We start from the raw sequence: 57,671 nt of genomic DNA on the forward strand, positions 1-57,671 counted from the left end.
AACAAAAAAAATTAATTTTGAAACATATAGAGAAAATTTTTCACAGTGAAAATGGGAAAATGGGATATAGAATGGTAAAACGCTCATTAGAAAAACAAGGAACTAATTTGAGCTTGTTAACTGTGCATAAATATATGAAAGAATTAAATATTAAGTCCGTTTCATTTAGAAAAAGACCTAATTATGTAAAAGGAACTTCACATAAAGTATTTTCTAATATTCTAAATAGAGATTTTACAGCTGTAGCTAAAAATTTAAAATGGTGTACAGATTTCACCTATATACATCTTTCCAGCGGTAAGATAATGTACAATTGTTCTATTTTAGATCTATATGATAGAAGTATTGTAGCAACTAAGACATCTAGTAATATAACGGCGGAGCTAGCTATTGATACACTCAGTGAAGCCATATCTAATCATAAGCCCCCTACGGGATTAATAATTCATAGTGATCAAGGCTCACAATATACCTCAAAGGCATTCACTTCTTTTTGTGAGAATAAAAAAATGCAACAATCTATGAGTAAAGCAGGTTGTCCATATGATAACGCTCCTATGGAGTCTTTCTTTGGAAAACTTAAGAATGAACATATTAAGCATTACAGTATTAAAGATGCTCTGCATTTAGAAGAGCTAATAAATGACTATATTTTTAGATATTATCATCATAAAAGGCCTCATAGTTCTCTGGGAGGGTTAACTCCTTTTGAGAAAAGATATTCTAAATAATTAATTACACACAAGTGTTACAATTTTGCTTGACCAGGTCAAACATTATCACAAGTAAAGTTAATTATTTTATTATTCTTCAACTACCCATTATTCTTAAACTGTACAGAGTTTGTCTATAATGCGAATCTAGATAATCGTTACTGTCCAGTGATTTTGTAAAATATCATAAACTTGTAATCTGTCACTTGATTGGATGAATAAGAACTTCAAATATGAGCAAGACCATCTGCATCTGTATGAAAGATTTGACGGTAGTAAGCCGGTGGCTGTTTTTATGAATGATTGGAGAAAATGGCGAAGTAAACGTAATAGGCTGTCGAACCTTCATCTGCTTGAAGGTAGAAGTTACGGTAGTAAAAATGATATGCGTCTGGTAGATTATTATAATGATATGAATGATGAACAAAAGGCAAAATTCTGCAAGGAGGCAATAATTCCAGACGGAGTTTCTCTTGAATTAGAGAATTTTGAAGAGTTCTATGAAAAGAGAAAAGTATTATTGACCGCAAGAATACGTCAGTTGCTTGGATAAGGAGGTACCTATGACAGTAGAACTAGATAATGTTGCGGAAAACCACGAGGCAGAAATATTGGATAACGGAGCAAGAAAATCTCTTGTGATATTTAAAACTGATATAGATAGATACGGTCGAGATATTACGGCTATGAGTGATTTCTTCGATGGGTACGTTCAACAGATGTCCTTGGCATTAAGAGAACAATCAAGTTTGGAAATTGTTTCAGACTTACCTGTTGCCAATTTAGGAATAATAAATGATATTATACATCAAGCTGATGTTATTATGCGAGGAAACATTACTTTACTTCCTGATTTTGATAATTTGCCTACTGATATTAAATCCAAGCTAAAAAAAGGAATATACAAAGTGGGAGATTCAAAACAGGTAGACGGGAATCTAAGAGCCGTAATATTGGATGAAAATGATGTAAGGGTTAAAGATATTACATTAAAGAAGGTTATTAATTACCCAGGAAACATTGAAACAGCAAGAAGTATTGGAAATCAACTTCAAATGCGTCAGATATATGCAAAATTAGCTGATATTCAAGAATTTCAAGCGTATCAGCTTGAAAAGGACAGAGATAGGGATATTATTGTTCCATTTTTTGATGCGAGGTCATTGGTATTAGAAGCAGAAAATAAAGAGTCGGAAGAAGAACGTGTTTTATTGTTAAAAGAGGCTGATGGAAAAATCAGAACTGCTCTTAATGCGATTTATGCTGATGTAGAAACAACATCAAAGAGTTTTGCAAGACGTACAAGTATTCCGTTTTTGCAATTTGGTAATCAATTGAATTGTTACATGGGATACTTAACAAGTGATTTCCAAATTGCAACTAAATATGTTGGAGTGCGTATGCAACTTCTGGAATATATGGGAGATGTAAAAACTGCAAAGTTGGTACTACAACAGTATCAGCACGTTATGTATGATTTTTTGACAAAGCCAGTAACAAGGAAAAGACTATCTATTGTAACACTGATGCATGATTATTTCCCTTATGATAAAACCAATATGAACTGTTGGCATACCTTTTCGAAGGAAATGCAGCCTGCATTAGAGTCAGGTATTAAGGCTTTAGAATTAAGTATGAATGGCACATATAACAACGATGTTTATATCGTTTCGGTGGAGGATATTAACGATGAAAAAAAAGAATGAATCTGAAAAAGTATGCCCGTGTGGAAGAATAATAACGGATCCAAATAATAAAACCGGACTTTGCCCTAAATGTCAAAAGCATGGGAATAGTATAGGCGCTGCGTTAGGTATAGCAGGAGTTGCTTTTGTTGCAAAGAAGTACGGAGGAAAATTTCTCAAAGGTGCAGTGAATGTAATAAAAGTCATCAAGAAATAATGACCAAATAATAATTTATAAAAATTTGCAATTCATTATTTGGAGTGCGTGTGATAACAACGGACTGTTGAAAAAGTCCAGAAGGGGGATAATTGTGGACAATAAAGAAATTATTTTATCCAAAATAGCAGAGATTTTAAGTAGAAAAGGATTCTTTTCAAAGAGCAATTCAGAGTTCAAGTCAAGATTAAAATGTGTTGGCTTAGGTGAGTATTTTGAAAAGTACGCTGATTATTTGATTCCATATTATTACAATAATGGATATGCACATAAATTTGAAAATCCTAATGAAGAATATGATGTGTTTCTCGGTTTGGATAACATATTTACAGACTTATATCGTGAAGGAAAGAATGGAGAGATCATTTCTCTATTAAAAGAATTGACCAAATCATTTAACATCGGTTACATCACAGAATCGTTGGCCGATAATTTTGAGGAATTAGCAAATCTGTATGAATTACTTGGTTTGACCATCAGTATTGAATTTGATAAGGTTAGCGTAACAAGTTGTATGGAAAGTAATACTAAAAGAATTGACGAATTATTTTCTGTTGAAGATTGGTTAAAGAATACCCACAGAGAAGTTTATGATTCATATGAATCTGCAATTGATGCGTATACACAAGGACACGCAGGGACTTGTATTGAGGCATGCAGAACGTGTTTGGTAAGCATTTTTTCAAAATATAAAGGTACAGAGGACTTTGCCAAATGGATGCGAGGAATTTATAATACCAGTGGAGAAAATACAGTTTCTTCCGCACAAGATTTATCTCAGGCATTAAACACAGACCTACGCAAGGATGATTTGGCGGATTTCTTTTATGAGAATCGTGCTGGTAAACTGACAAAGACTAAAGCAATTTACATGATTTATTCAATGATGTCTGACTACGGCACACATAGAAATGAAGCAGCTCAAGAGAAACCTACACTGGAAGATGCATTATTTTCGTTGCGTTTAATGGACAGCATTCTTTTCTGGGTATATTCCAAGAAAAAGTGAGACGAAAAATTTGATAGAGTTTTTTTATCGAAAGTAGGTGTTGAAATGTGTATTTACTTAGGTCAAAATAGTAATCTAACATATATTACCCAAGAACACGTGATTCCTGCGGCATTAGGATGTTGTACAAAATTGGGTAAATGCATAGTATCTGATGAGGCAAATAAATACTTTTCTACTATAGAACGAGATGTCATTGAACACTCGCTTATTCAAGTACCGCGGATAATAAATGGACCCGGAAAGCGTGGCAAATTATCAGCAAAATATGCTGCAACTTCAGAAGTGTCTCCGATAGAGCAGAATGGTAGAAATGTCCTGGGGTATATGAAAGGTACAGAGGGGTATAGTTTAAGTCAGTTTATTATTGATGAGAAAAATAATATACAATTCCATTGGCAGCCAGATGATAGTCACGATGCTCAAAATGAAATTGAGAAATTAAAAGAGCGTATTGTTTCAATGGGAGAAAAATATGTGCCTGTTGAAATGCTACAAGATGATGCGTGTATATATATCGCTTATTTTAAGGATAAAATGCATATTGGATTTCATGGCATATTATCAGATGAGAAAATTAAAGAAATCAAGAATTTGTTTGCTGGAAATATTACTAAAGGTGAACAAAATACTTTCTGTGGTCAAATTTCAGCCACTATAAACATTAGGCATAACTTTAAAAATTTATGTATAGTAGCTGCCAAATCAGCCATTAATACACTTTCCTATCTTAAAGGAGCAGAATATATTACACAAACAACTGAGCTTGATGATATCATCAAGCAAGTTATGTCAGGCAGTAATGAGATTTTTAATAGTGTCAAGGGGATTGAATTTGACGGAGTAAAAAAAATGCGTCAATCGTTAAATCTTAATAATGAACAGCAGGCTTGTATAATAATAGGAGAAATGAAGCAATTAAAGGCATGGGTTTTCTTTTATGACCATGGTTTTGAAGTGCTGCTTTGTGATAGTTTAAAATCACCATCTCATGTGCTTATGGATGGAATCGTATGTGACTGGAAAAAGCGTAAAGATCATAGATACTTAGATTATTTAACTGAAATTGGAATATTAAGTAAAAGTTGATATATTCCCATAAACGTAAAGAAATTAGTTGATATGTTCCCAAGAACAGCAAAGACAATTAAAATCCATAAAAGTAGCGTTTGACGTACTTTCTATCATCTCGAGCCATCCTGTATGTGGAAACATAACAATGTTTAAACTGCATGAAATGAGCAGTGGGTAAGATAATATCTATAGTTACAGACTATCAATTATCCATATACCGATTAGGCTAATTATGAGGAGTTCAGAAGTAACTAAATATGTTTGGGGGCTAATAGATGGAACAACAATGGGGGAATTTATCTTCTTTAGAAATTAGGGGATTACTTATGGATACACTTGCATATGAAGAGTGTGATATTGATTCTGAAGGAAAAACATTTAAAAGGTATGGGTATCAAGGGACACAATCTGATTTGTATCGTTTGGCAGAAAATTTGGCTATAAAGCGAGGAATGATACCACATGAAATTAAAGTTTCTAGAGAAGCATGGGGTTGTTCAGGAAATATGTTGCATGCAAGAAGTACCACTAATTTTAGTCGAGACGATATTAAAAATATATACGAGCAATTCCATTTGGTATTAAATCAGGGTATTATTGCTCCAGGAGCAATTGGGAATTATGGTCCTAATCTGCCAAGTTTTCACGTTACAGACTACGGACTCAAATGTATAGAGGCAAAGGAAGTTTTACCATATGATGTAGATGGATATTTTCAACGAATTAAGAATATTCCTTGTGTAACAGAATGGGTAGAATTCTATATCAGAGAGGCCCTTCAATGTTATAATGCAAATTGTTTAGAAGCTGCAATAATCATGCTTGGTTTATCAAGCGAAAAGATTATAGATGAACAAATAGATTCCTTATCAGGATTTTTTTGTAGAAATTATACTGTGGAATATGGTCAAATGGTTACGGAACTAGCGGCTGCAAGAACTGCATCATCTAAATATCTTCTTTTTGTGAAATATTTAGATATCATAAAAAAAAGAATTACGAATCAAAATTTTAAAAAGTTGTTACCTGAAATGGATAGTGTTGCAAAGCAGGTTTATACGAATTTTACTAGGATTACAAGAAATAGTTTAGCACATCCTTCAGACACTAAAATGGAAAGAATTGAAGTGCTTATGATATTTATTTCTTTCATAAAGTATTGTGAAACACAGTATGGATTTATAAATTACTTTGTTAATCACTAAAATAAAAAAGTTAGTGGGGCAGGCTTTTTATTGACTTTCTCCAACTGCCCATTATTGTTATAATGAGAAGCTGGAATATAGGAAATAAAAATAGTGAAGGCTATGAAATGGCAATGTAAAATGAAATAAATATGTAGGTATAATAAATGGCACCCAACCGTATGGTTGGGTGCCATTTGTTATGGTTAAAAATGCTCATATATAAAATGGCAGGAAATTGAACAGTTTTTTTAAAAATTAGAAAAAGGTCCTAAACAACTACTTTAGATATATATTATTTATCTGAATTGCCAGCATAAAACACTATAAGCAAAAAATATATATTGTAAATAAAGGTAAAAAAATGAAATAATCAAAGATATTAGACAATAAGAGAGTTGGAAAAATTGGAGATGAGATTAAGGAACATGTAAAAACAGGTTCTAAGGTATCGGTTGTTTCTGCATATTTCACTATATATGCATATAAAGAATTAGTTAAGGATGTAGCGGACGAAATTGAGAAATTGGATGTTGAAATGCTAAAACTTAGGAGCAATATCAAATATGAAGTTCATTTTAATAAGGAAATTGAGAAAAATATAGAAATAAAGAAGAGTGAAATCAGGAAGAAAAATTTAATTCAAAACCTTAACAATTAATATGGGGGTAAAATCATGGAGAAGTTAGGCGACAAAAGTATGAACATTGTTGCTGAAAATATTATTAAAATGAAAGGATTGTTTCCAGAAGTATTTTGCGAGGATAAAATAGATTTTGAAAAATTAAAGGAAGTATTAGGTGAATACACAGAGGATAAAGAAGAACGATATAGTTTTAATTGGAAGGGTAAGTCTAAATCAATAAGACTTGCACAGACATCTTCAACAGGTACATTACGACCATGCAAAGAAGAAAGTAAGAATTGGGATGCCACAGAGAATCTTTATATTGAAGGAGATAACCTAGAAGTATTGAAGTTACTTCAAAAAACTTATCATAGTAAGGTGAAAATGATTTATATAGATCCGCCTTACAATACTGGAAATGATTTTGTATATCCTGATGATTATAGAGATAGTATTAAAAATTATTTAGAAATTACTGGACAAGTTGATGCAGAAGGAAGAAAATTAGGAACTAATTCTGAAGCTAGTGGAAGATATCATACGGATTGGTTGAATATGATGTATCCAAGGCTTAAGTTGGCTAGAAATTTGTTGAGTGATGATGGAGTAATATTTATTTCAATTAATGATATCGAATTTGGAAATTTGAAAAAATTGTGTGATGAACTATTTGGAGAGAATAATTTTGTTGATATATTTCTTTGGACAAAAACTTCCACACCGCCCTCTTTATCCAATAAAAGCAGAAAAACTGTTGAGTTTATCTTGTGTTATGAAAAAGCTAAAAATAATTACAAATATTACGGTAGCGATCTTGACAATGGAGATGCGCCATTATTAAACACTGGAAATCCACAGAAGACCCTTATTTCCCCTCCTAAAACCATTAACTTCACCTGTTTGAGCGATGGAAGTTATGGATCTGGTCAGTACGAAAAAGTAGAAATTTTAAATGATATAGTAATTGAAAATGGACAAAACCTTAATGAAGTTATTTTAACAGGTGAATTCAAATGGAGTAGCGATACCCTTAAAAGAGAGATTAATGATGGAACTAATTTTATTATTAAGTCTGAAAAATTTTCTATTAGATTTCAAAGAAAGGATAATGACGATAAATTCAAAACTCCAAATAACTTCTTTGCTGATATAGAATTGAATAAGAGCAATGGAGTTGGAACAAATGAAAGCGCCGTTAAAGAGTTGAATTGTTTGGGGTTAAAAGGATGTTTCGACTACCCAAAACCAACTTCATTATTAAAAAAGTTAATTAAAATGATTACATATGATGATAAAAGTTGTATTATTCTTGATTTTTTTTCTGCTTCTGCAACAACAGCTAATGCAGTTATTCAACTTAATGCAGAAGATGGTGGCAAGTGTAAATATATAATGGCTCAACTTCCTGAATCAACTGATAAAAAAGATGTAGCAAACATGCCCGGGTATAAAAACATCTGCGAAATAGGCAAAGAACGTATCCGTAGAGTAGGAGAAAAAATTCTTAAAGAAAACAAAGATAAGGAAGGAATCGAAAATCTAGATATAGGTTTTAAAGTATTCAAACTTGATTCATCTAACATTAAGAAATGGAATGTTGATGGTGAAAATATTGAAATATCTATTGATGATATGATAGATAATTTTGTTCCTAATAGAACAGAAGAAGATATAGTATATGAAATCATGCTTAAGTATGGAATTGATTTAACTTATCCGGTGGAAATGAGGAACATTGCGGATAAAAAAGTATTTAGTATTGGAGTTGGTGCTTTGTTTATCTGTATCGACGATGAAATTACTCTTGAGGTGGTTGAAGGAATTGTTAAATTTAAAGAAGAGTTAAACCCAGAGATTACAAGAGTAGTATTTAAGGATAACGGATTCAAAAATGATTCAGTTAAAACAAATGCTATTCATATTCTTAGAAGAAATAATATACAAGAAATAATGAGTATATAGGGGGTGGCTTCATGAAACTTAAATTTGATTCAGAATTGGATTACCAAAAAGAAGCCATGTCATCTATTGTAGATATATTTGAAGGTCAAAGTGTTTGTAATTCTAATTTTACAGTAGCCAATTCAATATATGAAGCTGGTACAGTCGGACTTTTTTCAACTAACTTGGGTGTGGGAAATAAGCTAGAAATTGATGAAGAAGATATTCTGAAGAATGTAAAAAAAATACAACTAAGAAATGGGTTAGCTCAGTCGAATAAAATAAAAAAAGGTGACTATCATTTTACTATCGAAATGGAAACGGGTACGGGTAAAACCTATGTGTATTTAAGGACTATATTAGAGCTTAATAAAAAATATGGTTTTACAAAATTTATAATCGTTGTGCCTACCGTTGCAGTTAAGGAAGGTGTTGTTAAATCAATAGATATAATGACAGATCATTTTAAACTTAAATATGATAATGTTATATTTAAGTCATATGAATATAAATCTAAAAACCTAGATATATTAAGGGATTTTGCAACCAGTGATAATATTAGAATTATTGTTATGACAATACAATCATTTAACAAAGATACTAATGTAATCAATAAAGATCATGAAAAAACTAATGGGTTAAAGCCTTTAGAATTTATCCAGGAGACTCATCCTATTGTAATTATTGATGAACCACAAAGTGCAGCAAGCACAAAAAAGGCAAATGATGCAATTGATTCTTTAAATCCTTTATGCACCATAGGATACTCTGCTACTCATAAAGAAAAATACAATCTAATGTATCGATTGGATGCAGTTGATGCTTATGAGAGACAGTTAGTTAAACAAATTGAAGTAGCTAGCGTAATGACTAAGGATCATCATAATGATGCATATTTAAAGTTAGTAAGTGTTAGTAATAAAGGTTTACTATAATTGCAAAAATTGAAATAGATAAAAGAAAAAATGGAGCTATTAAGAGAGAAGCTGTAAATGTTAAAAATGGGCAGGACTTATTTGAAATTAGTGGTTGTAGAGAGCAATATAGTGGATATATAGTTAGTGAAATTCATACAGGAAAAAATTCTGAGTATGTAGATTTCACAAGTAAGGATTGTATTAGATTAGGTGAAGTACGTGGAGAATTAAGTGATGATATTATTAAACGTGCTCAAATTAAAAAGACCATCGAAGAACATTTAGAAAAAGAGATGAAGCTTAATCAGAAAGGAATTAAGGTTTTAAGCTTATTTTTCATAGATAGGGTTTCTAACTATAGATATTATGATGAAAAAGGTAATTCTCAAAAGGGTAAGTATGCACTATGGTTTGAGGAAGAATATAAAAAGAGTATTCAAAAACCTAAGTATAAAACTTTATTTGAGGATGTAGATACAGAAACTGAAGCAGAAATAGTTCATAATGGGTACTTTGCTCAAGATAAAAAAGGAGTCTTAAAGGATACTAATGGAGGTACTCTTGCAGATGAGGATGTATATGGTCTTATAATGAGAGATAAAGAAAGGCTCTTAAGCTTTGATTCAAAATTAAAGTTTATATTTTCTCATTCAGCACTTAAAGAAGGTTGGGATAATCCAAATGTATTTCAAATATGTACGCTAAATGAAACTAAATCGGAAATGAAAAAGAGACAAGAAATTGGTAGAGGTCTAAGACTTGCAGTAAATCAAGATGGTGAAAGAATTCATGGATTTAATGTAAATACACTTACCGTAATGGCAAATGAATCCTATGAAGAATTTGCTGAAAAACTTCAAGGAGAATTTGAAGAAGAAAACATTAAATTTGGGATAATTGAAAAACATACCTTTGCAAATATTGAAATTGAAAAACATGGTATTAATAAATACTTGGGGAAGGAACCCTCCGAATATATTTGGAATTATTTTAATGCAAAAGATTATATTGATGTAAAGGGTAAAGTAACAGATAATTTAAAACGAGCCCTTAAAGATAACAAGTTAGATTTTCCGGAGGAGTACATGGATATTAAAGCTCAAGCAGATGTAATCCTGAAAAAAATCTCAGGAAGTCTTAATATTAAAAATGCAAATGATAAAAAGAAAATTAGCATTAATAAAAGAAGATTTTTAAGCCCTGAGTTCAAAGAACTATGGGATAAAGTAAAATATAAAACTACCTATTCTGTAAAGTTTAATAGCTCGGAGCTTATAAAAACATGTTCAGAGGAAATTATGAAGAATTTGAAAGTAGATAAAGCTAAGCTAATATACACTAAGGCGGATATAGAAATTAATGCAGGGGGGAACTAAGACAGAAGAAAGAACTCGATATGCAATGGTTGTTGAGGATGCATGCTTTTATCTGCCAGATATTATAACTTATTTACAAAATGAAACTAACCTTACAAGGAGAACTATTGTGGATATACTTAAACAGTCAAAAAGGTTGGCGGATTTTAAAAATAATCCCCAAATGTTTATGGATGAGGTTAGCTCTATAATTCGAAGAAAGATGAAATATCTGCTTGTGGGTGGAGTTAAATATGAAAAGCTAGGGGAAGATGAGTTTTATGCACAAGAATTATTTCAAGATGAGGAGCTTTATGGATATCTGTCAAAAAACATGATAGAAAGTGAGAAATCTGTTTATGAATATGTAGTATATGATTCCGGTGTAGAGGAGGAATTTGCTAAGAAATTCGAAAAAAATAATAGCGTTAAAATTTATGCCAAATTACCAGATTGGTTCAAAATTGATACTCCGCTTGGAAGTTACAATCCTGATTGGGCAGTTTTGGTTGGAAACAATAATGAAGAAAAATTGTACTTTGTACTAGAAACAAAAGGCAATATTATAGCAGAAGAATTACGTCTACGCGAAGTAAGTAAAATTGCTTGCGGACATAAGCATTTTGAAGCTCTTGGAACTAAGGTTGAGTTTTTGGAAACTGATAATTTTAATAGTTTTATAGAAAATTTATAGATAGTAGCAAGATTAGTAATTTCATTCCACCGCGAGGTTGATTGCTATATAAAGGGAAAGGGCAAGTTTACGTCAGGTGGGACGTATTAAGTTATGAGCATAATGAGTTTATTGAAAGTGGAAAAATATTAGATGATCTTAGGAAACAACAATTTCCCAAAAATATGATATAGCAAATAACAACTTTTGTTTGCTATATATATAACAATATTTAGAAAAGCTAAACTCATACTTCCTCCTTTTATACTTTATGACGATATTCTATGATTATACAATAAATATACACTCTCAAAAATGGAATTTATTGTAATTTGACCATCAGATATATACTACCTGCATCTTGTATTTTATAGTCTCTATTCTACTTTTATATATTAACATTTACTATACATATATACAAATATTATGCCCTAACTCATAGCTAAACCGGTTGTAATTTCTAATGTAACAGCATTTATATCAAGTTCCCGTTCGATACCTAAAATCACTAATTGTGCTTGCTTCTAATAAATTCCTATGCTACTATAATTATGGTGCAATATTACTTATAGTTTGTTTTTAATATTGTATACTCAAACTTAAATGATTGGGAGGAAAATGAAATGTATAATAATGAAATAAATAATAAGAATATAAATACTAAAAAAAACTATTTAATTATTTCAATAATAATAATTATTATCATTGCATTTTTAGTCTATGATGAGCGAGGTAATTCTTTAGAAATTACTAAAACAGACGAAAAAACAATTTTACAATATCTCGATACAAAAACAAATGATATTAATGAAGCAAGGGAAGGAAAAATGTATAGTGCATTTACAATTTTAGGAACAGATAAAGATAAAGTATATGTTTACTTATCAAAAGAAGGTTGTTTTAAAGAGGAAGGTAAGCTAGGCATTGAAAGTGGAGTATCACTTCCCGTAGTTCTATATATACAAAATGGTAAGAATGGAATTGAAATTACCAATCATAAATATCCTGAGGATGGAATTGGATATGTAAAAAGCGAGAAAAAACTATTTCCTTATTATGTTAGATGCGCAATTAAGAATAATTATAATGAACGTGCAGATAAGCTTCAAAAAATTATAAAAAATAAAGCTGAAAAAGATTTTTAAAATTAAAATAGCAACAAGAAATTTTCATTACATTCCAATTTCTTCAAGCACCTCGTAGGCTCTGACATAGTTATTGTTACGTCCCCCGAGGTCGTTGCAAATGAAGTGAACAACTTTTGTTTGCTGTCTGCATAATTCAAATTATTTTCTACGATATAAAAAAGTCCACGTTCAAAAGCACCATTTTTCTTGAGTTTATCTGATTTTGGTATATTTAATTCCTTTCGGATTGACATTTTACAAATCTCTTTAAAATACTTCTTTTCATATTCTTTCAAAAATGCATTGAATTTTATGTTTAAATGTATTATGATGTTCATAGGTTTTTAGTGATAATTTAAGCCTAAACAAGAGGACCCTCCTTTTCCTTATTATTTTTAGGGTAAATATCAAAACAATCACCGTAATTACATTTAGTTTTACTTCTTCTTTATTTTTTTGCATTCTAAAAAGAAGATTCTTGAATCTCCTTATTTTCATTTGAAAAATCTAAAATGTTCTGAAGATAAATTACTTCAGCGTACGCCTCTGGAATTATGTATTTTGTCTTGAACTCAAAATTTATTTTTTCATTCTTTCTCTATGTTTCTACTTGAATAGATATCATTCATATAAGCATAAACTAATATTTTAAAAAGAATCTTCGGCTCAACTACTGGATTTCTTCCTTGAAAAGAGTACGCCTTATTTAGTTTTGCATAATTTAATTCCTCCATTATTTGGCTAAGTAGTCTTACTTAATCATCTTCCGGTACCAATATTCCTGTCTCCATAGGAAAAACTAATTGATAAATCTCGCAATTATTGGTATAATTCTTTTGTCTAATTTCTTTATTAATCATACTTAAATTATACACTAAAAGTGGATTCCTCGGGATCCACTTTTGTATTTATAAAATAAAAAAGAGCCATCTCGCATTAGAAATTATTTTTTATTTTGAGACAGCCTCTTAATTTAATTTGTACCCTATAATTACTGGTCCTGATTATTTTTCACTTAGAAATAGCAAACCCTAGGACTTCTTTGGTGTTTGTTTTTACATTATTCTACAAATGTAGAAGGATAATAAGGGGCTAATGTTGAATTATGTAAGTGAAATGTATTTATAGTTAATTAGGGATTTGAAGTGCAGGTAATGTCTAGAATGTGAAGCTAGAAAACGGGTTGAGTAGTTCATGTATGCAATTTTGATATATGCTCAAACCATTGAAATTATTTATGTTATTAATTAATGGATGTGAAAATGCTCATTTACAGGTAGGAGGATATCAATGGAATATATTTTGCAAGTCAAAAATTTATTAAAGATGTACGATAAAAAGGAAACAGTATTAAAAAATGTATCAGTTAATTTTGTAAGGGGAACGTTTACTACAATAGTAGGGCCAAGTGGATCTGGTAAATCAACATTATTAAATATCATATCAGGGTTGTTAACGCCTACAGATGGTGAGGTTATTTTTAAAGGGATAGATATTACAAAGTATAATAGTGCAAAACTGGCTTTTTATAGAAGACATAATGTAAGTCATATATTTCAGGAATATAATTTGCTTGATGATTTAACTGTAAAAGAAAATATATTATTAGGCATGGATGATAAATCACAAAGAAAGTATCTAGATGATCTTATGAAAGATTTAGGGATTATTGAATTTCAGGATAAGTTTCCTAATCAATTATCAGGAGGCGAGCAGCAGAGAGTATCCATTGCAAGAGCTATGATTAAGAAGCCAGAATTAATATTTTGTGATGAAGCAACAGGGGCACTTGATGAGAAAAACAGTAAAAAAGTAGTTTCTTTACTATGTGAAATACAGAAAAAATATAAAACTACAGTAATATTTATAACTCATAATCAAGAAATTGCAAAGACATCAGAAAGAATCATAACAATGAAGAATGGTACAATCAGTAGCGATTATTTTAACAATAATAGAATAGACGCGGAGGATATGAAATGGTAGAAACTAATATCGCATACGAGGTAAGTGTAGATGGAATATATTAGCAAACAGATTAAAAAAGATTTCATGAAAAATAAGAGTTATGTACTGGTGATAGTTTTAATGGCTCTGTTTACGACATCGATGTATTTATTTATTAGATATTCAGTCGATAAGAATGTAAAAAATGTAAATGAGTATATTCAAGAATATACTCAAGAAGATTTCCGGTTCAAAGTGGATGTATTTTATGATGGACAATTGCGGCAGGACATTATCCGGAAATATAATATATCAAAAGAAGACATAAATAAATATGGAATGGAAACCATTGTAAAAAATAAAAATATAGATGTTTCTGAATTCGAAACCCAGCTAGCCCAAAAGTTAGGAAGTAAATATAGTTTTATGTTTGCTAAAAGATCAATAAAAAAGACTGTTTCAGGTGATAAAACATATTATTTTATTAACAATCTAACAGATATTAATAAAACTAATCTCTTAGAAGGAAGACTTCCGAAAAAGGATGATGAAATAGCAGTTCTTCCTGGATATGCCAAAAAAAATGGATTGAATATTGGAGACACTATCAAAATAAATGACACTACATATATGATTACAGGTTATATTTATTTACCAGATTATATAGCATTTGTTCCATACGGTGAACTGGAACAAACATTTGATAATGCTTCCTTTGTAATTGCGGGTGGCAATACATTTAATCTGATATCTGGAAACTTAACGGAATATTTCTGTGGTAAGTATAATGGAAATGTGGATATTGAAGCTGTAAAAAGTAATATAAATAATAATAAGAGTTTTAAATACTTTGAAGAATCTTCCAAGATTGATGGAGATTCACTTCCAACTATGGGACTTAACTCAAATATAGCATTAGCATTTACATTTTTGCTATCATTTTTAGTTGTATCAGTATATGTATATTCTATGTTCTATAAAAAGTTTATCCAGTTATATAGAAAAAAATTTGGATTGTATAAAGCATTAGGATTTACTACCGATAAAGTTGTTAAAGTATTGCTTCGATGCACACTTCCATATATATTTATCGGAAGCATCGCAGGAACAGTTACCGGCTACTTTTTATCGTCGGTCTTAGTTAATCGATTTGTAGAAACTTATTGCTTTAGTGGATTTACAAAGGGATGTAATATAAGTACATATGCATTTGGTATATTTTTATTGCCGATAATCAATATCATTGTGATTTTAATATATGTATACCATTTTTATAAAGAAGATGCATCATTATTAATGAAAAGTGAAGTTATAAAAAACAAAAGGGGTTTATATATATCTTTCTGTAATGTATTATGCAGATTGGTTCCTGAAAAGAATAAAGTTTCTTATAGAATGCTATTTAGAAAAAAATCAAATATCATAATGAGCTTTGGAGCAGTAGCAATAGTAAGTACGTTATTTGTGACAAGTATATCACTCTACAGATCAAGTGGGTATGCAATGGATAATCAGTTTGAAGGTGTTAGCTATAAAGCAAAAGCGATTAGCGAGGCATACACGGATGACAGGGATGATTACGAAGACTTTATTCAAGTATCAGCAGAACTTTTAATGAAGGATGAGAAAAATAATTTTGATATTATTGGACTTCAAAGCAATAGTAAATATATGGAATTGCGTAATGAGAGCAAGGAGATAGCAATCGATAAAGATAGTTTTATTATATCAAAAGGCGTAAGTATTTTATACAATTTAAAAAAGGGAGATCAGGTTAATTTAAAGCTAAATGGATTATCAAATAATGAAACAATAACAGATGTATGTAGCAATGGTGGTAGTTTTATGGTATATACAAGCAAAGAAAAACTTGCAGGAATGTTGAGTGTGTCAGAAATGGTACATAATGGGGTTTTCTATTCTACAGATACAGTAAAAGTAAGTAATGATTATACTAAAATAATAACAATTAATGAAGAAAAAGCAGTTATAAAAGCAGGTTCTTCTTCAAATCAATCAAGTGCCATTATAAATCAGGTAATCGCAGTTATCTCAGGTCTTGTCTTGTTCTACCTTGCAGTACAAGCAAGTTTTCAGGATAGTGAAAAGGACATATTGATAATGCGTCAATTAGGTTATTCTGCGAAAGAAATCTTTAAGATGATTATAGATGTCTACAAAGGATTAATCATTATGTTTTATTTACTGACATATCCAGTAGCCATGTATATATCGAAATCTATACATGTAAGTATATCAAAACAAACGAATGATTATATACCGTTTTCCACCAATATATTTATCTTTGTTGCAGGATTTGTTTTAATACTTATCTGTTACGAGTTAATTGTAACTTGTTTTAAACTACAAATGAGCAAAAAATTAAAAACTTATAAATCTTTCAACATACAAATATGATATGGACAGGGTTCATTGTGATAGTTTAGAAATAACAAATTTATTAGAAAAACATAATATGCACGGAATTGAAATTTTAAACCCTATAATGTGGGATGAAAATATTATTCCTACAAAAACAATTAAAGGTGTACATCTAAAATATTATCCTGTATGGCTGGATTTTTGGAATAATAATATTAAAGAATTACTAAGACAATTTGGAAGCATGGATGAAGTGAAAAGCTACTATGGTGGAACTACTAGAGAATGTATAATAGAGGGTTACAGAAAAGAAATAAAAGTTGCAGATAAAATGGGTGCACAGTATGTAGTTTTTCATGTATCTCATGTGCAGTTAGAGCATGTTTATACATATGATTTTACATATTCGAATGCGGAAGTTATAGATGCAACAGCAGAGCTTGTAAATGAAGTTTTTAAAGGGTTAGATACTAATATAGAAATATTATTTGAAAATTTATGGTGGCCTGGTTTAACTATGATTCATAAAGATGCAGTGTATAGATTATTAGAAAAGGTTGATTATCATAATAAAGGGATTATGTTAAATACGGGACATTTAATGAATACAAATTTTAATCTTAAAGATGAAAAGCAAGGAATTCAATATATTTTAGATACAATCAATAACCTTGGAGAATTAAAGGATTTTATAAAGGGCATACACCTTAATTGTTCCTTATCAGGCGAATATGTTATGGAGGAAATAAAAAAAGTTAGTAAAGGTGAACTAATATATGATGAGATCAAAGAAAGTGTTCTCTTTCATGTAATGAAGCTGGATATGCACAAGCCTTTTACAGATGGAGATGTGAAAAAGATTATTGAACTTATTAAACCTGAATATGTTGTGTATGAATTTATAACTACATCGCTTGAGGAATTCGAAGAATATATTACAATTCAGAATAAGGCATTAAAAACTTTATAGTTACTAAAGTTGTGAACGTAGGTATATAAAACAAATAACAAGCCATATATAAGGTCTAAACTAACGATTATTTTATTCGTAATGGATTCATTTGTTTACAGAATATTTTATTCATATAGAAAGAAAAGGAGAAAAATTAAATGGAGTTAAGTACAGAGCGTTTAAAAATTATACCTTTGACACTTCAGCAGTTTAAATTATTGCTTGATGGAATTGATAAACTGGAGAAGGAGTTAAAGTTAAGTGCTTCAAATGAATGTTTAGATGGAGATACTCAAGAAGCAATGGAGGGATTATATCAAGAAGCTGTAAAAAATGAAGATAGATATTTTTGGTGCACAAATTGGCAGATTATTTTAAAATCAGAAAATAAGGCTATTGGTAGTGCTTGTTTTATGAAATGTCCAGATGGAAATGGTGAGGTTGAAATAGGATATGGTATCAATAGTACCTATCAAAAAAATGGGTATATGACCGAGGCAGCACAGGCTATTTGTGAGTGGGCTATTAGTCAACATGATGTTTCTATTATCAGTGCAGAAACAGAAAAAGACAATATTGCTTCACACAGAGTTTTGCAAAAATGTGGAATGGAAAAATATAAGGAAACAGATGAGGAAATTTGGTGGCGCATAAAAGTTGCTGAATAATATTTTTTTTAATAAGATGAAAATTGAAGTTACAGTTTAGCGAGGAGTGTTTATTATAAAAACCAAGGAATTAACTATAGCAGCCTTAGTCATGGCGATGTATATAGTAATAATGTATTTAACACAAGGTTTTTCATTCGGACCTTATCAAATAAGGATGGCAACAAGTTTATATGCTCTAGGGTATGTATATCCATTTTTAATAGTTCCTATGGGAGCTGCAAATTTATTAAGCAATACATTAATGGGTGGCTTAGGAGTATTCGATATGATAGGCGGAACGATGGTGGGGATCATAACAACAACATTAATATATCTTATCAAAAGATTTAATTTAAATAAGTGGCTGATTGTTATTCCAATAGTATTTATTCCAGGCTTATTAGTACCTATATGGCTTTCATATCTACTACATATACCATATTTCGCATTAGCCATTAGTCTTTGTATAGGTCAAATAATACCCGGTATAGTAGGTGTTTTTTTAATAAAAAGGTTAAAATATTAAGACTTAATACAATGATAGCTCGTCATAACCAAATGTAAGAATTATTAAAGAGATAGATTATTTGGGCAGGTTGTGGCTATAATGGCAAGATGAATACTTAGTTGATTAGTGTAGGGAATATAAGAAATATCTGAAAAGTCATGGTTATACAAAGATATCCTTCCGTTAAAGAATAGCGGGGGATATGTCTAACTTGTAGAATAAGACTAAGTTTAGTTTAGGAAAATTTTTAGGGGGAGTGGTATACAGGTGAAGTTTATAGATATGGAAAATTGGGAAAGAAAAAATCATTACAATTATTTTAAACAACTTGATTATCCTCATTTTAATATTTGTGGGAATGTTGATATTACTGAATTTTATAGATTTATTAAGGAAAAAGATAATCCGTTTTTTATATCAATGTTGTATGTTGTTACAAAAACAGCAAATAGCATAAAGGAATTTCGTTATAGGATAAGAGAAGATAAAATAATTGAACATGAAATGGTCAGTCCGTCTTTTACAGTAATGACTTCAAATGAAATATTTAGTTTTTGTACAGCTGAATTTATAGATGGATTTAAAGAATTTAAGATTAACACATCAAATGAAATAGAAAGAACAAAAAATAATGTAAGTATTGGAAATGAACCAGGTCGTGATGACCTTATATATACTACAAGTATTCCATGGGTTTCATTTACTAGTATAACTCACCCAATTCAAATGAACCCTGTTGCTAGTGTCCCAATGATAGCATGGGGTAAATACTTTGAGGAAAATGGAAAGATAAAGTTACCACTATCTGTTCAAGTACATCACTCACTGGTAGATGGCGTACATGTTGGACATTACTTTAATAAAATTCAAGAAATTTTAGATAATCCTGTAAAGTATTTATAATATTTGCATTTAGAAAAAATAATTTTACATTTATGCAGTTGGTTTTCAATGTTCTTAAAGTTCGTCTATAATGATACACTTATTTTGGTAAATTATCCCTTATATACTTAATGTTCATTACAATAGATATGATTATAGATGCAAAAACTACAACTACGACTAAAGGTTGTGCCGTACCATCTGAATTGGACATAGGTATATAAACATATTGAGATAGAACAACAAATATAAAAACGCTAAAGTTGTATAACATATGAAAAATAATACAGTTTACAATATTCTTGGTTTCTATATATAATAATGCACTTAACACACCCATAAAAAACCTACCTATAAAGTTTAAATCAAAGTGTACTATTGCAAATATTGTCGCAGATATTAAGATTGCAAGTCTGATACCCGTCTTAAACTTTAATTTATTTAACAATACCCCTCTAAAAAACAACTCCTCAATTATTGGCGCTGTTGTTACTCCAAATATTAAATAGCTTAAAGTTAGACCTGTAGCAGTTACATGTGTACCTACTAATAAAATAAGACCTACTCCAATGTAAAGACCTATATTCAATAGGTATAATCGAGCTATCTTTTTATAACTTATTTCTTTAATGCAACTAACTAAATCGTTTTTCATTGCATTGTTACCTCTAAATACCAGTAGGCTAACAAAAACTAACAATATAATATTTAACATAATTTCAGCTACGTACTTATCTTTCAGATATATATTGTAAATAATAGGTATCTCTAATAATAAAAAAGTTAGTATAATTGCAAGTATATAAAATAGTACGACTTTTTTTACCTTTATTTTCTCAAACATGTTATCCATATATTAATAACCCCACCCACATAAATTTTTATAAATTATATACTAAATAAGTATATATATAAAACTAATATCTGTAAATATTAGTTTATATTTTATAAACTATAACATGAAAATTAAGTATTCTTATTGGACGACTGATTTTTAATAAATTTAGTCGAACTCTATTAAATTTCTCTACTCTGTTTTGTGTTTAATTAATATCATCTAAAATAGATAATATCCTTATAATCAAATATCTTCTCAGTAAGCCCCAATCTTTGTGAATGGGTTTGGAGCTCGCCAGTTGCTTTTGTAGCCCAACATAAGTTGTAGTAAGTAAGGATGGCAAATTAATTCAAGTTTGCATTATATTTATTTAATAAATGTATCGCACATCCATTTATTAAATCTTTCTTTCTCTTCAAATTGCGGATAATGAGCTGATTGTTCAAAGACAATAAATTCTTTTTTATCCGTTTTAATCATATCAAAATATTTTTTTGCTGCACTAGCTGAAGTCATATAGTCATATTTACCCATGATAAAATAGCATGGTAATTTAAGTTTTGTTACTATAGTTGGTAAAGGATTTTTTAATAAATCCTTTACCAAAATCTTTTGAGATAAGGATATCCCATAGTCATAACGGATAACATCTAACAAGTTATACTCACTACTGAATAAAAAACCTATACTATTATTATCGGGGGCATCAATAAGTCTTGAAGCCCCACCATATTTAATAACATAAGATCGTGGGGTATACATATTGCCATTTTTGATTTCTTTAGTTAATCCTTGTAGATACAAAACATCATCTGTATTGGCAGCATTTTGAGCTTGATTAATACAGTAATTCAAACTGTCGATCTCACTTTCTGTTGTATCGCTCATCTGTCCAATGCCAATATATGCTTCATATTTTTCAGGAGCTTTATAGGCAGCTTGCATTGCAATATATGTACCACAAGAATGGCCACTCAGTATAATCTTTTTTTTGCCAAGACGTGCTGAGATATAATCCGTCATATCCAATAAGTCCTTAACCAATAAGTCTGTTGAAAGGTTCGAATAGTCCTCAAATAAATGATATGATTTTCCACTTGCTCTTTGGTCGTAATTAACAACTGTAAATTTGGTTTCCAATAAATTTTGGTATTTATCAGCATATGGTATTTCCGGACATCCAGGTCCTCCATGTACAAAAACAATAACTGGATTATCCCTATCATCACCACGTATCATAATTTCATGATTATTTCCATTTATCTTTACTTGTTCTAATACACTTATACTGTTTTCACCTTTTATATCCGGAGTCCATGTAGGAAAGAGAAGTGCCATTATTGGCAATGCTATAATAATTACTCCGATATGTATATATAATTTCATCAATTTTTTTTTATTTTTCATTCAAGATACCCCTTTTAAATTGCTAGAGTTATTAATCAGTGTTCAGATTTTGAGAATGTTTATTTACCGATTTCATAATTCCTGCTATTGCAAACGACGCAGTCATTCCAAATAACAAAATGAATATAATCATATGTATATTCCCATTCATATATTCGTCACTCCAATCATGAAAATTGTATTGAAATCCAAATACAGAAGGTTCAAGCCCCAATACCATATTTATCAGACCTTGTATAAAAAATTCAAATACAGAAATTACAGCGAAACATCCTGAAGTCTTCAGTAACCCATTGATTCTAGAATATCTAATAATAAGCATCATACTCCACAGAACAATCAGACATAATAACGTAATCGGAAGACCCTTCGTTAAGAACCATCCTCCGCCTGTATACATATCGCATACAAAAATCAGTAATAATAGTAACACGGTATCTACCATAAAACACAGCAATACTTTTTTATTTGCCAAGAACTCCGGAAGCCATATGCGATTTAGTATAATTGGTAAAAAAACAACCGTCATACCAAACAGCAACGGTATAAATGTCACAAAGAACCAGTCTCCATCCGTATAAATGCAGCAAGTCATCAAAAGAAGAACAAGCGAAGTAAATAAAGCTCCTATCGTGATCTCTCCACGATACTCAGTCACCAAAACAGGCAGCAGTGTTAACGTAAATGCAATCAATTCTGCAGTCAGCACAATAAAAAACCACGACAGCTTATGTTGAACAGCCAGATTACATATAAAACATACTAATAAAGATATTCCATACATAAAAAATAATGTATATTTATATCTGTTTACTATTTTTATATATTTTGTGGCTAATTTTTCAGTAGCTCTTGTTTGAAGGTCTTCACTGGCGGTCAACAGTTCATGTTCGTTAATCTTGAGCACCTCACAGATATCACTTATAAGGGTGATGTCAGGATAAGAGATTCCCCTTTCCCATTTTGAAATTGCAGATTCTGTTACAAATATTTTCTCTGAGAAACTCTTCTGAGTCAATCCTGCTTTTTTCCTTTTTTGCGTAATAAATTCACCAAATGACTTTTTATCTTCCATAGAAATTCCTCCTAGTATTTTTTCACTTCCAATACTATACTTACCATTTCTCTATGTCAACGAAACAGCCCGATTTAACAACTCGACTATCAAGCCAGTCGGCTAAAACACTGCATTTACAGGCATCTTTCCTATAAGAATACAATTGAAGATGTGTATTTATCTTCAACGTACAACACACTGTGTGTAAAAGGAGTATAAATAATAAAGTTAAAATATGTTCTTTTTAACGTATCAAGGCATGTGGAGTGCTGTTCGCTACCCGTAAGAAAATAGAGGTATGATAATTAGAAAAAGATAATAAAAACTTTGTTATAAGGTTTTGCTATCTTTTTTGTTAGGCTAGTAATTTAGATGGAGCGGTTTTAGTTTAAATCGTAGATAAAAGTAAAAGAAATATTAAAGGTAAAATAAAGAGATTATGATAAAATTTGTAGTATAATTAAGGTATATGAACTTAGAATGAGGATTACAATTATTATCTTTGAAAAGAAAATATGAAACTAATGTTTTATCTTGTTATGAGTGTGCTGATAATGTCTATAATGTGAAGCTGGAAAAATGAACACTTAATTGATGAGTGTGGGGAAAAAGAATAACGGCGATACGTCGAATTTGTAAAAAATAACGTACAAACCAACATATTCGAAAATAATATTAACTATAAGGGAGAAAACTGAAATGATAGAGCAAAGAAAAGAAGATTGTTCGGGTAACGTAGAATGTGAACAGATATATAAAGAGAAAGATTACAAACTAATTTTAAGAAAAGAAACTCAACATTTTATAATTTATTACACTGAAATAGATAAGACATGTATAGATAAAGTTTCAAATGTTCTCGAAAATAGTTACAATAGAATTACAATTATTTTTAATGAACAACTTAAAGAGAAACTGACTATTGAGATTCATTCAGACATTAATCAGCTTCATATTGCTTTAGGATTTCCCAATGCACCTGATTGGATAAGAGGAGGGATTGGGGTAGACAAAATTGTAATAGCATCTCCTTTAAATCCACCACCTGGTTCACAATTTGATAACGTAGTAAATACAGCTGTTCATGAGTTTGTGCATATAATAGTAAATAAAATAAATAATCATACGCCCAGATGGTTGAATGAAGGAATTGCATGTTACGAAGCAAAAGATAATAATGAAAACTGGATAAGGAAAACAATTAATGAAGGTTTAGTAAACAGTACGATTCCTACACTCAATGATTTAGATACTGGCGATGATTTTGAAACATTTTTCAAACGCAATGGGTATCAATATTCATACACAATAGTAGAGTCAATAGTTGAAGAGTTTGGTTATGGTAAGTTATATAATTTAATAAAATCACCGAATAACGTTATAGGCATTTTTGGCATAACAGAGGAGCAATTGCAAAATAAATGGATTGAGTATATTAAAAAGAATTATCTTCTGACCTAAATATGGAAGGTTTTCTATTTTTTATTATTTCATAATGTTAATAAAGTTGGTTATAAACAATTGTAAATATTGCCTAAGAAATCAGACGAATTAGACAGATTGTGTCTATAATGAGAAGCTAGAAAAATGAATACCTAATTGATGCGTGTAGGGAATATTGGAGTCAGCTGAGAAGCCATATTTTATAAGCATTTCTCTCCGTTAAAGAACGGCGATAACTTATTATTCTGCAAGTATAGCATTTGGCATAACCTATAATATATTGCATTTAGTATATATTGCACTTTTTTCAGCTAGCTTTTTTGGATTAATTATTGCAATTGTAAGTATAGATAAAAAGCAGGTAGTAGAGAACATGGGAGATGTATTACCATACAAAGGAATATATATATTCTTAGCTTTAACCGGAAGTGCACTAATTGTCGCTTGGCTTCCAGATATCATTAATTCACTAGTTCTAGGTCGTTCTTTAGGATTAATTGAAGTGTATACAACACAAATTACATATGTTTTAGATATGGGGGTAATTGCTCCAGCTGCTTGGATTTGTTTGTTTCAATTAAAGAAACGAAGTGGAATGGGATATATTTTATTAGGGATATTGTTGACAGTATGTAGCATTATTGGAATAATGATTCCAATCCAAACGGCATTTCAGTTAATAGCAGGAATTTCGCTTCCAATTGCAGTTATTGTAACAAAGGTAGGAATCTTTGTTCTTCTAGCATTCTTTGCATTATATTTTAATAGAAAATTTTTTAGGAACATTAAGTGATAAAGTTAAATATATTACAAGCTCGTATCTTTCGTAAAGTTCGTCATAAACAACTGTAAGAATTACTAAAGAAATCAGATAAACTGGACATGTTATGTCTATAATGGGAAGCTAGCAAAATGAATACTTAATTGATGCGTGTAGGGAATATCGTAGTCGGCTGAAAAGCCATGTTTTACAAACGTTTCTCTTCGTTAAAGACCGGCGATATGTCGAACTCGTAGTTTATTACGAAGTAAAGATTATTAATAAAATGTGAGTATGGAAGTGATAAAAATGATAAGGCAGATAGAAAGAGATGAGATTAAAGTATGTGTACAAGTAATCAGAAAAAGTTTTGGAACGGTAGCACAAGAATTTAGTCTTACAAAAGAGAATTGTCCAGGGAATGCAAGTTTTATGAAAGTTGAAAAATTATATAAGCAGTATGATGAAGGTCGACCAATGTTTGCTTACCTGGATAATGGTATCATTGTAGGTTATTTTTCGCTTAGCAAGAATAATAGTGGGAGTTTTGAACTGAATAATCTTGCTGTATTGGTAGAATATCGCCATAAAGGTTATGGCAGAGAAATGATTATTTTTGCAATGGATAAAGTCAGAGAAATGGGAAGTAATAAAATGACTATTGGAGTAATTGAGGAAAGTACGAAATTAAGGAATTGGTACAGTGGTTTAGGATTTATACATACAGGTACAAGAAAGTATAAACATTTACCTTTCACAGTGGGCTTTATGAAAATTGGACTTTAGGCTTCTATAGTAAGCAATACTACAAATATATATGATATTCAAGATTGATTCTAGTTACTTGTTTTGATGTTTTTCTAATAATATTTGATTAGTTCGGAATGTTCATAAAGTTCATCATAAACAATTGTAAAATTACTTGAGAAATCAGACGAATTAGACAGATTGTGTCTATAATGAGAAGCATTCAGAAACCAAAGAAAAGAAGATTTTGATAGATTACTTAGGTATATTTGAAATTGCTTTAAATAATACATAGGGGCTATCTGATCCAAATAAATTGAATAACTTGCAATATATAAATTGATACTATCTTAGGAGGGATATTATGACAAGGAAATATAAGTTATATCAAATTGACTCATTCACTAAGGAGAAGTTTGCTGGAAATCCAGCTGGAGTAATAACAAATGCTGATGGATTAACTGAAACTGAAATGCAGAAAATAGCTAGGGAACTTTAAAAAAAATGGAACCAAATTATGATGCCCTTTCTAAATTGAGCAACGATATTAAGTGTAATGGATATTACGTTTTTACAGTTAATTCTCAAGACGATGATATTTTAGTAAATGGCAGAATGTTTGCTCCTGCGATAGGCATTAATGAAGATCCTGTAACTGGTAATGCAAATGGTCCTTTGGGTGCATATCTGGTTCATCACAAATTGGTGAATCATAATAATTCTTTATTTAGATTCAAAGCTAAACAAGGTGAAGCTATAAAACGAACAGGTATTATCGACGTTGAGGTAAAGATAGAAAATAAAGAACCTGTAGAAATTAAAATTTCAGGAAATGCCATAATAGCATTTAAATCTGAATTATCATTAGAATGACTATCTTAAATAACAACCAATTTAGATAAGATAGAATAAAGCATTAGTTTTGATATGTACTAATCAATAATCAGTTTCCTATTATCCATATATCCATTAGGCTAATAATAGGAAGCGAAGATGACTGGAGAAAAGTAGCTAAGTGATTAATGAATTTAGAATGTGATATGCTGAACCGTCCCATAAGTAAATGTCGGTTTTACAAATTTAGGAAAGTTGATAGCTCGTGGATTTACATAGAAATTGAAGTGAAAGTACCATATAATATGACAGATAGAAAACTTTTATAGTCTCTTTGATGAGAGGTATTAAGGAATATTTATATTAAACGTATGTGCATATAATCCCCAATAGTCACAGTTATAAATAAAGAGACAGCGTATTGTAGGAAAACAGTACGCTGTCCTTTTTTCGTAATTCCTTAATTATTTTAACATGTAATTATCAACTTTATTACGATCTATCTTTACAGTGTTAAGATTGTGCATTATAATGTTAACAATGTTAAGTTATAGGAGGCCATATAAATGTCAAATAAACCATATCATCATGGAGATTTAAGAAATTCACTAATTGAGGCTGGTATTGAACTAATTAATCAAGATGGTGCAAAACAACTCTCATTACGGAAAGTATCTGCATTATGTGGAGTAAGTCAAGCAGCGCCTTACAGCCATTTTAAAAGCAAGGAAGACTTATTGGAAGCGATGCAGGATTTTGTAACAGAGCAGTTCATGGAAGTACTGGAGAATACGATTAAATCTTGCCCAAATCAAAAGGATCCAAGCGTGCTTATTCAAATGGGTAAGAGCTATGTTATGTTTTTTGTTTATAATCCTCAGTATTTTTCTTTTTTGTTTTCTCAGCCATGTATGGAGGTTAATCTTTCCTTGGAGGGTGATGGGACGAAGAACTTCCCGCCTTTTGAACTTTTAAAAACCACTGTTTTTCGTATTTATGGAGAGACCAAAATGCCGAAAGAAAAAATGGAAGACACAATAATATCATTGTGGGCAACTGTACATGGTCTTGCTTCTATTGCAACAATGAAAAATGTTCATTATGACAAGGAGTGGGAAACAAAGATTGAAGATATTATTTGGAACAAATAGAGGCATTAGCTGTTTGGTTATATATATGAGGAGTAAAAAATGACAAATAAAAAAATTAAGGGACTTTCAACTAAATCATTTGTGCGAAGGATGGTACGTGTTATGTTGAGTATACTTTCTGTTTTACTTGTTTGTGTATTTATTTCTGTAGGTGTGTTAATGGCATGGAGTCCTGGAAAACCTAAACATTTCTTAGATGAAAATGGAAGTCCGCTGGCAGGTAGCATTTCAGAAAAAATCCATGTCAATATCAATGGGGTGGAGCAGGGGATGTTTATCAAGAGTAAGGATAAAACGAAGCCAGTGCTGCTTTTTGTGCACGGGGGGCCTGGTATGCCCGAATATGGCATTAGCCAGAGATATCAAACCGTTCTTGAGAACTATTTTACCGTCTGCTGGTGGGATCAGCGAGGCTCAGGGCTATCCTACAACACGGACATCTCTCCAGATGCCATGACAGTGGAGCAATTGATATCCGACACGCTGGAGGTAACAAATTACCTTCGCAAACGCTTTGGACAGGAAAAGATTTACCTTATGGGACACTCGTGGGGAAGCTTTCTTGGCATTCAGGCAGCAGCACGGGCACCAGAGCTGTACTACGCCTATATTGGCATGGGTCAGGAATCAAGACAGCTCCAATCGGAAAAGCTGGCATATGAATATATGTTGGAACAATTTACGCTGGAGGGAGACAAAAGAATGTTGCGAAAGCTTGAGAAGTATCCTATCAATAAGATGGACATCTTGCCACCTTCATACTGGTCCTTGCGTGACGAACCGATGCACAGTCTTGGCATTGGCACAACGCATAATATGAAATCTGTAGTTAGGGGTATATTTTTGCCGGTGATGGAAAACCGAGAGTACACCTTCAGCGAAAAGATAGATATATGGCGTGGCAAATCCTTTTGTAACAACTCTACCAACCTGCGGGACAAGATGATTGCAACGGATTTGACTAAGAAGGTGCAGAAATTGGACATTCCTGTCTATTTTTGTGAAGGCATATACGATTACACAGCTTCCTACAGATTGGCAAAGGCTTATTTCGATAAATTACAGGCACCTATGAAAGGGTTTTATACATTTCGCCAGTCAGCCCACAGCCCACTGTTTGAAGAACCGGAAAAATTTGCGCGTATTTTGCAGGAAGATGTGCTGGCGGGAAATGAGAATTGCAGCTACTTTCTATAAAGTGGTTTTTTCTTTGTATTAAAATTTCATTCAATATATAATTATATATATTTACATAAATAATAAAAATTAGGATGGATAGTGTTAAGACTGAAATAGAAAGGCTTTTTAAAGTTGGTTACATACAAAAAAAATAAACGACGCTACTGATTTTTAAAACTATATTCTTATAATTGGAAGTATAAATTTGTAGTTGGGAATAGCACTTAAAGAAGCAAGTAACAGAAAATTGCATCATATCCCCCCTAATAAATACTTATAAAAACCTGGCGAATCTAAAAAAATATGCTGTCTAATTTTTGCTTTTTTATAATTAACAAAAATAAAAAGAAGTTGATACTTTTATTTTAAAAGGGAGAGGAATATGGAGTGGATTGAGTTGATAAGGGGATATAACCCTTATAATGAACAAGAAAAAAAAGATAAAGAGTTAATTTTACACTGTATAAGTATATTTGATGACATTTTAACCAGAGAAAACAAGATTGCACATATAACAAGTTCAGTATATATAGTAAATAAAACAAAAGATAAAGTGTTAATGGTACATCATAATATATATAATTCATGGTCATGGGTAGGCGGTCATGCAGATGGGGAAAAAGATTTATTGGCTGTTGCAATTAAAGAAGCAAAGGAAGAGACGGGGGTGAAAAATGTTTTCCCTATTACTTCGGAAATATTTTCATTAGAGATATTGACTGTACTTGGATATATAAAAAGAGGGGAATATGTATCTTCACATTTGCATTTATCAGTTGCATATTTAGTTGAGGGCGATGAAAATGAATTACTTATTGTTAAAGCTGATGAAAATAGCAATGTTAAATGGGTTCCAATTGATGAAGTTAGTACATATGTAAGTGAAGCCCATATGCAGAAGGTTTATAAGAAATTAATATCAAAAATTAGGGCGGTAACAATTTAAGTAACCTTGTCACAAGATCCTTCGAAAAGTTAACTTCCGATCTGCTTGATTCCTATACTACCCCAAAAAGACTGACGCTGATAAAAAAGCGTTAGTTTTTTTAATGTTATATTTATGTTTCTCATACTTTACAGAAAGGTTTTTCCTTCATACTAAATACAACAAAGCCAAGGTAAGTAAAAAAATAACTAACAATATAATGGAGGATTATAAATGAGTGAATGTATATTAAAGGTAAATAATTTAACTAAATTCTATAATAATGTGAAGGTACTGGATGGAGTTTCTTTTACAATTGAACAAGGAAAAATATATGGGTTTATTGGAGAAAATGGTGCAGGAAAGACAACTACCATAAGAATATTAGCAGGTCTTTCAGAAGCTACTCAAGGAGAAATTGAGATTTTAGGGCGGACAGAGAAAAGACAGTTAGAAGCCGTACGAAGAAAAATGGGAACATTAGTTGAAAAGCCTATTCTATATGATTCTCTTTCGGCAGCTGACAATATGAATATGCAATGTATACTTTATGGACAGAAAAATGCTGATATTGGACCACAATTATTAGAAAAAGTAGGCCTTACAAATGTGAAGAAAAAGAAAGTGAAGGATTTTTCACTTGGTATGAAGCAAAGGCTAGGAATTGCAATGGCTCTGGTTCAAGAACCTAAGCTTCTCATTTTGGATGAGCCAGTAAATGGTTTGGATCCATTGGGCATGGTTGATATAAGAGAGCTGTTAAAATCACTAAATAAAGAATACGGTATTACAATTATTATTTCTAGTCACATATTAACTGAATTATACCAACTTGGAACTGATTATATTATTATTCATAAAGGTAAAATTGTGGAGTTACTGACATTAGAAGAGTTGAACGATAAATGTAAAAAACATATTATTATTGAAACAGATGAGGCTCTGAAAGCTACTGAAACAATTAGGAGAAAATTAGAAACAGAAAACTATAAAGTATCAGAGAATACAATTAAACTTTATGATTGTATAGATGATATTAAAAATGTTGCAAAAACATTATTTGATGGTGGAATTTTAGTTACTAGATTTACAGTAGTAGGAGAAAATCTTGAAGAATATTATATTGATTTGTTGGGAGGGAAATAAGAATGAGCAGAATCTTGAAATGGGAATTTAGAGGATTGTTTAAATCGGCGAAATTTGTAGGTACATTTATCCTTATGTTATTAGTAGGAGCCAGTTATATTGGCATTGGTATGGCCGATGGTGTGAAATCTGGATTTGATGGATTTATGGGGGCTAGTTATTTTGTTACTTCAACTTTATATCTTGCAGGTTCTGTCTATGCCGGGATTTATTTTACCTCAGCGTTTCAAGAAAGAATGATTCAAAGTGCAGTTATGGCTGGTAATAGTAGATTTAGGATAGTAATAAGTAAATGTATAGGTTATTATACCGCGCTGATAATTTTTATTTTATGCCCTATATTGATTGCGACTTTAACAATGACTGGAATTTTAGGAGTTGGCACGATAACAACAGGTAATATTATTTTGGTTATGCTCCGAACTGTCTTATTGATAATATTAGTAAATATTGCCACTGTGGGTGTTTGTATACCAATCTCGTTTTTTGCTAAAAGTATTGGGTTATCAATAGGAATAAATGTAGGAGTAAAAGATATTCCATACACAAAAAATAACGTATATTTATATCTGTTTACTATTTTTACATATTTTGTGGCTGATTTTTCTGTAGCTCTTGTTTGAAGGTGTTCACTGGCGGTCAACGGTTCATGTTCGTTAATCTTAAGCACCTCACAAATATCATTTATAAGGGGGATGTCAGGATAAGAGATTCCCCTTTCCCATTTTGAAACTGCAGATTCTGTTACAAATATTTTCTTTGCAAAACTCTTCTGAGTCAATCCTGATTCTTTCTTTTTTTGTGTAATAAATCCACCAAATGACTTTTTATCTTCCATAGAAATTCCTCCTAGTATTTTTTCACTTCCAATACTATACTTACCATTTCCCTATGTCAACGAAACAGCCCGATTTAGCAACTCGACTATCAAGCCAGTCGGCTAAAACACTGCATTTACAGGCATCCTTTCTATAAGAATACAATTGAAGATTTGTATTTATCTTCAACGTACCACACACTGTGTGTAAAAGGAACATAACTAATAAAGCTAAAATATGTTCTTTTTAAAGCAACAGTAACTTATAAAAATCATTTTAAACAATATTATTTATCTATAAACAACCTATACAGGTTATATTTAGATGGTATATTAAGGAGGCTATATGGATACAGAAAAGATTACCTCGGAAACTAGTATAATTACAACCGCCGGAATTGTAAAACTAGGGCGTATGTTATAAAATATTATTAAGAGGTGGAGAAATGGAGAAACTTACGCAACAAAAACCAGAAAAAATATTATGGGATGCAGCGGAGATTTTAAGAGGGGTAAATTCTTATTGATTAGAAAAGAGCGATATTTTGAGTGAAAACTATATAACAAAAGTTTGTATTGAGAAAGTTAGGAACTTAAGCGATTTAAGTGTAGAGTTGCCTAATAGCACAAGAAGACATTTAATATTAACGGGAAAGAACGGTAGTGGTAAAACTTCAGTGCTATAATTTCTTGTAAAAAAATGAAATTGAAATATGAAGAAGGATTGAAATTATACTTTAATGATGATGATATAATAATAAAACATCAAAGTGGTGAGTTTATTTTAGCGTGTTTTGATGCGCATAGGATAACTAGTGTAGAGATTCCTAGAGGTGTTGAAAAAATAAATTTAGATGAAACTTATAAGATGAATTCAAGGCCTAGCAGTTTATTTCTTAAATATTTAGTGGATTTAAAAACTCAACAATCATTTGCACAAAATGAAGGTGATATAGGCATAGTAGAGAATATTGGGGCTTGGTTTGAAAAAGGTTTAAAAACACTTATGGATGATTTAACCATGAAGTTGAAATTCGACTATAAAAATTATAATTTTGAAATTATTCAAAAGGGAAAGGAAGCTTATGGATTTGATAAGTTATCAGATGGGTATTCTTCTGTTTTAAATATTATTATGGACTTAATATTAAGAATGGAGAAGAAACGAAGGTTGGCTTATGATGTAGAAGGCATAGTTAAGGCATAGTTTTAATTGATGAGGAAGAAACTCACCTTCATATTAGAGGAAGAATTAAAATGATAAGAATAAGTAGAACTACAGAGTCGCCTAAATCTTTAATAATAGAGAAAAATGAAAATAATGGCAATAAAAATACATTAGAGGTTTAAAGGCTTTAAATAGAGATTTTCATAATAAATGCTATATATGTGAAAGTAAAGATTTAAAATCAATAAATAAAGAGCATTTAAGACCTCATGGTAAAAAAGATAAGGAATTAATGTTTAGTTGGGAAAATTTATTTTTATTATATTCTCATTGTAAGAATATAAAACTTGGAAAATATGATAATATTTTAGATTGTAGTAAAATAGATGTATTTGTTTTATTAAAGAAATTATTTAAGTAAATGGGAATTTCATTAAAGAAGGTAAGTTGTAAAAACAGTAAAACTTTATTATAGGCAATATTGTAGCAGATTAATTTTCACATAGGAGTTGTACAAATGATTGAAATTATTGGAACAACAATAGAAGATGTAAAAAGAATTCAAGAAAGTGGTGCTGATAGAATTGAGCTTGTTAGTGGATTATCAGAAGGAGGCTTGACACCAAGCTATTCGCTCATCAAAAGAGCAGTCCAAAGTGTTAAGATACCGGTAAATGTGATGATACGACCACATGGTAAATCGTTTATATATACAGAAGAAGAAATTCAACTTATGGTAGAAGATATTATAATTGCAAAAGAACTTAATGCAAATGGTGTAGTATTTGGAGTTTTAAATAAACACAATGAAATATGTATACCTTCTTTAGAGAAATTGTTGAAGGCTTGTGATGGTATAGATGTAACATTTCATAGAGCTATTGACGAACTCGCCAATCAGGTTAAAGGTATAGAAGTTTTAGCTGCTTATGGTCAAATTAAAAATGTTCTTACATCGGGAGGGAAAGGGAATATACTTAAAAACATTCCAGTTATTAAAAAGATGGTAGAAAAAGCAAAACATATTAATGTGATAGCTGGAGGTGGCTTAGATCTTGAAAATATTAAAGAGGTTATGAAAAATACAAAAGCACCTCAATACCATTTTGGAACTGCAGTAAGAAATGATAAGTCGACATTTGGAGAAATAAATACAGATAGGTTGAGGTTATTAATTAATACTATTAATAAACAGACATAAACCTAAAAATAAATAATAGGCAAAAATATTTTATTTTTTAATGAAAAACTAACTAACATTAGTAAGGGAGTGATCATGTGAAAAAATTAAACAAATACAAGGTACTATCGATTTTAATCTTTATCTGTGGAGTAGGAAGTGCATTCGCCTATGTTCTACATTTCATTATAGGTGGTATTCTTAATCCCAATTACAGTCAGATTAGTAATTCTATAAGTAATTTAACGGCAGTTGGGGCACCTAACCAAGACATCTTATCATCTATTTTAGGCTGGTATGGTCCGTTATATATATTATTTTGCATTTTACTTGTTGCTCTGTTTTGGGAAAAAACCAACAAACAAATGACAATAGGTACAATCCTTTTGGCAATTTCTTCGTTCGTTTCAAAATTTGGATATGGTTCATCTGCATTTGATGGTGAAAATGCAGGAATGACCTCCAACAATGTTATCCATATTGTAGTGACGGTAAGTTGTAAAATGAAATGACCATAGAACAAAAAATAAAGACTCAAGAGAAAAAATCTTGTACAATGTTAAGTGACTAAACCAACACAAGTACAGGAGGATTTCAAATGAGTCAATCAAATTTTATCACAGAGAACAAAAAAGGTAAACACCTAACATATGAGGATCGTATAAAGATAGAGACATTATACAAAATGGGGCTAAATTCAAGCTGTATTGCGGAGCAAATAGGTGGACGTTCAGAGCGTACAATAAGGCGTGAAATTGCTAAAGGAATAGTAGAATTATTGAATAGTGATTTAACCACTCGAATGGAATATAGCGCAGAAATTGGGCAGTCAGAACATGACAGACAAGGCACAGCAAAAGGGCCTGCATTGAAAATAGGGAAAGATCACAAATTGGTGAAGTACTTAGAAAAAGCCATTGGTAAATATGGCGAATCTCCGTATGCAGCTATTCAAAATATAACAAATAAAGATCTACAATTCGAAACAACTATTTGCTTCAAAACTGTGTATAACTATTTGGATAATAATTTATTCTTAAACATAAGTAACAAAGATCTGCCTGTTAAAAAGAATGCCAAAAAGAGAAACTATAAAAAAATAAGGCCGGCGTATAACAATACCAAAGGGACAAGCATATCAGAAAGACCTACAGCGGTAGCTGCACGTGATGAGATAGGGCACTGGGAAATGGACACCGTAGTAGGAAAGCAGGGTACAAAGACTGTATTAATGGTGTTAAGCGAAAGAGTAACTCGCAAGGAGTTAATCTTTAAAATACCTTCTAAATCACAGGTCGCTGTTGTGAAGGAATTGGACAAATTGGAGCGTAAAATGGGAATGGCATTCTCAAAAACATTTAAAACAATCACCTGTGATAACGGCTGTGAGAACCTTGATTTCGAGGGTATTGAGACCTCAGTAAGGAATAAACGAAAGAGAACTAAAGTATATTATGCCCATCCATATAGTTCATGGGAACGAGGCACAAACGAGAATATCAATAAAATGATACGACGATTTATCCCAAAAGGTGTGGATATTTCAGCATTCTCTAAAAAACAAATTATGCAAATACAGCACTGGATCAACAATTATCCAAGAAGGATTTTTAACGGTCTATCTGCTAATATGATGGAACGGAAAACCATTACAACTTAACATTATATTTTTCTTGAAAATTTTGGACATTTTATATTGCAATCTACATTTGCTGTTTTCATCATATATTTTACTGTTCATACAAGCCTAGGTTGTATCCACACTGCATTATCGTTTCCAGAAGGCAAATCAGTAAAAGGGTGTGTGACTATTCCGGGCATGGATTTTATTAATTGAAAGTCTCCGGTCGATATTCCCAGAGTGACATGGCCTTTGTATACCAACCCTTTGCTTGAATATTGACCAAGTGCAATGCTGATTACACCGTTTTGCTTAAAAATGAAACCACACACTATAAAATCATCATCCAGAAGATTTTTAATTTTAATCCAATCCTTAGTGCGTTTGTCTAGATAATATTTACTATCCTTTCTCTTAGCTACTATGCCATCCAATTTATTTTGTTTAGCAATCTTATAAAATTCAACCCCTCGCTTCTCAATATATCTAGAAATAGCAATGCGCTCATTTTCCTTAATAGCTTTTTCGAGTAGTTTTTTTCGCTCCATCAATGGCAAATCTGTAACCTGGTGATCATCATAGTAGAGAATATCAAAGGCGGTGAAACTGGCTGGTAATTTAGATGATGCAAGTTGTATTTTAAAGATATTTGACATCAGAGATCGCCTTTGAATTTCATAAAAGTCAGGTTTGCCGTCTTTAATAACGATTAACTCACCATCTAAAATGCAACGGTAATTTATCCGCTTGTGTATATTCGACAATTCTGGTACCTTTACAAGCATCTTTATATTTCGTTTGTTACGTAGCTCTGTCATGTCTTTATCTAAATAAGCGATGCATCGTTCACCATCTAGTTTTAACTCTTAAGGTTGTTTTAAACTTGAACATTAATCAGTTTATGAAGGTAACTAACATATACGATGTATTTTCTACAGTAAATGTATTGGGCAAGCCTATAATTTATCCGATTTTTGAATTGGGGTATGGAATAGTAATTATAAGTTTATTGTACTTTATTATAGAGAATTGCGTAATGAAGAAACATTCAATATAGAAAAAAATTTATTAATAATAATAATAATTAGTATATGCTAATTGATACCTTTTTTAGAGAAACTAAAAAACATCTTGGTTTAAATAGTTATCAAGTAAGAAGTAACCGTAGTATAAACAAATCTAGGATTTTCTCTTAAAGCTTTTTTTAATCATTAAAAATAGCTTCGGATAGTTGCCATTAATTTTAAATGGAACAATTTATTAGCTAACTCGCTCGTTTATAGATATATCGATTATTTGTAAAAAATTTATTTAAATGATGAAAAATTAACATAAAGATGGTACAATTTTAGTAGCTATTAAATTGTTATTTACTTAAGACCACAGCTTCGCGAAGACGATTTAATATACCAAGGGGGATTAACATGGAAAAAACAAAAGGAATTTTATATATTGTTTTATCTGCAATTGCTTTTGGGTTTATGCCAATACTCGCAAAATTGTCATATAGAGGAGGGGCAAATACATATACCACATTAGCGCTTAGGTTTTTTTTTGCGTCAATTATGTTATTATATTATTTGAAATATAAAGGCATATCTTTAAAATTAACTAAAAAACAATTATTTTTAGTATTAACCACAGGTATGTTTGGATATTCACTTACATCTTGTAGTTTATTTATGTCCTACAATTATATAAGTATTGGATTGGCGAGTATGATTTTATATACACACCCTGCTATTATTACTTTATTGTCATATATGTTTTATAAAGAAAAGATAAAAGCTAGAAAAATCATTTCTTTAATTATTTCCTTAATAGGTATTTATGTTTTAATCGATAAGGGAAGTGTTAGCTTTAATTTAAAAGGAATAATATTGGCAGCCATGGCTTCGCTGCTATATTCAATATATGTGCTAGGAGTATCTCTTAAAGAAATTAAAGCTATCAACAGTTATGTTTTAACTTTTTATATCTCGTGTTCAGCTGCTGTTATTATGTTTATAGCAGCAATCACTACTGGTAATTTTAACATGCATATTTCCTTTTATGCACTTGTGGCAATTTTATTATTAGCATTCATATCTACAGTGGTGGCTTTAATGGCATTCTTAGAAGGGGTTAGAATAGTAGGGCCTTCTAATGCTTCAATTCTTAGTACTATTGAGCCTATAGTTGGGTTAATACTAGGAATACTAATTTTAAGAGAACCTATATCAGTTAGAATTGTAATTGGAAGTATATTGATTATTATGTCAGTCGTGATATTAACAAAAGAATAATTTAATTATATAGAATGGAGATAATAAATGCTTGACTTGTTAAAACAGAAAATATGTGAATTACATAATGTTATCTTAAGCCCAATAGATGATATGTTCAAAATAACTGCTTTAAAAAATTATAAAAGGGAAATAGAAGGAACACAGCAAAAAAGTTTTGGTGAAGTTTATTATGAGTTTATTAAAAATAATAAAGAAAAAGGCACAGTATACACTCCAGAACCTATAACTTCTTATATGATAGAAAACACCATAAAAGCAGAACAGATAATAAAGAATCCGTACATAAAAATTGTGGATCCATCTTGTGGAACTGGCAATATATTAATTTGCTGTTTTAAATTTCTTAGAAATTTATATAAGGATAATTTAAACCTAATAAATGAGAAAAATGGGTTGAATTTAAATGTTCAATGCATTGATGAACACATAATAACACATAATTTGTATGGCTTTGATATTGATGATATAGCTGTGAAAATCCTGATTATAGATTTATATGATTTAAGTCAGGGGAGCATAGCCAGTAATGTTGTTAACAAGGATTTTTTATTATATGAAAGTGAACATAAATATGACGTGTTCATAGGAAATCCACCCTATGTGGGTAAAAAATCTATAGATAATGAATACGCAGCTTATTTAAAAATTCGATATAAAGAAGTGTATAGAGATAAAGGAGATCTATCCTATTGTTTTTTCAAAAAAGCATTAGAAGACTTAAACGAGAAGGGAAAGCTGACTTTTATTACTTCGAGGTACTTTTTAGAATCACCTAGTGGAGAGGATTTAAGGAAGGTTTTAAAAAAACTATGCACGATAGACAAAATTATAGATTTTTACGGGAGAAGACCGTTTAAAAACGTAGGGATAGATCCTGTAATAATGTGTATAACGAATTGTCAAAATGAAGATAGTAAAATTGAAATTATAAAACCTTCAAATGTAAAGAACAAACATAAAAAAGAATTTTATAACAGTGTATTTTTAAAAAGTGGGAATGAATTTAATAGTTTTCTTCTTAATAAAAGTCAATTAAATGACAAGGGTTGGATTCTAATAGATGAAAAGGATAGAAATATAATAAATAAAATAGAGCAAAGAAGTTTTACTCACTTAAGTAATATTTGTAATAGTTATCAGGGAGTAATAACTGGGTGTGACAAAGCGTTTGTAGTAACCAATGATATTGCTCTAAGGAGAAATATTGAAAAAAATATAATAAAACCTTGGATTAAGAGTAGTTACATAGAAAAAAATGAAGTTTCAAGACAAGATAGTTACATAATATATTCAGATTTAATCCATAACACGCATGATTATAATAATGCTATAGCATATATTGAATTGCAGAAGGAAAAGCTACTAAAAAGGAGAGAATGCCAAAGGGGTATTAGAAAATGGTATGAACTTCAATGGGGTAGAGATCAAAACATATTTGAAGGCGAAAAAATAGTTTTTCCATTTAAGGCAAGCAGTAATAGATTTGCTCTTGACAAGGGAAGTTATTTTAGTGCGGATGTATATGCATTGATATTAAAAGAAAATGTTCCGTTTACCTATGATTTTTTATTATATCTATTAAATAGTAAAATCTATGAATTCTATTTTAAGACCTTTGCAAAAAAACTAGGTGAAGATGCTTATGAGTATTACCCAAATAATTTAATGAAATTATGCATCCCAATTATTATAGATTTTAAGGGTAAAGATGAAAATTATTTATATGATTATTTTCACTTTAGTGAAGAAGAAAAAAAGATTATACTTGGGGAAGTATAATCTTTTTTTTTGATGGAAAAGTTGGCATATATCTTGCTGTATATAAAATAAATTATTAATATTTAGGAGGAATTATTGTGAGCAATTTGGAAAAACTAAACAAGGTGTTATGTGATTTATTTGATTTCAAAAAAGTAGAGGACATAAATGATGATTTGGGACCAGATGAAATAGAATCTTGGGATTCTTTAGGCCATGTAGAACTTATAACAAGTTTAGAGGAAGTTTTTGATATAGCTTTAGATGTAGTGGATATCTCCAGAATGTATACCATAGGTGATATTAAGAAGATAGTTGAAAAATATGGTGTTCAGATATGACATTTACAGATTATGTTTTTGAGTTTTCATCAAAACTGGATAAAACTTCTGTAATTTTTAAAGATAAAATAAGTTATGAGGAAATTTTTGAAAATGTAAAAAAAAAGCTTCTTTTATAAAAAGCAAGAAATTTTTAAAAAAGGATGCTGTACTTCTGGTTTCAGAAAATTCTAATTTTTTCATTGAAAATTATTTTGGAATAATTAAAAGTGGAGCTATTTGTGTTCCTATTAACCCAGCTTTAAGTAGCAATGAGATAAAGTATATTGTAGACTCTCTAGATATTAAGCTGATTTTCACTCAAAATAAATTTATTGAAAAAATAAAGCAATTGGTTAGTGAAGACGTTGAAATTTATACAGATATCATTGAATGTAATTTTACTTATGCACATGAAAACAATTATAGTGAGGATATAGATATACAAGAAGATGTGGCTGTAATACTTTTTACTTCCGGTTCCACAGGAAATCCTAAAGGGGTAATGCTTACTCATTATAATCTCATGTATAATACAAATTCTATAATAGAATACCTGAAACTTACAGAGCGAGATAGAGTGGAAACAGTACTTCCTTTTTATTATTGCTATGGGACTTCAATTTTGCATACACACTTTAGGGTAGGGGGAAGCCTTGTAATTAACAATAAATTTATGTTTCCGCAAACAGTTGTTGAGGATATAAATAAGTATAGTTGCACAGGTTTTTCAGGGGTCCCTAGCACTTATCAAATACTGCTTAGAATGACTGATATAAAGAATACTAAACTTCCAACCTTAAGGTACATAACTCAAGCTGGGGGAAAGCTCTCAGAGAATTTTATTAAACAGCTTATAGGTATTCTAAAAGGAGTAGAAATTTTTATAATGTATGGTCAGACTGAGGCTACGGCAAGGTTATCATATTTACCGTCATATTTAATTAATGAAAAGATGAATTCCATAGGACGTGGAATTAAAGGAACGGAGCTTTTGGTTTTAAATAGTGAAGGAAAGCGAGTGAAATCTGGAGAAACGGGTGAGGTTGTTGCCAAGGGTGGAAACATAATGAAGGGATATTTTAATGATAAGGAAGAAACGGATAAAGTTCTAAAGAAAGGATACTTATACACGGGGGATATAGCAAAAGTTGATGATGACGGGTATATATATATAGTTTCAAGAGAAAAAAATATTATTAAAAGTGGTGGGATTAGAATAAGCCCTAAGGAAATAGAAGACATAATATTACAAATTACAGAGGTAGTGGAATGTGCAGTTATTGGAGTGGAAGATGATATTTTAGGAGAATCAATAAAAGCCTTTGTAGTATTAACAGAAGATAACCACTATATGGATTTTAAATATATTTTAGACTTTTGTAAAAATCAGTTACCATCATATAAAACTCCAAGGTATATAGAATTTTTAAAAGAACTTCCTAAAAATTCTTCTGGCAAAATTTTAATAAAAAAGCTCAAGGAGCTTAAGTAAAAGAAATAGTAAGAGGGTGAAGTAAGTGGAGGATTTAGAATTAATAGATGAACTAGTGCTTGGAGCGCAGTTTAATATAGAGCTGAAAAAAAAGGAAAAGTTACTTTTAAATATTATCTTACCTCAATTAGAACACAATAAGGAAAATTTAAGTATAAAAGCTATGTATAATAAATTAAATGTAGACATTAATAAAATTAAAACGTTAGAACAGGTACCATATATCCCTGTAAATATGTTTAAATCTTTCCATCTCAGAATATGTAAGGAGGAGCAAGTAGTTAGGGTGTTACAATCTAGTGCTACCACCACAGGAATTCCTAGTAAAATATATTTGGATAAAAAGACTTCAATAAGACAAACGCAAGCTTTAATAAGTACGTTAACAAGTTTTTTAGGAAGAATGCGAAGACCAATGCTTATTATAGATAACGCAGACAGTAATAAAAGAGGGAATGGAATGACTGCACGTGGTGCTGCTATTAGAGGGGTAAGCACTTTTGCGAGCAAGATGTTTTATATTATGGATAAAGAAGAAGGGGAACTTAAATTAAATATAGATAGACTTCGCGACTTTGAAAGAAAATATAAAGATGAGGAAGTTTTAGTTTATGGATTTACTTATATAGTGTGGTCGAAATTTTTAAAAGTATTAAAGCAGGAAGGAATAAAATTAGACATGCCAAAGTTAAAGCTGTTACATAGCGGAGGTTGGAAAAAACTTATTTCTGAAAAGGTGGAAAAGGAAGTGTTTTCAGAGACTGCTGCGCAGATATTTAACACAAGTAAAGATAATATTATAGACTTTTATGGAATGGTGGAACAGTTAGGAGTAGTTTTTATTGATTGCCAGTGTGGGTATAAGCATGTACCAAATTTTGCAGAGGTTATTATAAGGGATATACAAACTTTAGAAGAAGTGAATTTTGGTGAAGAAGGGCTTATAGAGGTTATGAGTGTTTTGGGCTCTAGCTATCCATCGCAGGCTATTCTTACTGAGGATATTGGAAAATTTATAGGCGTGGATGATTGCCTTTGTGGTAGACGAGGCAAGTATTTTAGATTTAAGTCACGAGTAGACAAGGCTGAAATTAGAGGCTGTGGAGATACATTTGCAGAAAGGGAGGTAGGTAAATGATAAATTGTTACGAGCTAAATGGAGAGTTTTATAAAAAGGGACTAAAATTTGAGGACTTTCATGAATTAGAAACTTGCTTAAATAAGAATTTCAATAAACTTCATGAATTTCCAGTGCAAGTTATAATACTTATTATAAATGAATATAGCAAGAGAATTGCAATAAACAGAGAAATATTAAGAATGGAAGGGGTTCCGTTCTTATGTTTTTATTTAAAGAAAATAAATATGGAAAAACAGTTAAAACTTAACTTATCAAATATTGAATATCTAAATAATTTTGTGCAGGTAGAGAATGAAAAATACATCAAAGCACAGCCAAAGGGTTTAGTGTGTCATTGGATGGCTGGGAATGTACCTACCCTAGGTATCTATTCAGTGATTCAGAGTATAATATGCAAAAATAGTAATATCCTAAGAGTATCTAAAGAAAGTGTCAGTACAGTATATGAACTATTAAAACTTTTGGACAATATTGAGGTTGAGTATGGCGGGGAAACTTATTCTTCTAAGATTATATTGAAAAATATTGCCCTTGTTTATTTTAATAGTGGCGATAAGTATCTTAATTCTCAAATGTCTTTAAAAGCCGATGCACGAATAGTTTGGGGTAATAAAACAGCTGTAGATGCTATTTCTCTTTTACCTAAAAAAACTACTTGTAAGGATTTAATTTTTGGGCCTAAGTATTCTTTTGCAGTTTTTGATAGATCAGCTATTGAAAGTGATGACTTTGAAGAATACTTAGAAAATCTGGTTACAGATATAATTGCATTTAATCAAAAATCATGTTCTTCACCTCAGGTATTGTTTTTAGAGAAAAGTAAACTAACTGTAGAAGAAATAGCGAAAATATTAAGTCGGAAATTTGAGAAAATTACTAAAAGATATACTAATTTAGGTTTAGAGGAGGCTATAGCTGCTAAAATAATTAATAAAAGAGGTGAATATCTACTAAGTATCAATAAGCTTACTTATATGAGTAAGGGACTTCAATATACAATACTAATTGATAGTGAAGTAAGGCTTGAAGAAGCAATTACAGGACGAACTATATTTATAAAAGAGGTGGATGATATATTGGATGTATGCCCTTTAATTACTAAAAACATACAAACCATTGGGATAGCCTCAAAGAATAGTAATAAGACTTTAGAATTTGCAGATAGAGTGACGACTTTTGGAGTAGATAGAGTTGTGAAAATTGGATACATGAATTTCTATGATTCTCCATGGGATGGAAGTTTAATAATAAGCGAATTAGTTAGGTGGTGCTCTCTTAATATAAAGGGAATGATTTAAATCCTATTTTGCAATGGGGGGGGGGAGAAAATGGCAGATTTTAAAAGTTTTTATGTAGGTCAAAGCGAGGAGTATATAAAGAGATTTACAGAGGCTGAAGTAGAATCTTATGCAAGAATCACTGGAGATTATAATTATGTGCATATGGATGAGGAAAAAGCTAAAAAATCATTTTTTAAGGGTAGAATCGTTCATGGACAATTAGTTGGAGGAATGATTTCAGCTTTGCTTGGAACAAAATTACCTGGAGGCGGTAATATATATTTAAGGCAGAGCTTTGAGTTTTTAAAACCAGTAAGAATTGGGGATACAATCAAAGCGAAGGCTATTATAACTGAAATAAATGAAAAAAAGAAAATACTATTACTTGACACATTTTGTCTAAATGAACAAGACGAAATAGTTATAAAGGGAAAAGCTGAGGTTTTAGTATTAAGATAATCTATAATTGAGAGAATGGCATAACATATATACGTTTTACTTAAAACAGTAGTTGAATAGTCACATTAAATTATGCTTTTTCTGATATAATAAAATTAAGCTATGTAATCTATAAATAATGAATAGCTTAATTTTTTATAGATTGAGAGGTGTTTTTATGAAAGTAAGGGATGTTATGATAAAATGTGATTTCATACTTAAAGAAAATAATACTTTTTATGAGGCGTCGCAGTTATTTAGTAATAATGAAGTTGAAGTTATACCTATATTAGATGAAAAAGAAATTTTGGTTGGTATTATAACGAAAAATGACATAATTAAGAATTTTATTGAGGGTACAAGCCCTAATATATGTATTAAATATCTTTCACGTGGTAAAGAAAATATTATCAATGAGGATGATAAAATACAGGATTATGTTGATGCGAAGGAAAGTTATTTGGGAGTTGAAAATTCAGTTGGTAAATTTGTTGGCTGTTTTAGTGTGAATAATATGTTAAAGCGAGGTTTTGATAATCAATCAGAAAAAATAAGTGAGCTAAAGCAAAGATTAAATTGTACGGAAGAATGTGGCAATGCAATCCTTAATTGCACAGAATTAGATGCAATTATTGAATCGTCATTTGATGGTATTTACATAACCGATGGTAAAGCTAATACGTTAAAGATTAATAAATCTTATGAAACCATAACAGGTATACAAAGAAAAGGTATGATTAATAGGAATATGTATGAACTTGAAAAAGAGGGATACATATCTAAATCAGCTACTATTATGGTATTAAAAAATAGAAAATCTAATACCATTGAGCAGGAATTTAGTACTGGTAAAAAAGTATTGGTTTCTAGTAATCCTATATTTGATGATAAGGGTAATATAAGCATGGTGGTTACAAATGTACGAGATATAACGGAATTATACGAATTAGAAGAACAGCTAACTAAAAATAGGAAGCTTACAGAAAAATATTATTCAGAGATAGAAACTATGAGAATTCAATATTTAAATTTGTCAGATATGGTCGCTAAGGATAAAGCGATGATAGATTTATTGGAGGTTGCTAAAAGAGTAGCTAGTGTGGATACTACTGTTTTAATATTAGGAGAAACTGGAGTTGGAAAGGAAGAAATCGCTAAGTTTTTACATAAAAATAGTACGAGACAGAATAAAAATTTTATAAAAATTAATTGTGGAGCAATCCCTCAAAATCTTATAGAATCTGAGCTCTTTGGATATGTAAAAGGGGCGTTCACTGGGGCTAATAAGGAAGGCAAAATGGGACTTTTTGAAGTAGCAGATGGAGGTACAGTTTTTTTGGATGAGATTGGAGAACTTCCTTTGAATATACAAGTTAAGCTACTTAATGTACTTCAAGAGGGCGAAGTGGAAAGAGTTGGGTCGGTTAAATCAATTAAAATTGATGTAAGAGTATTAGCAGCTACTAATAGGAACTTAGAAGATATGACTAAAGAGAAATCATTTAGATCAGATTTATATTATCGTTTAAATGTGGTCCCTCTTACTATCCCACCACTAAGGGATAGGAAAGAGGATATTGTTCCTTTAGTCCAACATTTCTTATCTCAATTAAATAAAAAATATAACTTTGAGAAAACTTTCACGATTGAGGCGATGAATACACTTTATAATTACAGTTGGCCGGGTAATGTCCGTGAACTTAAAAATATTGTAGAAAGGGTTATAGTGATGAGTAGTAGTGATAAAATATTCCAAAGTGATTTGTCGATTAAAACCTCTTCGAATGTTATGGAGAGAAATATTGAATGCGGGGATGCATGTAATTTAAAAGAGGCAGTTGGAAAAGTTGAAGCTAAACTTATTAGCCAAGCGTTTGATAATGCTGGTAATGTCAGGGGTGCTGCAAAAATACTTGGAATTGATGCCTCTACTTTTGTTAGAAAGCGTAAAAAATATTTTGGAAAAGAAGTGTTGCAAAAATGAAACGTGTTGCAATAATGCAAAAACAAGTAATTACCTTCTAAATCTCATATATTATGCACGAGTTTATAGAATTCTGTCGGTTGAGTTTCTAATATCTGTTGCCTTTATGCAACAGATATTTATAAAAAATAATATATTTGTGATTGTTTTCACAGATATATTATTTTTTTTTTATAAATATATCTGTTAAAACAATCACAATAATTCATTAAAATACATTAATATAATAGTATTTAAGAAAACATATCACATATTTGTAACTTTGGCACAGGTATTGCTACATATGTAAACGTAAAGTTACATAAAATACACATGTGAGGGGAATGGTTTTAATGGGATTAATGACTGGCGAACAATACGTAGAAAGTCTTAGAGAATTGAATTTAAAAGTTTATATGTTTGGAGAAAAAGTAGAAAATGTAGTAGATAACCCTATAATTAGGCCTTCAATGAATTCAGTTAAAATGACTTATGATTTGGCACAAATGCCTGAATATGAAGATTTATTGACATCTACTTCAATAATTACAGGTGAAAAAATTAACAGATTTGCTAATATACATCAAAGCACAGAGGATCTAGTTAAAAAAGTTAAAATGCAAAGATTATGTGGGCAAAAAACCGCTTCATGCTTCCAAAGATGTGTTGGCATGGATGCATTTAACTCTGAATATAGTACCACTTATGAAATAGATAAAGCTTATGGAACGGAGTACCATGAAAGATTTAAAAAGTTTTTAAAATATATTCACGAAAATGATTTAATAGTAGATGGAGCAATGACAGATCCAAAAGGAGATAGAGGTCTATCAATATCAAAACAAGAAGATCCAGATATGTATCTTAGGGTAGTTGAAAGAAGACCTGATGGTATTGTAGTCAGAGGGGCAAAGGCTCATCAAACTGGTATATGTAATTCTCACGAAGTTTTAGTTATGCCAACTATTGCTATGAGACCAGAGGATAAGGACTATGCAGTATCATTTTCAGTACCAACAAACACAGAAGGCATTATTATGATTCTTGGACGTCAATCCTGCGATACAAGAAAAAGTGAAGAAGGCGCAGATATAGATGTTGGAAATTATAATTATGGTGGAGTAGAAGCTTTAACTATCTTTGATGATGTATTCGTACCAAATGAACGAATATTCTTAAATGGAGAAACAGAATTTGCAGGTATGCTTGTTGAAAGATTTGCAGGATACCATAGACAAAGTTATGGCGGATGTAAAGTTGGCGTAGGTGATGTGCTTATTGGCGCTACGGCACTCGCAGCAGATTATAATGGAACTAATAGAGTATCACATATTAAAGATAAATTAATAGAAATGACTCACCTAAATGAAACACTATACGCTTGTGGAATTGCATGTTCTGCAGAAGGTCATAAAACTGAATCAGGTAATTATATAATAGATTTGTTACTTGCTAATGTATGTAAGCAAAATGTTACAAGATTCCCATATGAAATAGTAAGACTTGCTGAAGATATCGCTGGAGGATTAATGGTAACTATGCCTGCAGATAAAGATTTTAAAGATCCAATAACCGGACCTTATCTTGAAAAATATTTAAAAGGTGTTGCATCTGTTTCAACTGAAAATAGAATGAGAATATTAAGATTAATAGAAAACTTAGCACTTGGAACCGCGGCAGTTGGTTACAGAACAGAATCAATGCATGGTGCAGGTTCACCACAGGCTCAAAGAATAATGATAGCAAGACAAAGCAATTTAGCCCATAAAAAGGCCTTAGCAAAAGTGATAGCTAGAATAAAAGAATAAATTATTTATAAAATACATTTTTCATAATATGAAAACCTTAAATATATAAGGGGTAACCCACCCCGCATATATTTAAAAGAATGGAGTGACGTAATGTTTGCTGAAATTGAAAAAATCCTTGAGATGAATGTCAGACCAAAGCTAAAAGATCACTATGGAAATATTGAACTTGTTAGCTTCGACGATGGAATAGTTGAAGTTAAGCTTTTGGGGCAATGTAAGGGATGTTTATCTGCAAAATTTACCATTGAAGATGTGGTTGAAGTTGCACTTAAAGAAGCAATTCCTAGCATTAAAAAGGTAATACTTAAAAATGAAGTAAGCGAAGAGTTATTAGAACAAGCTAGAAAATTTTTAAGTAAGGGTAATAGAGGGAAATAATGAAAATTGGTATTAAATATTGTGGAGGATGTAATCCAACTTATGATAGGCCAGGGGTAGTGTCAAGATTAAAGAAATATATTGGCAAAGCGCACAGTATTGAAACGGCAAAACACGGGATTATTTATGATGTGGTTGTTATTTTATGTGGATGTACCAGTGCTTGTGCGAGTCACCAAAATCTTGAAGCTAAATATGAAAAAGTATATATAACTTGTGAAAACGATAACAGAAAATTGCTTAATATTATAGACAAAATCAAAGTTTTGTAATTGGGGAGAGTGATAATTATGAACTTAGAAGAAATTTATAAATCAAAGGTTATTACGGCGGAGCAAGCAGCAGGGAAAATAAAGTCAGGAAACAGGGTAGTTACAGGACATGCTTGCGGAGAGCCAACAGATGTTATAGCTGCAATGGTAGCTAATAGTAAGGCTTATGAAAATGTTGAAATCGTACATATGGTGGCAATGAGTAAAAGTGAATATGCAAAGCCAGGCATGGAAAAACACTTTAGACATAACTCATTATTTGTAGGGAGAACTACAAGGGAGTCAGTAAGCTCAGGAAGAGCAGATTTTACACCATGTTTTTTTTCTAAGGTACCTGAGCTATTTAAAAATGGTTATCTACCAATAGATGTGGCAATTGTTCAAGTTTCAGCACCAGATGAGCACGGTTGTTGTAGTTTCGGTGTATCTATTGATTATACAAAGACTGCAACGGAATGTGCAAAAATGGTGATTGCAGAAGTAAATAATAAAATGCCAAGAACTATGGGAGACTCTTTTATACATATTTCTGATATTGATTATATTGTAGAAGTAAGTCATCAAATAATAGAGCTTAATCCTCCTAAAATTGGAGATGTTGAGAAAGCTATTGGAGAGTATTGTGCTTCTTTAGTTGAGGATGGTTCCACACTTCAACTTGGAATAGGAGCTATCCCAGATGCAGTACTTTTATTTTTAAAGGACAAAAAAGACTTAGGCATACATTCGGAAATGATTTCAGACGGAGTAGTTGAACTTGTTGAAACAGGAGTTGTAACAAATAAGGCTAAGACAATTCATCCAGGGAAAATAGTAGTAACTTTCCTTATGGGAACCAAAAGACTTTATGACTTTGTTGATAATAATCCAATGGTTGAAATGTATTCTGTAGATTATGTAAATGACCCGGTTATAATTTCAAAAAATAATAAAATGGTTTGTATAAATTCTGCTATTCAAGTAGATCTTATGGGGCAGGTCAATGCAGAAACTATAGGTTTAACTCAGTTTAGTGGAACTGGTGGACAAGTTGATTTTATTAGAGGTGCAGCTATGGCAAAGGATGGAAAATCTATTATTGCCATGCCGTCTACAGCAAGCAAAGGAAAGATTTCCAGAATTAAACCAATGCTTGATGAAGGAGCAGCGGTTACAACTTTGAGAAACGAAGTGCAATACGTAGTTACTGAGTATGGTATCGCAGAGCTAAAAGGTAAAACATTAAGAGATAGAGCAAGGTCTCTCATAAATATTTCTCATCCAGACTTTAGACCTTCACTTATGCAAGAATGGGAAAAGAGATTTAAAGCCAAATTTCAAAATTAAATGCAAATTATAGGGGGAAACAAATGAGGAAAGGTTATGTGTATATTATTCTAACTGCTCTACTATACAGCACTCAGGAAATTGCAAATAAAATGCTGGTTAAAAATGGAATGGATTCATTTCAAATTACATTTCTAATATTCACAATCGGCGCAATACTATTAACTCCATTTGCAATAAAAGATATTAAAGCTAAGAAGTTAAAGCTTGGTATAAATGATGTTGGCTACTTTGCATTAAATGGTGCACTATGTATACCCATCTCAATGGCGCTGTTATCATTTGCAGGTAAATATACTCTAGCTTCAACTTCAGCGGTTATATTTAGTTCAAATGCGATATTTACAGTACCCTTTGCTTATTTAATTTTAAAAGAAAAGATTAATAAAGCGACATTAATATCTCTTTTGGTAGGTATTTTAGGTGTTATTATAATTTTCAATCCATCAAAAATGGTAGCAGGAATGAATGGTGAATCTTCTAATTTGTTAGGAATAACACTTGCATTAGGTGCAGCTATAGCCTGGTCGCTATTTACAGTAATTAGCAAAATTAGAATAAATCAATACGGTGGTTATGTATTTAACTGTATAGCATTCTATATTGGAGCATTCTTTGTATTAATAATACTTTTAGCTACAGGAAGACCTATATTCAAAGGAATTGATGGTAATGCAGGTTTAGTACTCGTGTACATGGGCCTATTTATAAAGGCACTTGGATATGTATTCTACCTTGGAGCAATAAGGTTAACATCAGCAGTTACAGCATCCTTAGTATTTTTAATAAAGCCTGCTTTAGCTACTATGCTCGCTGTAATGATACTTGGAGAGAAGCTTGAATTAAATATAGTTATAGGAATTGGATTTATTATTGTGAGCTCGTATATTGCATTTAAATCTAAGCGAGCTTCAGAGATTTCTCAAGTAGTTACTAACTAAATACTTAAGATAATCTTTTACATTTAATATAAACTGGAGGTGTAATTTTGGAAAATACGAGAATAAGAAGTCAAGAAGTTATGAAAAAAGTAGTTTCTGCGCAGGAAGCAGCGGGTCTAATAAAAGATGGTATGGTAGTTGGAGTAAGTGGGTTTACTCCATCAGGTTATCCTAAGGATGTTCCTTTAGCTCTTGCGCAAAGAGTTAAAAGTACTGGCGAAAAAATGAAACTCACATTGTATACAGGTGCTTCTGTTGGTGCAGAAATAGATGGAGCTTGGACTGAGGCGGGTATAATTTCAAAAAGAATGCCCTATCAAACTAACAGCAATTTAAGAAACTGCATTAATAAAGGGCTTACAGAGTATATTGATATGAATTTAAGCTGTATGCCTCAATTTGTAAATTATGGATTTTTACCTAAAGTTAATGTTGCAATTATAGAAGCTTTGGCAATTACGGAAGAAGGCAACATAATCCCTACAACAGCAGTGGGGAATGCAGCTACTTATGTGGAAAATGCAGATATGGTTATTATTGAAGTTAATGAAAATCAGCCATTGTCATTAGAAGGTATTGCAGATATTTATACGTTAGAAAATCCTCCCTTCAGGAAGCCAATTCCAATAACACATCCGGGAGATAGGATTGGAACAACTTATATACCTTGTAAACTTGAAAAAATTGCTGCAGTTGTGATGACAAATACATCTGATAAAACAAGAGCGTTAAAACCTATTGATGAAACTTCTAAAGCAATTTCAAAAAACTTAATAAATTTTCTTGAAAATGAAGTTAAAGAAGGAAGGCTCCCAGAAAATTTATTACCTTTGCAATCAGGAGTTGGGAATGTAGCGAATGCAGTGCTTGCAGGACTTTGTGAAACTAATTTGAAAAAGCTTACTTGCTATACAGAGGTAATACAGGATTCTATGCTTGATCTTATAAGATGTGGCAAAGCAGAAATGGTTTCAGCTACAGCATTAAGCCCTTCACCAACTGGAATGGAAGCTTTTAGACGTGACGTTGGCAGTTTAAAAGATAAAATTGTATTGAGGCCTCAGGAAATAAGTAATAATCCAGAAGTTATTCGAAGGCTTGGAGTTATTGCTATGAATACAGCTTTAGAGGTTGATATATATGGTAATGTTAATTCAACTCATGTTATGGGTACAAAGATGATGAATGGAATAGGTGGCTCTGGAGATTTTGCAGGAAATGCTTCTTTAACCATATTTACAACAGAATCTATAGCCAAGGGTGGAGATATATCTTCAATAGTTCCAATAGTTTCGCATGTAGATCATACAGAACACAATGTTATGGTAATTGTTACTGAACAAGGCACCGCAGATTTAAGAGGTAAGAGCCCAAAGGAAAGGGCAGTTGCGATTATTAATAATTGTGCTCATCCTGACTATAGGCCACAACTTTTGGAATACTTGGAGAAAGCAGAATGTTGTGCTGGAAAGCATACCCCTCATGTGTTATGCGATGCGCTATCCTGGCATGTAAGGTTTATGGAAACAGGTACAATGAAGATGAATAAAAAATTATAAAATGTATTTTCGTTAAATAATATGATAATCTAATAGTAAGTTAATATAAAAAAATATATAAATATATAAAACAATATATAAAACAAATAGGAGGAAGATAAAATGGATAACAAGGCATATATAAATGAAATGATGATTAAGGCAAAGACAGCTCAAGCAGGTATTGCAAATTATAATCAAGAGCAGGTGGATGATTTAGTTAGAGTTATTGGTAAGGTTATATTTGATAATGCTGAAATACTTGCAAAAGAAGCGGTAACTGAAACAAGAATGGGAGTTTATGAAGATAAGGTAGCTAAGAACATGGGTAAGTCAAAGACTATATGGAACAGTTTAAAAGGTAAAAAATCTGTAGATATCATTGGAGCAGAAGAAGGAAAAGAAGGAATAGTACTAGTTGCTAAGCCAAAGGGAGTTATAGCTTCTATTACACCAACTACAAATCCAATAGTTACACCTATGTGTAATGCCATGTTTGCATTAAAAGGAAGAAATGCAATTATTGTTGCTCCACACCCAAGATCTAAGGATTGCTCAGCACATGCTGTTAAACTAATGAATGATGAACTAAGGAAACTAGGAGCACCAGAAAACTTAATTCAAATAATATCAGAACCATCTGTTGAATTAACTGGAGAATTAATGGCAGCTGCTGATACAGTTGTAGCTACTGGCGGAATGGGAATGGTAAGGGCTGCTTACGCAAGCGGAAAACCAGCATTCGGAGTAGGAGCAGGAAATGTTCAAGTTATTATTGATAGAGATTATGATTTTGATAAAGCTGCTAAAGATATTATAGCAGGAAGAAAGTTTGATAATGGTATCATCTGTTCTGGAGAACAATCAATTATTGCTCCAGTTGAAAAACATTCTGAAATAATGAAGGCATTTGTTGATAATGGTGCATACTACATTGAAGATGAAGCAACAATTGATAAGTTTAGAAAGGTTATGTTCCCAGGTGGAAGTATAAATGGCAAACTTGTTGGTCAATCAGTTCAATTTATTGCTGATATGGCAGGAGTTGTGGTTCCTGAAGATACTAAAGTAGTTATACTAAAAACTAAAGGAATAGGATCACTAGATGTACTTAACAAGGAAAAAATGTTCCCATTTATGATCACAATGACTTACAATACTTTTGAAGAAGCAGTAGAACTAGCTAAAACTAACCTTTTATATGAAGGCGCAGGTCATACTACAGCGGTTCATTCAAATGATAATGATCATATTGAATATGCAGGAAAAGAATTACCTATAAGTAGATTAGTTGTTAATCAAACATCATCAACAGGAGCGGGTGGAAGTTTCAATAATGGATTCAATCCATCTACAACTCTTGGTTGTGGATCTTGGGGAAATAATTCAATATCTGAGAACTTTACGTATTACCACTTAATAAACATATCAAGAATAGGATATTTCAATAAGGATGCTAAGGTTCCAACTATAGAGGAAATTTGGTCAAAATAATATAGAGTTATTAGGTTTCAATTTATGTTGAAACCTAATTTCAATTAAATTAAATAGGAGGTAAAATAATGAAATTATTTTCAATTAAGTCACAAATTCATAAGTTTGATACAGCAAGGGATTTTGCTGAAACCTTTAATATCGGTGAAGGAGATTTTGTATTATCAAATGAATTTATATATAATCCTTTTTTCGGAAGCCTAAATCTTAACGCTGAAGTAGTTTTCCTAGAAAAATATGGAGTTGGAGAACCTTCAGATGAAATAATTGATGCAGTTCTCGCTACTATTAAGGGGAAAAGTTTTAAAAGGATTTTTGCTGTTGGTGGCGGTAGTGTTATTGACATAGCAAAGCTTCTTGTAATAAAAGGTGATAATACAGCATTAGATTTATTTGAGAAAAAAGTTCCACTTATAAAGGATAAAGAGCTTATAATAGTTCCTACAACTGCTGGAACGGGTTCAGAAGTTACAAATTTATCTATAGCTGAAATTAAAGCTAAACATACAAAAATGGGCCTTGCTACAGATGAATTATTAGCTGATCATGCAGTACTTATTCAAGAACTAGTTAAAGGACTACCATACAGATTTTTTGTTGCTAGTTCAATTGATGCGTTGATTCATGCTATTGAGTCCTATGTATCTCCAAAATCTAATCCATACACAGAATTATTTAGTGTTAAAGCAATGGAATTGATTTTAAAAGGATACGTTCAAATAATTGAAAAAGGTGAAGAATACAGAAAAGAAATAATTGAAGATTTTGTAATAGGTAGTAACTATGCTGGTATTGCTTTTGGAAACACAGGGGTTGGTGCTGTTCATGCACTTTCTTATCCACTTGGTGGAACTTACCACGTTCCTCATGGAGAAGCAAACTACCAGATGTTTGTTGAAGTATTTAGAACTTATAATAAGAAAAATCCAAATGGTAAAATTAAAGATATTAAAAAAATACTTGCAGATATTTTAAATGTAAATGGTGAAGATGATGTATTTGCAGCACTTGCCAACATACTTGATAAATTATTAACTAGAAAACCTTTGAAAGACTATGGTATGAAGGTAGAAGATATTGAAGGCTTTGCGGATAGCGTTATTGTAGGTCAGGCAAGACTTTTAGCTAATAATTATGTGCCTTTAAGCAGAGATGAAATTAGAGACGTTTATAAGAATTTGTATTAAAATATAATGAGAGAGGTTTAAACCTCTCTTTTTATAGTATATGATATACAACATAAAATTAGGAGGTATTGCATGTCGAATTTAGATTTTATTTATAAAAGACACAGTATACGAAAATTTAAGGACGAAGTTATTCCTATGATTGATTTAGAGGAGATTATTAAAGCGGCTATTCACGCTCCATCGGGTAAAAATGTTCAGAATTGGCACTTTGTAATAATTAGAAATAAAGAAAAGATAAATGAAATTGTAAAAGTCGTGGAAGATAAAAATTCAGAAATAGCATCTAAAATTGTAGATGAAAATATTAAGGCAATTTTCACTAAATCTTTAAAATACCATATTGCATTTAGGAATGCCCCTTGCTTAATTCTAGTATATGCTGGAAATTATAAACCAACAGGATTTGAAGAATTTAAGGCCATTAATGAAAGCGCAGATGATATAAAAGAACTTTTTAATACTGCACCAGGAATACAGGGAGCATCGGCCGCAATGGAAAACTTATTACTTGCAGCAGCGAGTCTTGGCTATGGAACATGCTGGATGACAGGTCCAAATTATGCTGCAAAAGAAATTGGAGATGTGCTTAATTTTAAAAAAGAAGAGTATTCATTAATGGCATTAACCCCTATTGGATTACCATTAGAAGAGGAAAATAAAAGCCCTCGTAGAAAGCCTGTAGATGAAGTTATTACAGTTATACTCTAAAAAATTCTTATTGATGATACCAAAGATTTTTACTAAAAATTAATGAATAGAAGCAGGGTGATTTTGTACTTAATTATCTTGATTCTATTTATTTTCATGTTCTTGGGTCGCGCTTTTTTAGATGAAATGCTGAATTTCTTTTAGGTATACAAGTTAAGATACTTAGTATATACTAAATAATAAGATATATGTATTATACAGGGATTTATAAATTTTTTTGCTAATATTTGTGAAAATAATCACAATAATTCATTGAAATACTAAGAAAAATGCATTCAGACATATTAAAATGACAGTGGTTTTGGTAACGATTTCTCACTAAGTGAAAGCTATATTAAATTAGATAATATATAGTCAAAACAAAAAAATATAATTTAGGATAGTGATAGGTATGAACTTGGAATATATTTACAAATCAAAGGTCATTACGGCAGAACAAGTGGTAGGAAATAAAATCGGAGGTTAACTTATGTCTATTAAAAAAGAGTTTGTGAAAGAACAACCATATATACCTGCAGGTCCCTTTAAAATAAGAATACCTGGAATTCACTATAAGTTTCAAATGGCAGATTATATTCAAGGATTACTGATGTGTGCGGTTTGTCTTGGAGCTATTCCAATGCTCCAGGAATTTTTAGGAATGCCTTTTGAAGTATCAATGGCAGTTGTTGTGTTAAATGGTATATTTTATTGTGCACATGTATTTTTAGGGGATCCAGTTGTGCCTGGGTGGGTTACACCAGCCATTCCACTTCTCATTCTTTATGTAAGTGATTATGCCATAGGACCTGAAAGAATACAAGCATTAATAGCATTTGAAATGAGTCTAGGAGCTTTAGCATTATTATTAGGTGCTACAGGACTTGGCAAGAAGATAGTTCACATTGTTCCTAATGCTATGCAGTCCGGCATTATAATTGGAGCTGGTATTGCAGCTGTAAATATTATATTTGTAAAAGGTGCTCGTTTTGATCAATTCCCTATTTCTATCGTTGTTTGCGTAGGGTTAGGTTTCTACCTTTTATTTTCAAATCATTTTAAAAGTATTAGCAATAAAAATAAAATTTTAAAAGCAATATCTAATTTAGGCATACTACCAATTATAGCACTTGCGATAATATTTGCGCCTTTAGTTGGGGAAACAGCTTGGCCTAAGGTAGAATGGGGTATAACAAAACCAGCTTTTGGAGTTTTATGGACACAATGGACCCTT

Annotated in this window: 54 protein-coding genes and 4 pseudogenes (2 of these 58 running past the window's edge); 51 read left to right on the forward strand and 7 right to left on the reverse strand. The window is 31.2% G+C overall.

The window, feature by feature from the left end:
• The 12 genes from ACWJKP_RS09845 to ACWJKP_RS09900 all read left to right on the forward strand — a co-directional run.
• The gene (locus ACWJKP_RS09845; RefSeq protein ID WP_165415075.1) for an IS3 family transposase occupies window positions 1-731 on the forward strand (it extends 417 nt beyond the left edge of the window). Within the gene, window positions 1-731 belong to an annotated coding region that runs on past the window's edge; the region does not span the whole gene.
• Window positions 732-1,008: 277 nt separating this feature from the next.
• On the forward strand, window positions 1,009-1,266 hold the full coding sequence (locus ACWJKP_RS09850; protein ID WP_224578965.1) for a hypothetical protein: 258 nt from the start codon (window positions 1,009-1,011) through the stop codon (window positions 1,264-1,266).
• Between the two features lie 10 nt (window positions 1,267-1,276).
• Window positions 1,277-2,419, forward strand: a complete 1,143-nt coding sequence (locus ACWJKP_RS09855; RefSeq protein WP_224578963.1) for a hypothetical protein — start codon at window positions 1,277-1,279, stop codon at window positions 2,417-2,419.
• Entirely contained in the window at window positions 2,403-2,615 is a 213-nt protein-coding gene (locus ACWJKP_RS09860) for a hypothetical protein (RefSeq protein ID WP_165414116.1), read from the forward strand. The genes ACWJKP_RS09855 and ACWJKP_RS09860 overlap by 17 nt, the downstream gene beginning before the upstream one ends.
• Before the next feature lie 94 nt (window positions 2,616-2,709).
• On the forward strand, window positions 2,710-3,624 hold the full coding sequence (locus ACWJKP_RS09865) for a hypothetical protein (RefSeq protein ID WP_165414117.1): 915 nt from the start codon (window positions 2,710-2,712) through the stop codon (window positions 3,622-3,624).
• A gap of 45 nt (window positions 3,625-3,669) precedes the next feature.
• A complete protein-coding gene (locus ACWJKP_RS09870; RefSeq protein ID WP_165414118.1) occupies window positions 3,670-4,713 on the forward strand; it encodes a hypothetical protein in 1,044 nt (347 codons plus the stop codon).
• A gap of 260 nt (window positions 4,714-4,973) precedes the next feature.
• Entirely contained in the window at window positions 4,974-5,903 is a 930-nt protein-coding gene (locus ACWJKP_RS09875) for a hypothetical protein (RefSeq protein WP_165414119.1), read from the forward strand.
• Window positions 5,904-6,558: 655 nt separating this feature from the next.
• Window positions 6,559-8,472 (forward strand): site-specific DNA-methyltransferase, encoded by a 1,914-nt coding sequence (locus ACWJKP_RS09880; RefSeq protein WP_165414120.1) that lies wholly within the window; start codon window positions 6,559-6,561, stop codon window positions 8,470-8,472.
• An 11-nt stretch (window positions 8,473-8,483) separates the two neighbouring features.
• Window positions 8,484-9,386, forward strand: a complete 903-nt coding sequence (locus ACWJKP_RS09885; RefSeq protein ID WP_462961661.1) for a DEAD/DEAH box helicase family protein — start codon at window positions 8,484-8,486, stop codon at window positions 9,384-9,386.
• Between the two features lie 275 nt (window positions 9,387-9,661).
• A complete protein-coding gene (locus ACWJKP_RS09890) occupies window positions 9,662-10,744 on the forward strand; it encodes a hypothetical protein (protein ID WP_462961662.1) in 1,083 nt (360 codons plus the stop codon).
• On the forward strand, window positions 10,728-11,417 hold the full coding sequence (locus tag ACWJKP_RS09895) for a restriction endonuclease (RefSeq protein ID WP_224578958.1): 690 nt from the start codon (window positions 10,728-10,730) through the stop codon (window positions 11,415-11,417). Before ACWJKP_RS09890 ends, ACWJKP_RS09895 begins: the two co-directional genes overlap by 17 nt.
• A 602-nt stretch (window positions 11,418-12,019) precedes the next feature.
• Window positions 12,020-12,541, forward strand: coding sequence for a hypothetical protein (locus tag ACWJKP_RS09900; RefSeq protein ID WP_165414121.1), 522 nt, complete (start codon window positions 12,020-12,022; stop codon window positions 12,539-12,541).
• 2 nt (window positions 12,542-12,543) lie between these two features.
• Here the strand turns inward: ACWJKP_RS09900 and ACWJKP_RS09905 are convergent, their stop codons facing one another.
• Both ACWJKP_RS09905 and ACWJKP_RS09910 read right to left on the reverse strand, forming a co-directional pair.
• Complete coding sequence (locus ACWJKP_RS09905; RefSeq protein WP_165414122.1) at window positions 12,544-12,777, reverse strand: hypothetical protein; 234 nt, start codon at window positions 12,775-12,777, stop codon at window positions 12,544-12,546.
• Window positions 12,778-13,119: 342 nt separating this feature from the next.
• Window positions 13,120-13,314: pseudogene (locus tag ACWJKP_RS09910) on the reverse strand (transposase); the annotation flags it as partial.
• A 499-nt stretch (window positions 13,315-13,813) separates the two neighbouring features.
• On the opposite strand from ACWJKP_RS09910, the gene ACWJKP_RS09915 reads away from it, so the two are divergent.
• The 6 genes from ACWJKP_RS09915 to ACWJKP_RS09940 all read left to right on the forward strand — a co-directional run bounded on the left by ACWJKP_RS09915 (window position 13,814) and on the right by ACWJKP_RS09940 (window position 19,865).
• The gene (locus ACWJKP_RS09915; RefSeq protein WP_165414123.1) at window positions 13,814-14,509 is read left to right on the forward strand and encodes an ABC transporter ATP-binding protein; all 696 of its coding nucleotides are present in this window, start codon (window positions 13,814-13,816) and stop codon (window positions 14,507-14,509) included.
• Between the two features lie 30 nt (window positions 14,510-14,539).
• The gene (locus ACWJKP_RS09920) at window positions 14,540-16,888 is read left to right on the forward strand and encodes an FtsX-like permease family protein (protein WP_165414124.1); all 2,349 of its coding nucleotides are present in this window, start codon (window positions 14,540-14,542) and stop codon (window positions 16,886-16,888) included.
• Window positions 16,889-16,946: 58 nt separating this feature from the next.
• Window positions 16,947-17,822 (forward strand): TIM barrel protein, encoded by an 876-nt coding sequence (locus tag ACWJKP_RS09925; RefSeq protein ID WP_224578957.1) that lies wholly within the window; start codon window positions 16,947-16,949, stop codon window positions 17,820-17,822.
• 140 nt (window positions 17,823-17,962) lie between these two features.
• Window positions 17,963-18,472 (forward strand): GNAT family N-acetyltransferase, encoded by a 510-nt coding sequence (locus ACWJKP_RS09930; protein WP_165414126.1) that lies wholly within the window; start codon window positions 17,963-17,965, stop codon window positions 18,470-18,472.
• Between the two features lie 46 nt (window positions 18,473-18,518).
• The gene (locus ACWJKP_RS09935; protein WP_318038335.1) at window positions 18,519-18,980 is read left to right on the forward strand and encodes a QueT transporter family protein; all 462 of its coding nucleotides are present in this window, start codon (window positions 18,519-18,521) and stop codon (window positions 18,978-18,980) included.
• Between the two features lie 249 nt (window positions 18,981-19,229).
• Window positions 19,230-19,865, forward strand: a complete 636-nt coding sequence (locus tag ACWJKP_RS09940) for a CatA-like O-acetyltransferase (RefSeq protein ID WP_165414127.1) — start codon at window positions 19,230-19,232, stop codon at window positions 19,863-19,865.
• A gap of 79 nt (window positions 19,866-19,944) precedes the next feature.
• Here ACWJKP_RS09940 and ACWJKP_RS09945 read toward each other — a convergent pair whose 3' ends face one another.
• From ACWJKP_RS09945 to ACWJKP_RS09955, 3 genes are all read right to left on the reverse strand, one after another.
• Window positions 19,945-20,697, reverse strand: coding sequence for a lysostaphin resistance A-like protein (locus tag ACWJKP_RS09945; protein WP_462961663.1), 753 nt, complete (start codon window positions 20,695-20,697; stop codon window positions 19,945-19,947).
• Between the two features lie 351 nt (window positions 20,698-21,048).
• Window positions 21,049-22,089 carry an alpha/beta fold hydrolase gene (locus ACWJKP_RS09950; protein WP_165414129.1) on the reverse strand — a complete coding sequence of 347 codons (1,041 nt, stop codon included), beginning with the start codon at window positions 22,087-22,089 and terminating at the stop codon, window positions 21,049-21,051.
• Window positions 22,090-22,120: 31 nt separating this feature from the next.
• On the reverse strand, window positions 22,121-23,164 hold the full coding sequence (locus tag ACWJKP_RS09955) for a helix-turn-helix domain-containing protein (RefSeq protein WP_165414130.1): 1,044 nt from the start codon (window positions 23,162-23,164) through the stop codon (window positions 22,121-22,123).
• 681 nt (window positions 23,165-23,845) lie between these two features.
• Between ACWJKP_RS09955 and ACWJKP_RS09960 the strand changes: the two genes are divergently transcribed.
• The 9 genes and pseudogenes from ACWJKP_RS09960 to ACWJKP_RS10000 all read left to right on the forward strand — a co-directional run bounded on the left by ACWJKP_RS09960 (window position 23,846) and on the right by ACWJKP_RS10000 (window position 31,954).
• Window positions 23,846-24,607 carry a peptidase MA family metallohydrolase gene (locus ACWJKP_RS09960; protein WP_224578954.1) on the forward strand — a complete coding sequence of 254 codons (762 nt, stop codon included), beginning with the start codon at window positions 23,846-23,848 and terminating at the stop codon, window positions 24,605-24,607.
• Between the two features lie 355 nt (window positions 24,608-24,962).
• A complete protein-coding gene (locus tag ACWJKP_RS09965) occupies window positions 24,963-25,382 on the forward strand; it encodes a hypothetical protein (protein ID WP_224578952.1) in 420 nt (139 codons plus the stop codon).
• A 276-nt stretch (window positions 25,383-25,658) separates the two neighbouring features.
• Window positions 25,659-26,135, forward strand: coding sequence for a GNAT family N-acetyltransferase (locus ACWJKP_RS09970; RefSeq protein WP_165414736.1), 477 nt, complete (start codon window positions 25,659-25,661; stop codon window positions 26,133-26,135).
• A gap of 325 nt (window positions 26,136-26,460) precedes the next feature.
• Window positions 26,461-26,969 (forward strand): annotated as a pseudogene (locus ACWJKP_RS09975) (PhzF family phenazine biosynthesis isomerase).
• A 527-nt stretch (window positions 26,970-27,496) separates the two neighbouring features.
• On the forward strand, window positions 27,497-28,081 hold the full coding sequence (locus ACWJKP_RS09980; protein ID WP_165414735.1) for a TetR/AcrR family transcriptional regulator: 585 nt from the start codon (window positions 27,497-27,499) through the stop codon (window positions 28,079-28,081).
• Window positions 28,082-28,120: 39 nt separating this feature from the next.
• Window positions 28,121-29,278, forward strand: a complete 1,158-nt coding sequence (locus ACWJKP_RS09985; RefSeq protein ID WP_462961664.1) for an alpha/beta hydrolase — start codon at window positions 28,121-28,123, stop codon at window positions 29,276-29,278.
• Between the two features lie 364 nt (window positions 29,279-29,642).
• Complete coding sequence (locus ACWJKP_RS09990) at window positions 29,643-30,206, forward strand: NUDIX hydrolase (RefSeq protein ID WP_165414733.1); 564 nt, start codon at window positions 29,643-29,645, stop codon at window positions 30,204-30,206.
• Between the two features lie 213 nt (window positions 30,207-30,419).
• A complete protein-coding gene (locus ACWJKP_RS09995; RefSeq protein WP_165414732.1) occupies window positions 30,420-31,331 on the forward strand; it encodes an ABC transporter ATP-binding protein in 912 nt (303 codons plus the stop codon).
• A 2-nt stretch (window positions 31,332-31,333) separates the two neighbouring features.
• A complete protein-coding gene (locus ACWJKP_RS10000; protein WP_224579238.1) occupies window positions 31,334-31,954 on the forward strand; it encodes a hypothetical protein in 621 nt (206 codons plus the stop codon).
• 44 nt (window positions 31,955-31,998) lie between these two features.
• Here ACWJKP_RS10000 and ACWJKP_RS10005 read toward each other — a convergent pair.
• Window positions 31,999-32,169: pseudogene (locus tag ACWJKP_RS10005) on the reverse strand (helix-turn-helix domain-containing protein); the annotation flags it as partial.
• A 524-nt stretch (window positions 32,170-32,693) separates the two neighbouring features.
• Between ACWJKP_RS10005 and ACWJKP_RS10010 the strand changes: the two are divergent.
• The 5 genes from ACWJKP_RS10010 (at window position 32,694) to ACWJKP_RS10030 (ending at window position 36,156) form a co-directional block, all read left to right on the forward strand.
• The gene (locus ACWJKP_RS10010; RefSeq protein WP_165414730.1) at window positions 32,694-32,834 is read left to right on the forward strand and encodes a hypothetical protein; all 141 of its coding nucleotides are present in this window, start codon (window positions 32,694-32,696) and stop codon (window positions 32,832-32,834) included.
• Between the two features lie 38 nt (window positions 32,835-32,872).
• On the forward strand, window positions 32,873-33,355 hold the full coding sequence (locus ACWJKP_RS10015; RefSeq protein ID WP_165414729.1) for a hypothetical protein: 483 nt from the start codon (window positions 32,873-32,875) through the stop codon (window positions 33,353-33,355).
• Window positions 33,356-33,833: 478 nt separating this feature from the next.
• Window positions 33,834-34,517 (forward strand): copper homeostasis protein CutC, encoded by a 684-nt coding sequence (locus ACWJKP_RS10020; protein ID WP_165414728.1) that lies wholly within the window; start codon window positions 33,834-33,836, stop codon window positions 34,515-34,517.
• Between the two features lie 77 nt (window positions 34,518-34,594).
• Complete coding sequence (locus ACWJKP_RS10025) at window positions 34,595-35,008, forward strand: DUF998 domain-containing protein (protein WP_165414727.1); 414 nt, start codon at window positions 34,595-34,597, stop codon at window positions 35,006-35,008.
• Between the two features lie 86 nt (window positions 35,009-35,094).
• Window positions 35,095-36,156 carry an IS30 family transposase gene (locus tag ACWJKP_RS10030; RefSeq protein WP_224578950.1) on the forward strand — a complete coding sequence of 354 codons (1,062 nt, stop codon included), beginning with the start codon at window positions 35,095-35,097 and terminating at the stop codon, window positions 36,154-36,156.
• A gap of 77 nt (window positions 36,157-36,233) precedes the next feature.
• On the opposite strand, the pseudogene ACWJKP_RS10035 reads toward ACWJKP_RS10030, so the two are convergent.
• A pseudogene (locus tag ACWJKP_RS10035) lies at window positions 36,234-36,971 on the reverse strand (ATP-dependent DNA ligase); the annotation flags it as partial.
• Window positions 36,972-37,541: 570 nt separating this feature from the next.
• Here ACWJKP_RS10035 and ACWJKP_RS10040 point away from each other — a divergent pair.
• The 19 genes from ACWJKP_RS10040 to ACWJKP_RS10130 all read left to right on the forward strand — a co-directional run.
• The gene (locus tag ACWJKP_RS10040; protein ID WP_165413377.1) at window positions 37,542-38,402 is read left to right on the forward strand and encodes a DMT family transporter; all 861 of its coding nucleotides are present in this window, start codon (window positions 37,542-37,544) and stop codon (window positions 38,400-38,402) included.
• 27 nt (window positions 38,403-38,429) lie between these two features.
• Complete coding sequence (locus ACWJKP_RS10045) at window positions 38,430-40,184, forward strand: Eco57I restriction-modification methylase domain-containing protein (protein ID WP_165413378.1); 1,755 nt, start codon at window positions 38,430-38,432, stop codon at window positions 40,182-40,184.
• A gap of 77 nt (window positions 40,185-40,261) precedes the next feature.
• Window positions 40,262-40,504, forward strand: a complete 243-nt coding sequence (locus ACWJKP_RS10050) for an acyl carrier protein (RefSeq protein WP_165413379.1) — start codon at window positions 40,262-40,264, stop codon at window positions 40,502-40,504.
• On the forward strand, window positions 40,501-40,623 hold the full coding sequence (locus tag ACWJKP_RS10055) for a hypothetical protein (RefSeq protein WP_263492360.1): 123 nt from the start codon (window positions 40,501-40,503) through the stop codon (window positions 40,621-40,623). The genes ACWJKP_RS10050 and ACWJKP_RS10055 overlap by 4 nt, the downstream gene beginning before the upstream one ends.
• 35 nt (window positions 40,624-40,658) lie before the next feature.
• Window positions 40,659-41,978 (forward strand): AMP-binding protein, encoded by a 1,320-nt coding sequence (locus ACWJKP_RS10060; protein ID WP_263492470.1) that lies wholly within the window; start codon window positions 40,659-40,661, stop codon window positions 41,976-41,978.
• A gap of 25 nt (window positions 41,979-42,003) precedes the next feature.
• The gene (locus ACWJKP_RS10065) at window positions 42,004-43,116 is read left to right on the forward strand and encodes a LuxE/PaaK family acyltransferase (protein WP_165413380.1); all 1,113 of its coding nucleotides are present in this window, start codon (window positions 42,004-42,006) and stop codon (window positions 43,114-43,116) included.
• Window positions 43,113-44,417: an acyl-CoA reductase gene (locus ACWJKP_RS10070; RefSeq protein ID WP_165413381.1), complete on the forward strand. Its 1,305-nt coding sequence runs from the start codon at window positions 43,113-43,115 to the stop codon at window positions 44,415-44,417. The genes ACWJKP_RS10065 and ACWJKP_RS10070 overlap by 4 nt, the downstream gene beginning before the upstream one ends.
• Window positions 44,418-44,447: 30 nt before the next feature.
• Window positions 44,448-44,858: a MaoC family dehydratase gene (locus ACWJKP_RS10075; protein WP_165413382.1), complete on the forward strand. Its 411-nt coding sequence runs from the start codon at window positions 44,448-44,450 to the stop codon at window positions 44,856-44,858.
• 157 nt (window positions 44,859-45,015) lie between these two features.
• On the forward strand, window positions 45,016-46,821 hold the full coding sequence (locus ACWJKP_RS10080) for a sigma 54-interacting transcriptional regulator (RefSeq protein WP_165413383.1): 1,806 nt from the start codon (window positions 45,016-45,018) through the stop codon (window positions 46,819-46,821).
• A gap of 332 nt (window positions 46,822-47,153) precedes the next feature.
• A complete protein-coding gene (locus ACWJKP_RS10085) occupies window positions 47,154-48,608 on the forward strand; it encodes a 4-hydroxyphenylacetate 3-hydroxylase family protein (RefSeq protein ID WP_165413384.1) in 1,455 nt (484 codons plus the stop codon).
• Window positions 48,609-48,701: 93 nt separating this feature from the next.
• Window positions 48,702-48,989 carry a NifU family protein gene (locus ACWJKP_RS10090; protein ID WP_165413385.1) on the forward strand — a complete coding sequence of 96 codons (288 nt, stop codon included), beginning with the start codon at window positions 48,702-48,704 and terminating at the stop codon, window positions 48,987-48,989.
• Window positions 48,989-49,261, forward strand: a complete 273-nt coding sequence (locus ACWJKP_RS10095) for a hypothetical protein (protein WP_165413386.1) — start codon at window positions 48,989-48,991, stop codon at window positions 49,259-49,261. Before ACWJKP_RS10090 ends, ACWJKP_RS10095 begins: the two co-directional genes overlap by 1 nt.
• An 18-nt stretch (window positions 49,262-49,279) precedes the next feature.
• Window positions 49,280-50,587: an acetyl-CoA hydrolase/transferase family protein gene (locus ACWJKP_RS10100; protein ID WP_165413387.1), complete on the forward strand. Its 1,308-nt coding sequence runs from the start codon at window positions 49,280-49,282 to the stop codon at window positions 50,585-50,587.
• Window positions 50,588-50,610: 23 nt separating this feature from the next.
• Window positions 50,611-51,528: a DMT family transporter gene (locus ACWJKP_RS10105; RefSeq protein WP_165413388.1), complete on the forward strand. Its 918-nt coding sequence runs from the start codon at window positions 50,611-50,613 to the stop codon at window positions 51,526-51,528.
• Window positions 51,529-51,608: 80 nt separating this feature from the next.
• A complete protein-coding gene (locus ACWJKP_RS10110; protein WP_165413413.1) occupies window positions 51,609-53,087 on the forward strand; it encodes an acetyl-CoA hydrolase/transferase family protein in 1,479 nt (492 codons plus the stop codon).
• A gap of 102 nt (window positions 53,088-53,189) precedes the next feature.
• Window positions 53,190-54,560, forward strand: a complete 1,371-nt coding sequence (locus tag ACWJKP_RS10115) for an aldehyde dehydrogenase family protein (RefSeq protein ID WP_165413389.1) — start codon at window positions 53,190-53,192, stop codon at window positions 54,558-54,560.
• A gap of 68 nt (window positions 54,561-54,628) precedes the next feature.
• Entirely contained in the window at window positions 54,629-55,747 is a 1,119-nt protein-coding gene (locus ACWJKP_RS10120) for a 4-hydroxybutyrate dehydrogenase (RefSeq protein ID WP_165413390.1), read from the forward strand.
• A gap of 72 nt (window positions 55,748-55,819) precedes the next feature.
• Window positions 55,820-56,458, forward strand: coding sequence for a nitroreductase family protein (locus ACWJKP_RS10125; RefSeq protein WP_165413391.1), 639 nt, complete (start codon window positions 55,820-55,822; stop codon window positions 56,456-56,458).
• Between the two features lie 469 nt (window positions 56,459-56,927).
• A protein-coding gene (locus ACWJKP_RS10130) for a hypothetical protein (RefSeq protein WP_165413392.1) crosses the window boundary here: on the forward strand, window positions 56,928-57,671 show its 5' portion. It continues 630 nt past the right edge of the window; the window shows 744 of its 1,374 coding nt (coding positions 1-744); it begins with the start codon at window positions 56,928-56,930; its stop codon lies beyond the right edge, outside the window.

Source organism: Clostridium sp. CM037, assembly GCF_055081095.1.

Bases quoted from the DNA above. Each gene is read 5' to 3' on its own strand.
- ACWJKP_RS09850 (WP_224578965.1), top strand. From the start codon at position 1,009: ATGAATGATTGGAGAAAATGGCGAAGTAAACGTAATAGGCTGTCGAAC.
- ACWJKP_RS09855 (WP_224578963.1), top strand. From the start codon at position 1,277: ATGACAGTAGAACTAGATAATGTTGCGGAAAACCACGAGGCAGAAATA.
- ACWJKP_RS09860 (WP_165414116.1), top strand. From the start codon at position 2,403: ATGAAAAAAAAGAATGAATCTGAAAAAGTATGCCCGTGTGGAAGAATA.
- ACWJKP_RS09870 (WP_165414118.1), top strand. From the start codon at position 3,670: ATGTGTATTTACTTAGGTCAAAATAGTAATCTAACATATATTACCCAA.
- ACWJKP_RS09875 (WP_165414119.1), top strand. From the start codon at position 4,974: ATGGAACAACAATGGGGGAATTTATCTTCTTTAGAAATTAGGGGATTA.
- ACWJKP_RS09880 (WP_165414120.1), top strand. From the start codon at position 6,559: ATGGAGAAGTTAGGCGACAAAAGTATGAACATTGTTGCTGAAAATATT.
- ACWJKP_RS09885 (WP_462961661.1), top strand. From the start codon at position 8,484: ATGAAACTTAAATTTGATTCAGAATTGGATTACCAAAAAGAAGCCATG.
- ACWJKP_RS09890 (WP_462961662.1), top strand. From the start codon at position 9,662: ATGAAGCTTAATCAGAAAGGAATTAAGGTTTTAAGCTTATTTTTCATA.
- ACWJKP_RS09895 (WP_224578958.1), top strand. From the start codon at position 10,728: ATGCAGGGGGGAACTAAGACAGAAGAAAGAACTCGATATGCAATGGTT.
- ACWJKP_RS09900 (WP_165414121.1), top strand. From the start codon at position 12,020: ATGTATAATAATGAAATAAATAATAAGAATATAAATACTAAAAAAAAC.
- ACWJKP_RS09905 (WP_165414122.1), bottom strand. From the start codon at position 12,777: ATGTCAATCCGAAAGGAATTAAATATACCAAAATCAGATAAACTCAAG.
- ACWJKP_RS09915 (WP_165414123.1), top strand. From the start codon at position 13,814: ATGGAATATATTTTGCAAGTCAAAAATTTATTAAAGATGTACGATAAA.
- ACWJKP_RS09920 (WP_165414124.1), top strand. From the start codon at position 14,540: ATGGAATATATTAGCAAACAGATTAAAAAAGATTTCATGAAAAATAAG.
- ACWJKP_RS09925 (WP_224578957.1), top strand. From the start codon at position 16,947: ATGCACGGAATTGAAATTTTAAACCCTATAATGTGGGATGAAAATATT.
- ACWJKP_RS09930 (WP_165414126.1), top strand. From the start codon at position 17,963: ATGGAGTTAAGTACAGAGCGTTTAAAAATTATACCTTTGACACTTCAG.
- ACWJKP_RS09945 (WP_462961663.1), bottom strand. From the start codon at position 20,697: ATGGATAACATGTTTGAGAAAATAAAGGTAAAAAAAGTCGTACTATTT.
- ACWJKP_RS09950 (WP_165414129.1), bottom strand. From the start codon at position 22,089: ATGAAAAATAAAAAAAAATTGATGAAATTATATATACATATCGGAGTA.
- ACWJKP_RS09955 (WP_165414130.1), bottom strand. From the start codon at position 23,164: ATGGAAGATAAAAAGTCATTTGGTGAATTTATTACGCAAAAAAGGAAA.
- ACWJKP_RS09960 (WP_224578954.1), top strand. From the start codon at position 23,846: ATGATAGAGCAAAGAAAAGAAGATTGTTCGGGTAACGTAGAATGTGAA.
- ACWJKP_RS09965 (WP_224578952.1), top strand. From the start codon at position 24,963: ATGGGAGATGTATTACCATACAAAGGAATATATATATTCTTAGCTTTA.
- ACWJKP_RS09970 (WP_165414736.1), top strand. From the start codon at position 25,659: ATGATAAGGCAGATAGAAAGAGATGAGATTAAAGTATGTGTACAAGTA.
- ACWJKP_RS09980 (WP_165414735.1), top strand. From the start codon at position 27,497: ATGTCAAATAAACCATATCATCATGGAGATTTAAGAAATTCACTAATT.
- ACWJKP_RS09985 (WP_462961664.1), top strand. From the start codon at position 28,121: ATGACAAATAAAAAAATTAAGGGACTTTCAACTAAATCATTTGTGCGA.
- ACWJKP_RS09990 (WP_165414733.1), top strand. From the start codon at position 29,643: ATGGAGTGGATTGAGTTGATAAGGGGATATAACCCTTATAATGAACAA.
- ACWJKP_RS09995 (WP_165414732.1), top strand. From the start codon at position 30,420: ATGAGTGAATGTATATTAAAGGTAAATAATTTAACTAAATTCTATAAT.
- ACWJKP_RS10000 (WP_224579238.1), top strand. From the start codon at position 31,334: ATGAGCAGAATCTTGAAATGGGAATTTAGAGGATTGTTTAAATCGGCG.
- ACWJKP_RS10020 (WP_165414728.1), top strand. From the start codon at position 33,834: ATGATTGAAATTATTGGAACAACAATAGAAGATGTAAAAAGAATTCAA.
- ACWJKP_RS10030 (WP_224578950.1), top strand. From the start codon at position 35,095: ATGAGTCAATCAAATTTTATCACAGAGAACAAAAAAGGTAAACACCTA.
- ACWJKP_RS10040 (WP_165413377.1), top strand. From the start codon at position 37,542: ATGGAAAAAACAAAAGGAATTTTATATATTGTTTTATCTGCAATTGCT.
- ACWJKP_RS10045 (WP_165413378.1), top strand. From the start codon at position 38,430: ATGCTTGACTTGTTAAAACAGAAAATATGTGAATTACATAATGTTATC.
- ACWJKP_RS10055 (WP_263492360.1), top strand. From the start codon at position 40,501: ATGACATTTACAGATTATGTTTTTGAGTTTTCATCAAAACTGGATAAA.
- ACWJKP_RS10070 (WP_165413381.1), top strand. From the start codon at position 43,113: ATGATAAATTGTTACGAGCTAAATGGAGAGTTTTATAAAAAGGGACTA.
- ACWJKP_RS10075 (WP_165413382.1), top strand. From the start codon at position 44,448: ATGGCAGATTTTAAAAGTTTTTATGTAGGTCAAAGCGAGGAGTATATA.
- ACWJKP_RS10080 (WP_165413383.1), top strand. From the start codon at position 45,016: ATGAAAGTAAGGGATGTTATGATAAAATGTGATTTCATACTTAAAGAA.
- ACWJKP_RS10085 (WP_165413384.1), top strand. From the start codon at position 47,154: ATGGGATTAATGACTGGCGAACAATACGTAGAAAGTCTTAGAGAATTG.
- ACWJKP_RS10090 (WP_165413385.1), top strand. From the start codon at position 48,702: ATGTTTGCTGAAATTGAAAAAATCCTTGAGATGAATGTCAGACCAAAG.
- ACWJKP_RS10095 (WP_165413386.1), top strand. From the start codon at position 48,989: ATGAAAATTGGTATTAAATATTGTGGAGGATGTAATCCAACTTATGAT.
- ACWJKP_RS10100 (WP_165413387.1), top strand. From the start codon at position 49,280: ATGAACTTAGAAGAAATTTATAAATCAAAGGTTATTACGGCGGAGCAA.
- ACWJKP_RS10105 (WP_165413388.1), top strand. From the start codon at position 50,611: ATGAGGAAAGGTTATGTGTATATTATTCTAACTGCTCTACTATACAGC.
- ACWJKP_RS10110 (WP_165413413.1), top strand. From the start codon at position 51,609: ATGAAAAAAGTAGTTTCTGCGCAGGAAGCAGCGGGTCTAATAAAAGAT.
- ACWJKP_RS10115 (WP_165413389.1), top strand. From the start codon at position 53,190: ATGGATAACAAGGCATATATAAATGAAATGATGATTAAGGCAAAGACA.
- ACWJKP_RS10120 (WP_165413390.1), top strand. From the start codon at position 54,629: ATGAAATTATTTTCAATTAAGTCACAAATTCATAAGTTTGATACAGCA.
- ACWJKP_RS10125 (WP_165413391.1), top strand. From the start codon at position 55,820: ATGTCGAATTTAGATTTTATTTATAAAAGACACAGTATACGAAAATTT.